This is a genomic window from Phenylobacterium sp. (assembly GCF_046290725.1).
GTDB lineage: Bacteria > Pseudomonadota > Alphaproteobacteria > Caulobacterales > Caulobacteraceae > Phenylobacterium.
Genome location: NZ_JBKBUH010000004.1, coordinates 55,097 through 109,151 on the forward strand (window position 1 = coordinate 55,097; position 54,055 = coordinate 109,151).

Consider the following 54,055-nt stretch of genomic DNA (forward strand, 5'->3'; position numbering starts at 1 on the left):
CATCCAGATTGCCGTCCAGCCGCGCGATTTCCCCGTCCAGCATGGCCAGAGCCACCTGCGTCATCGCCTTGGCCGGCACGCCGAAGGCGTCGAAGGGGGAATAGTCGGCCTCCGTCAGGGCGGCCAGCGCCGTCCGATCGGCCAGCGCGGTCGCCCGATCGCCGGTATTGGCCGCCGCGAAGCCGTGGACGTACCGCCACATCGCCGTGTCCAGCTTCAGGGTTTCCGGCGGCGGGGCTTCGGCCAGGATCTCGCGCCACTGGCCGAACCGCAGCAGGTTGACCGCTGGGGTGAAGACAAAGAGCTCGGCCAGCGGCAGGTCCGCCGCCGTGGCTTCGGCGTCCACCGCCTTCACCAGGCGCCGCGCTGCGGCGTGCGAGGTCTCCCGGCGCCCTTCCATCTCGGCGGAGGTCCAGAGGAAGTGGATGTTGTGGCCGTAATAGCCCGCCGGGTAGAAGCCCTGCGCCTTGCAGGCCAGGATGTATTCCTCGTCCATCAGGGCCGCCATTTCGTTGGCCTTGGCGGCGTCGGCGTAGCGCCCCACCCGATAATAGATGTGCGAGGGCATGTGCACGATGTGCCCGGCCTTCGGCATGAGCGGCAGCAGCCGGTCGGCGGCCGCCTCGGCCCGCTCCGGCGTGGTCGAGGCCTCCACCGCATGGATGTAGAGGTGCAGCGCGCCGGGGTGATCGGGCGCCTTGGCCAGGACGTCTTCCAGCACCGCCAGGATCTCGGCTCCGCGGCCCTTCGGGGTGGCGGCGTCGGCTTCCCAGTAATCCCAGGGCTGGGTGTCCATCATCGCTTCGGCGTAGAAGGTCCCCGCATCCACGTCCGTCGGGTCGCTGCGCCAGATCGCCCCCATGGCGTCGGCGAAGGCCGCATCCATCGCCGCCCGGTCGGCCTTCGGATCGGGCGAATAGCGCGCCGCCAAGGCCTCGATCCATCGCCGCTCCCGCGGGCTCGCCTTGGCCTTCAGGGCCTGGGCGCGGCTGATCGCCTCCCAGGCCGGCGCCACAGCGTCCTCCGGCATCGGCAGGTTGATGTTCGGTCCCAGCGCGAAAGCCACGCCCCACCAGCACATGGCGCAGTCCGGATCCTGCCGCGCGGCTTCCCGGAACGAGCGGATCGCCTCGGCGTGGTTGAAGCCGAACAGCAGCTTCACGCCCTGGTCGAACAGCTTCTGGGTGGTCGGGTTGGCGGTGGAAATCGGGTGGTGGTGGTCGCCCAGCCCGTCGAACACCGGCGCGCCGGGCTTGTCGGCCTGGCCCATATAGATAGCGGGCATCGGCGCCCCCGGCGCCCGCATGGCGCCGTGGTTCATTGCCGGACCTTCGGTCGCGGCGTGAGCGGAATGGTCGGCCGGCTGCCGTGCAAGGACGGTCGCCGGCAGGGCGATCAGCCCCGCGGCCAGGGCGGTCGAGAACAGCAAGGCACGCATCGGGAACCCCTTTCGGTCAGGAGCGGGGAGGGCTACGCCGAACGCCGTTCGGAGACTACCGTACTTATGGTGCAGTTATAAGGCTTCAGCGTCCGTAGATGCGCCGCCGGGCCTGGGGCGACAGGTCTTCGGGATTGGGGATGGGCCGCATGGTGGTCACCTCCCGACCATCGCTGCGGCGGACGGTGAAGGCGCCGGCAGGCTCAGGGTCGGGCGCGCCGAACTCGGCGGCGTCGGCGCCGTAGTCGAAGTCGCAGGCCGGATCGTGGCTTGTGAACGCCGTGTGATGCGGCGGCCGGATGCGCCCCGCATAGCCCCAGGCGCGCAGATCCCTCGCCAGGCACGGCTTGGCGGTGGCCACATAGTCGGCGACGGCCAGCGTCTCGGCCCGCAGGTCGCAACGGCGCATGGAGGCGTCCCGGCGCGCTGGCGTGCGCACGCGGACTGCGCCCTCCCAGCCGCTCTCGCGCAGGGCGGCGGCCATGCAGCGGTCCTCGACGTCCAGGCCAGGGGCGTCCGCCGGCAGGGCGCGCGCCTCTGCGGCTCCGGCGGCGGCAAAGCCGAGCGCAAGGGTGCAGATGAGGGTGCGGGTCTTCATGGGCCGCGACTATCCTGCCGGCTGGAAAGCCCGTAAAGCCAAGGCGCGCGAGAGGCGATTTTCCGCACCTGCAATTGACTTTGGGCCCGGCCCCAGCCATACACCGCGCCTTCGCGCCGCGAGCCCGCTCGCCGGTGTCGAAGACCTATACGGGTGACGCGAACGCCGCCGTTGAGATCGCGCTCTCAGTTCCGAGAGCGCCGGCCCGCGTCGAGTATGAAAGAGACGATACATGTCGAAGCGTCATTCGGCGAAGTACAAGATCGACCGGCGTATGGGCGAGAACATCTGGGGTCGCCCGAAGTCCCCGATCAACTCCCGCGCCTACGGCCCCGGCCAGCACGGCCAGCGTCGCAAGTCCAAGGTTTCCGACTTCGGCCTGCAGCTCCGCGCCAAGCAGAAGCTGAAGGGCTACTACGGCAATCTGACTGAGAAGCAGTTCTCGCGCACCTATGCCGAGGCCGCCCGTCGCAAGGGCAACACCTCGGAGAACCTGATCGCGCTGCTCGAAAGCCGCCTGGACGCCATCGTCTATCGCGCCAAGTTCGTGCCGACCCCGTTCGCCGCCCGCCAGTTCGTCAATCACGGCCACGTGCTGGTGAACGGCAAGCGCGTGAACATCCCGTCCTACCGCTGCAAGCCCGGCGACGTGATCTCGGTGCGGGAGCGTTCGCGCAACATGGCCCTGGTGCTCGAGGCCCTCTCTTCGTCCGAGCGTGAGACGCCGGACTATATCGAGATGGATGTGAAGGGCATGGCCGCCAAGTACATCCGCATGCCGGAACTGGCCGAAGTGCCCTATCCGGTGAAGATGGAGCCGAACCTGGTGGTCGAATTCTACGCGTCCTGATCGGGCGCCGGATTCACCGACGGAATGCGAAGGCCCCGGAGCGATCCGGGGCCTTTTGCTTTGCGCGCATGTGTGGCCGACTTGCGGGGTGAATCGCCGCCTCGTCCTCGTCTCCGGGATCGTCCTGCTCGCCGGCTGCGCGAGCCCGCCACGGCTGCTGACTTCGCCGGAGGCCGCCTATCCGGAACTGGAGCCGTTGCTCTCGGCCCGCGCCGGGCGCGAGGCGCTGCACATCGAGGTGATTTCCAACGGCTGCACGCGGAAGGAGGATTTCGTCTTCCACCTGGCGCCGCGCGGCGGCGGGCAAGGCCTGGCTATCGCCCGCAAGCGGCTCGACGCCTGCCGCGCGGCTCCGCGGTCCATGGCCCGCTCGTTTTCCTGGCGGGACCTGGGGGTCGAACCGGGCGCCGAGGTCGTGCTGCTCAACCCGGTTGGAGGCGCGCGCTAGAGGAAGCGGGCGACGATCTCCGGCGTCACCCGCCGCGGCCGGCCGGTGGCGGCGTCCGCCAGGCACCAGACGGTGCGGGCCTGGGCGCACATGGCGCCGTCCGGCCCATCGATGCGCACGAAACGCTCGAACCGTGGCCCCTCCGGAGCCTCGGCCACCCAGGTTCGGGCGGTGGCGGTCTCTCCCGGCATCAGGGCGCGGCGATAGTCGATCTCGTGGCGCAGCACGATCCAGGCCCACTGGGCCTGCTCGTCGACCGGCTGCAGGGCGTTCCAGTGGGCGATGGCCATGTCCTGAATCCACCGCACATAGACGACGTTGTTCACATGGCCGTTGGCGTCGATGTCCGACGGCTGCGCCGTGAACTGGGCGGCGAAGACGTTGCGGCCGGCCGGCGGCTCGATGGGGCGGCTCACGCCGCCAGCACGCCCTGCTCGGCCAGGTAGCTCTTGAGCTCGCCCGACTGGTACATCTCGCGCACGATGTCGGCGCCGCCCAGGAATTCGCCCTTCACATAGAGCTGCGGGATGGTCGGCCAGTCGGTGTAGGCCTTGATCCCCTGACGCAGGTCGTCGCTCTGCAGCACGTCGACACCGACGAAATCGACGCCCAGGTGGTCGAGCACCTGCACGACGAGCGAAGAGAACCCGCAGCGGGGCTGTTCGGGCACGCCCTTCATGAACAGCACCACGGGATTGTCGGCCACGGTCTTGGCGATGAAGTCGTGGGCGGGATTGGCGGTGGCGGTCTCGGTCATGGCGTGGGCCTTTGCGGCGAAGAGGTCGCCAGAGAGCTAGGGAGCGGCGGGCGCGGGGTCAAGCCGCCGGATGTCGCGGGCGAGCGCCCTCAGGCCCGCCGGCGCTCTTCGGTCTCCGCCGCGGCGAAGCGAGCCATCTCGATCTGGGCCGACACCCCGGCCGGCAGGTCTCGGTCGCAGACGGCGGCGACCCGCTCCACCGCCTCGGTCCGGAACGCCTCCACCTGCATGGTGGCGAAGGCGGGTTCGGTCAGGGCGTAGGCCAGGCACAGCTCCTCGGCCGACCAGCCGGGAGTCTCCTGCAGGAAGGCGTAGGTGCCGACGCCGGCCATAGGGTCGGGGCGGGTGAACAGGCCGCGCCGCGCCGAGGGCTGGCTGACCGGCGCGTGCGCCAGGGCGGCGGGGCAGGAATCGTAGCCGATCATGGTCATGTTGCGCGCCGAGGCCTCGCGGATCCGCCGCCGCGCCTGCCAGTCGGAGATCAGGCTGAAAGGCGTGGCCAGCACGTCGAAGGAGCCTGAGCTGATCGAAGCGTCGGCTGCGGCCCCATCGCCCGCCACGCCGAGTTGCAGGCAGACCCCGGAGCCCCGAAGCTCCATCAGATAGTCCAGCGCGCCGGGGGCCAGGGTCTCGTAGGCCGTCTCGTCCATCATCAGCACGTCGAAATAGCCCGCGCCGGTCTTGCGCAGGCCGTCGCGGATGCTGAGGCCGATGGCCTGGGCGCTTAAGGTGCCCTTCGGATCGCCACGTAGCCGCCAGCCCAGGAAGATCAGCCGCCGCTCCACTGCGCGCAGGGCCTCGCCGACCCCGAGCGCCGCCACGTCCGCGCCGGCGGCGATCTCGAAGGCGTTGACTCCGTTCTCCATGGCGGTGAAGGCGAGGGCTCGCCACGCGCTCGGCGTGGTCATGTTCGGCGCCTCGCGCAACACCAGGCTGACGGCCGAGACCGCCTTGCCGGATGCGCCGAAGGGCCGGTAGCGCATAGTCTGCTCGCCTCTAGGCCGGGGCTGAGGTCTCGAGGGCGAGCGCGTGCAGCTCGCCGCCCATCTTGCCCTTGAGCGCGCCGTAGACCAGCTGGTGCTGGCGCACCCGCGGCAGGCCCTTGAAGGCGGGCGAGACGATCCGCGCCCGGTAGTGGTCGCCGTCGCCCGCCAGATCCTCGATCTGAATCTCGGCGTCCGGGAACGCCTCGCGAAGATGGGCTTCCAAGTCGGCGATCGGCATGGGCATGGGACGGACTCCGCTCGTTAGCTTTCTGCGACAGAAAGCTTAACAACCGTTGGATCACCAGCCGGTTCAGAGCCGCGGCGCAATCTCATCGTAGCCGCGGTTGAGGAACTGGATCAGGCAGAAGCCGTGGCCGAAGGGATCGGCCAGGACGACGATCTTGCCCCAGACGTCGGTACGGGTCGGAACGTCGACGGTCGCACCGGCGGCGAGCGCGCGGGCCAGCGCCGCCTCCAGGTCGTCGACCACCACGTCCAGGTGCACCGGCGTCCAGTGGCGGGCGTAGGTGCGCGGGGACTCCCCCGCGCCCATCGTCCCCTCGGCCTTCTCCAGCAGGTAGAGCCGGACGGGCAGGCCCGACAACTCCGCGCCGCCGGCTCCGAACCGCCGCGTGACGGTCAGGCCCAGGGCCTCGGTGTAGAAGGCTTCGGCGCGGGGCAGATTTGGCACGTCGATATTGACCAGCAGGTCCATGAGCTCTCCCTACGCGACGGCCTGTCCCGCGCACCAGCCGGAGGACCAGGCCCACTGGAAATTATAGCCGCCCAGCCAGCCGGTGACATCGACGGCTTCGCCGACGAAGTGCAGACCCGGGACCTCCCGCGCCTGAAAGCTGCGGGAATCGAGGGCGCGGGTGTCGACGCCGCCCAGCGTGACCTCGGCGGTGCGATAACCTTCGGAGCCCACCGGCTTCACTCGCCAGGCGTTGGCGGCGGCGTCTAGGCGGGCGATCGCCTTGTCGGAAAGATCGGCGACGTTGCCGCTGGCGCCCCCCGCGTCGGCCAGATGCTGGGCGAGGCGGCGGGGCAGATGGTCCGCCATCACCGTCGCCGGCGCCTGGCGCGGGCGGGTTCGCCGGGCGTCCTTCAGCAGCGCCGAGACGTCGACGCCTGGCGCCATCGAAATGCAGATCTCTTCGCCCTCGCGCCAGTAGGAGGAGATTTGCAGCACCGCCGGCCCGGAGATCCCGCGGTGGGTGAAGAGGATCGCCTCAGCGAAGCGGGTCTTGCCGCAGGCGACGACTGCGCTCTCCACCGCCACGCCGGCCAGGGGCTTCAGGCGCTCCAGCAGACCTGTCTCGAAGGTCAGAGGCACGAGCGCGGCTCGGGTCTCGACCACCGGCACCCCGAAGCGCCGCGCCACGTCATAGGCGAAGCCCGTCGCGCCCATCTTCGGGATGGACTTGCCGCCGGTGGCGACCACCAGGGAGGTGCAGGTCAGCGCCGCACCGTCGGAAAGCCGCAGGCGAAAGCCGGTTTCGGCCTTGTCCAGCTCCGAGACGGAGAGCCCCAGCCGAAGCTCCACCCCGGCGGCCGCCATCTCCGTGAGAAGCATGTCGACGATCTGGCGGGCCGAGCCGTCGCAGAAGAGCTGACCCAGGGTCTTTTCGTGCCAGGCGATCCGATGTCGATCCACCAGGGCGATAAAGTCGTGCTGGGTGTAGCGGGCGAGCGCCGACTTGGCGAAGTGCGGATTAGCCGAGAGGAAGGCGTTCGGCGCGCAATGCAGGTTGGTGAAGTTGCAGCGGCCGCCGCCGGAGATGCGGATCTTCTCGCCCGGCGCCTTGGCGTGGTCGAGAACGAGGACCGAGCGGCCGCGCTTGCCCGCCTCGATGGCGCACATCATGCCGGCCGCGCCCGCGCCGATCACCACCACGTCGAAGGCTTGCACGGCGGGCTTCAGGCCTCGGCCGGCGCGGCGCCGAGCCAGGCGCGCAAGGTGGGCAGAACGACCTCGGCCGGCTGGTAGCCGCGTGTGACCACGCCGTAGGTCCCATCAGGGCCGGGCCCGCCGACCAGGGTGGGAAAGCCGGTGACGCCGGCCCTCTGGGAAACCCCGTAGTCGCCCCAAGTCTCGTGCTTCAGCGCTTCGCTGTCGAGCGCCGCGAGGAAGGCCGCGCCGTCTTCGCCCGCATCGGCGATCAGGCCGGCCAGCACCTGCGGATCGGTGACGTCCTGGGCCTGCGCGTAAAACGCCTGGTGCAGGCGCGCCAGCAGGGCGAGGGCCTTCTCGGAGTCCTGCTGGCGCATCCAGACCACGGCCCGGGCGGCCGGATCGGTGTCGTAGACGAAGCCCTCGGGCTCCAGAACGGCCGGATCGAAGGGCAGGCCGGTGGCCTCGGTCACATGGGTCCAGTGCCCGGCGATCTCGGCCTTGGCCTTGGGGGTCATCGGCTCTTCCGTGCCGGGCCGCAGGCCGCCCATGACCAGGCGGATCGGCAGGCTGCGGCCGAACTCGCGCCGGATCGCAGCGATCACCGGCGAGAAGCCGTAGCACCATGAGCACATCGGGTCGGCGAAATAGATCAGGTGAGGGGCTTGCACGTCGGCGCTCCGGGGCGTGGCCCTTAGATGTGCGCCTTTCGGGCTTCGGGCGCCAGCCTTGCATCCACGGGCCAGGGCGCTACCGTGGCTGCAGCAAGACGCGGGCGAGGCTCGTGCAACCGGAGCGGACGATCCTTGAGAGGCTGAGACGGGACATCCCGCGAAAGCTCGAACACCGGCGGAGGCGATCTCCGCCGAAGGATTTATCCGTTGTCCGGAAGACTTACATGACCTGCTTCGACGGCCTGGCCCTGCGGCCGGCCCACATTTCCGAAATCGAACTCGTGCGCGAGATCGAGCGCGCCTCGGCCCAGCGGTTCGTCGGGACCGACCGTGTGGCGCTGGCCGATGACGAACCGACCGACGCCGAAACCCTGGCGCGCCGGGTCGGCGAAGGCGGCCTGCTTGTCGCCAGCGAAACCGGAGCGCCGGTGGCCTTCGTCATGTTCCGCGAGGTCGAGGCCTGCGGCTATATCGAGCAGATCGATGTCCTGCCCGCCCATGCCGGGCGACGGATCGGGGCGGCCCTGATCGACGCCGTGGCGGACGAGGGGCGTCAGCGCGGCTGGACGACCTTGACGCTCTCGACCTTCAAGGATGTGCCCTGGAACGCGCCCTACTACCGGCGCCTGGGGTTCGTGGACATCGCCGAGGCGGCCTTGACGCCTGGCTTGTTGGCCATTCGTGAGGCGCATCTGGCGCGGGGGCTGGATGAGAGTTCGCGCGTGTTCCTGCGGCGGGCGCTCTAGGCGAGCCGCCCCTCCGGCGGGGTGTGTGCGGATCGCCGGAGGGGCTTCGCCCTCACGCCGCGAGCGGCAGGGCGAGCTGGGAGAGTTCCGCGCGGGCGCCGGCGATGGCGGCTTCGCGCGCGTCGGGCCCGAAGCCGATCTTCTCGGCGCGGACGAAAGTGACGTCGGTGAGGCCGATGAAGCCCAGGAGCTGGCGCAGATAGGGTTCCTGGAAGTCGATGGCCTGGGCCGGCCCCTCGCTGTAGAGGCCGCCTCTGGCCTCGATCACGATCACCTTCTTGCCCTTCAGCAGGCCTTCGGGGCCAGCCTCGGAGTAGCGGAAGGTGACGCCGGCCCGCAGGACGTGGTCGAACCAGGCCTTCAGGGTGGAAGGCAGCCCGAAATTATACATGGGCGCGCCGATGACGATGGTGTCGGCGTCGCGCAGCTCGGCGATCAGCGCGTCGGAAAGGTCGCGGGCGGCGATCTCGGCAGGGGTCGTGGCGTTGGGCGTGCGCACGCCGGCCATGCCTTCGGGCGACAGGTGCGGCGGCGGATCGGCGGCCAAGTCACGCTCGACGATGCGGGCGGCCGGGTCCCGGCGACGAATTTCCGTGATCGCATCGGCGGTCAGAAGGCGGGTGACGGAGGTCGCGCCGCCAGCGCTGGAATGAAGGACGAGGACGTTGGACATGGGCCCCTCCAGGGCGTGGAATTGTTCGACGCCCTGGAAGTTGGTGGCTCCCAATCCGCAACAGTAGCCCCTATATCTGCACCAGATTGTTGCGCGGACAGGAACGTATATGTTCGAGCTTGACGACTTGAGAGCCTTCGTTGCGGTGGTGGAGGACGGAGGGTTCGGCGCCGCCGGGCGGCGGCTGGGGCTGTCGAAGTCCATGGTCAGCCGCCGGGTGGCGCGGCTGGAGGCCGAACTTGGCGCCCGGCTCCTCTCGCGCACCACCCGCGGGGTGACCGCGACCGAGGCGGGGCTGGCCTTCCAGGTCCATGCCCAGCGGGTTCTCGCCGAGCTGGAGGCGGCGCGCGAGGCGGTGGGGCAGGACGGCGAGGCGTTGACCGGCTCGCTCCGGGTGGCTGCGCCGCTGTCCTTCGGCCTCCTGCACCTGGCGCCGCTGCTGGCGGAATTCGCGGCGGCGCATCCAAAACTCACCGTCGAGACCAGCTATTCCGACCGCAAAGTCGACCTGGTGGGCGAGCGCTACGACCTGGCGGTGAGGCTGTCCGTCCTGGAGGATTCCAGCCTGATCGCCCGAAAGATCGCTCCGATCTATGGCGGCCTGTTCGCCAGCCCCGGCTATCTCGAAAAGCATGGGGCGCCGTCGGATCTGGCCGATCTCGCCCGGCGCGATGCGGTCGCCCAAAGCGGCGATGCCTGGCGCCTGCAGAAGGACGGCAAGATCGTCACCGTGCGGCCGAACGCACGCTTCCGGGCCGACAATGGCCAGGCGCTGGTGGAGGCCGCCGTGGCCGGGCTGGGGATCGCCTATCTGCCCACCTTCCTCGCCGGCCCGGAGATCGAGCAGGGCCGCCTGGTCGGGGTGCTCGGCGAATACAATCTGTCGGAAGCGGGGCTCTATGTCGTGCGGCCGCCGCCGCGGGAGCCGGCTCCGCGCAAGGTCCGCGCCCTGACCGATCTCCTGGTGGAGCGGTTCGGGGGCGAGCCCTACTGGGACGCCTGCCAGATGCATCGCCGCGCCGCCGCATGACCAAAAAAGAAGGGCGGCTTCCGGAGAAGCCGCCCGAAGTCCGCTAGAGGGGGAGGACCTCTAGAATCTCTTGGTCACGCCCAGCTTGTAGTAGCGGCCAAGCGGATTGGCGGTGAACGGGTCGTAGCTGAGGTCCAGCCGCGCGAACGGCGGATCGGTGTCCAGCACGTTGATCACCGAGGCCGTCACCGTGGTGTCCCAGGGCAGGAACACGCGATAGGCCAGGTCGTGGGTGATGAAGGCGTCGATCTTGCGGCCGCGCTGGTTGGTTGCAAAGGTCGAGGTCCCGCCGCGGGTGTCGATCATGTTGTCGACATAGCGGACGGTCCACCGCAGGTTATGGATGTCCCGGGCGTATTCGGCGAAGGCCGTGGCCTTCCACTGCGGCTGGGAGCCGTAGCCCAGATAGTCCATCGTGCCGGTGTAGTCGGTCTCGGGCGCCACCACGATGCCCTCGATCCGCGTCTCGTCGACCACGAACTCGAGGACGTAGGTCAGGTCCAAGCCGAAGTTCATCGACCCGCCGGCCACGTCGCGGGCGCGGTAGCTGGCCGAGAAGTCCAGGCCGCTGGTCTGGATGTCCGGGCCGTTCACATAGTTGATGCGCACCCGGTTGATCGTCGAGGCCGAGCAGGCGCCGGTGAAGGTCACCCGCGCCAGCAGGGCGGCGTAAGCCGAGTTGGCGCAGTTGTTGGCCCCCGCCGCCCCGTTCGGGAACAGGGCGTTCAGGATGTCCGACCCGGCCTCGTTGTCGATCGGGCCCTTGAAGTTGAAGCGCCAGTAGTCGAGCGAGGCCCGGAAGTCGCCGAAGTCGAACAGCGCGCCGAGGTTGAAGGTGTCGGCCTTCTCCGGCTTCAGGTTCGGGTTGCCCCACAGGTCGTAGGCCCGATAACCGGCCGCCAGCGTGGTGTAGGCCAGGTTGGTGGTGGCGCTGGGCGCGATCTGGGTCTGGGGCGGGGCGCGGAAGGTTGAGCCCGCCGAGGCGCGGAAGGCGAGCCAGTCGGTGACCGTCCACTTCAGGGCCACCTTCGGGTTGGTGGTCGCCCCGATATTGCCGCCGTAGTCCTCATGCCGCACGGCGAGCGTGGCGGTGAGGTTCTCGGTCAGCGGGGCCTGCAGTTCGCCGAACAGAGCCACGACGGAGTAGTCGAGGTCATAGTCGGGCAAGGCGCCGAAGAAGGTGAAGGGTCCGTTCCGCGCCACGCAGGTCGCCGCCGGGTTGACCGAGGAGTCCGGGCAGGGGCTGACGGCGATGTTGGTGAAGTCGTTGTTCTGCCGCTCGATGCCGCTCCAGCGGTACTGGGTCCCCGCCGCCCAGGCGAACTCGCCCGCGCCGAAGTCGATCGGCAGCCGGCCGTTGAAGACCAGGTCGGCCGAGAACATCTGCGAGCGAATCTCGTAGGCGTACTCGTCGAAGATGTAGTCCAACACCTCGAGCGAATTGGCCGTGGAGGCGACGTAGTTCGGGTTGGTGCGGCCGTCGACGGCGTTGGCGGCCACGCCCGTCGAGAACGGGTTGAACCACAGACAGCCGTTCTGGCCGGCGACCGTGCCGGTGCAGTTGAAGCCGCCAAAGCCCGTGAGGGCGCGCTGCAGGCGGCCGACCAGCACGTCGGGCGTGGCGATGTCGCTGGTGTTGTCCATGTAGGTGACGGCCGCGTCCCAGCCGATGCCGCCACCGAAGTCGAATTCGCCCTTCAGCCCCGCCGACACGCGATAGGCGTCGAACCGGCGCTTGTCCTTCTTGCCCTTGCCGCCGAACAGCGGGTTGCCGCCGGCGCCGAGCGGACGCCAGGCGACGGAAGTGAAGACGCCGCTGCCTGCGGCGGCCGCCTGGGCCGGTGTCATCAGGCCGGAGGCGAGGAGGGCCTGAAGGCCGGGGTTCTGCGCCGGGATGAAGAAGCCGTTGCCCTGGATCTTTCCGGTGAGGGCGGAGGACGGGAAGTTGTTCGGCGGATAGGCCGGCGAGGAGGCTTCGTCGTTCACCTCATGGCCGGCGAACAGCACCTCGGCGTGGAACTTGGTCTTCTCCGTCAGGTCGAAATTGACCTGGCCGAAGATCTGCCAGTGATCCTCGTTCTCGATCAGGTTGTTGAAGCCGATGTACTGGAACTGGCAGCCGGTGGCGCTGAGCGGGCCGGAAATGGCGCCGCAGCCTGGATCGACAAACGGCGAGGTGAAGGTCACGCCGCCGTTGCCGCTGAGCAGATAGGTGCCTGGATTGCCGAAGGTGGACCAGCCGCCCTGCGGGTTGTCGGCGAACTCGCGCACGGCGAAGTCGCGCTCGACCGTCGGCAGGTTGGAGCGGTGGCGCCAGCCGGCGGTCAGCAGCAAGTCGCCGCGGTCGCCGACGAAGCCGTAGGCCAGGTTCAGGCTGTATTCGCCGTCGGAGCCCGGGATGTGCGAATAGTTGGCCGAGGCTTCCAGCCCGCGCAGGTTCGTGCGGGTGATAAAGTTCACCACCCCGCCGATGGCGTCGGACCCGTAGGTGGCGGCCGCCCCGTCCTTCAGGACTTCGATGCGGCCGATGGCGGCCGTGGGGATCAGGTTGGTGTCCACATAAATGGTGCCCGGCGCGATCGCCATGCGGCGGCCGTTCATCAGCACCAGGGTCCGCTCGGCGCCCAGGCCGCGCAGGTTGATATTGCCCGCGCCGGTGGTCTGGCCGGCGCCGTACTGATTGGTTTCGCCGACCGCGCCGGACACCGCCGGGATCGACTTGATGAGGTCGACGGTCGAGGGCGTGCCCTGCTTCTGCATCTCGTCGGCGCCGATGACGTTGACCGGCAGGGCGGCGTCTTCGGGCGTGCCGGCGATGAAAGAGCCGGTGACGATGACTTCCGCGACTTCCGCCACATCTTCTTGAGCGTATGCCGGAGCGCCGAGGCCGACGGCGGCGAGGAGCGCCAGGGAGGAGGCGCCGGCCAGATATCCGGTATGCTTCATGCGTTTCCCCTTAATGAATATAACGACGTTACCGATCAAATTGGATCGGCCGCGCCGCCAAGAGGGGAGGATTGAGACAAGAAAACAAGAACAAACCGATTGATGTTTATCACTCGGCTGTCAAAAGTTGATCGCAAGGGGCTTTATAGCGCCCGCCGTGGCCGCGATTATTTTTGAACATGTCGCCAAAATGTAAGGTAAATAACATAGATATACCGGAATAATCCTTTGCGAACAGTCGTTTGAATTTTGACCCGTTCGTCAATATCGCGGCGCGTGTTCGGCTGTCGCGCGAACGCCACAGCGCGCCGAAAAATCCATCTTTTATAGGGTTTGGTATGGAGAGAGGCCGTCGCCGGCCGTCGGCTCAGCTCTCCGGCGTCGCCGAGTCGGGGCTTTCGGCGAGCGGGTCGAATGCGACGCCCAGCAGCTTGGCGCGGGTCTCCAGCGACTCCGCCGTCGGCGCGCAGCGCGCCGGCAGGGTCCAGCTCATCCATTCCTGGGCCAGCCGCGCCTTCGGGAGGTTCGGAGCCGCCGACCAGGTGTTGCGGCCCTTGCGCAGGGCCTCGGCGCCGATCGGAGCGATGGGACGGGGCGAGGCCTTCTCCGCCGCTTCGATGGCGCGGGCGAAGAGCTTCAGGTTGGCGCGGCCTTCCTTCTCGATGTCGTCATAGATCTTCAGATCCTGAGCCAGCGTCCGGCCGGGGGCGCGGAAGGCGGCCTCGATGCGGCGGACCTCCGGCATCACCTGCGGCTTCAGGTCGAGATAGCCCGCGAGCGCGCCGTAGCACCAGGACACCAGGCCGTAGTCGTCCCGCGGCGCGCCGGTGGGGAAGGGCGTCTCGTCGACGGCGGCCGGGGCGTCCTGCACGGCTTCGGCGGCGGGCGCGTCCTGGGCGAGGAGGGCGAGAGCGATCAGCAGGGCGGACATGGAACCTCTTGGTCGACTGGGGTCGCGATAGGCAGATCAGGACGCCGCCGGGCCGAACCCCCCGCCCCCCGGGGTCTCGATCTCGATGGCGTCGCCGGGCTGCGCCTCGATCGAGAAGCAGCCGGGCAAATCCTTAGACTCGCCGTCGCGTGCGAGCAAACGCTGACGGCCGGGCAGGCCGGGCGAGCCGCCCGCCAACCCCTGGGGCGCATGCTCGCGACGGGTGGACAGCAGAGCGGCCTGCAAGGGCGCGAGGAAGCGGATTCGCCGCACTGCGCCGTCGCCGCCGGCCTGTGCGCCCGCGCCGCCGGAGCCGCGGCGGATGGCGAAGCGCTCCACGCGCACCGGAAAACGCCGCTCCAGGATTTCCGGGTCGGTCAGGCGGGAATTGGTCATGTGGGTGTGGACCGCGGAGGTCCCCGACTGCTTCGCCGTCGCGCCCGCGCCGCCGCAGAGGGTTTCGTAGTACTGGCGGGCCTCGTCGCCGAAGGTGAAGTTGTTCATCGTGCCCTGGGCGTTGGCCAACACGCCCAGCGCCGCATAGAGCGCGTCGACCACGTGCTGGCTGGTCTCCACATTGCCCGCCACCACCGCGGCGGGCGGCCTCGGCGCAAGCATCGACCCCGGCCGGGTGAGGATCTTGAGCGGCTCCAGGCAGCCGGCGTTCAGCGGAATGTCATCGTCCACCAGGGTCCTGAAAACGTAAAGCGCCGCGGCGTCGACGATGGCCGAAGGCGCGTTGAAGTTCGACGGCAGCTGTCCGGAGGAGGCGGTGAAGTCGAGCGTCGCCTCACCCGCGGCGGCGTCGACCGTCGTGCGCACCACGATCTCCCCGCCGCCATCCATCGGAACGCGGGCCTCCCCGTCGGAAAGCCGGCCGATGGCGCGGCGCACGGCCGCGGCGGCGTTCTGCTGGACGAAGGCCATGTAGGCGGCGACGGCCTGGGCGCCATGGGTCTCGATCATGGTCCGCACCGCCTCGGCTCCAGCCTGGCACGCCGCGATCTGGGCCTTCAGGTCGGCAAGGTTGCGCTCCGGCGCCCGGGCGGGCCAGGGGCCGGAGGCCAGGGCCCCGCGCACCTCCGCTTCCAGGAACATGCCTCGACGCATGATCGGCAAGGCGTCGAACAGCACGCCTTCCTCGTCCAGCGTGCGCGAGAACGGCGGCATGGAGCCGGGCTGGATCCCGCCGACATCGGCATGGTGCCCGCGCGCGGCGACATAAAAGGCCGCGGTGGCGTCATCGTGGCCCATGAACACCGGCATGACCACGGTGATGTCCGGCAGGTGCGTGCCGCCGGCATATGGGTTGTTCAGCGCGAAGGCGTCGCCGGGCGCGAGGTTCGCGTGCCGGTCGCGCACGGCCCGCACACTGGCGCCCATGGAGCCCAGGTGCACGGGCATGTGCGGGGCGTTGGCCACGAGGCCGCCGTCGGCGTCGAAGAGGGCGCAGGAGAAGTCCAGCCGCTCCTTGATGTTCACCGAGTGCGCCGTGCGCTCCAGGGCCGCGCCCATCGCCTCGGCCACGCCCATGAAGCGCTTGTTGAAGAGTTCCAGGGTCACGGGATCGGGCTTGGAGAGGTCGAGCGCCTGGGCCTTCGCCGCGCCGTCGCGGGCGAGCACGATCAGCCCGTCCTCCGCGGCCCGGGCCGTCCAGCCCGGCGAGAGGGCGATCTGGGTGTCGGGGCGGACGATAAGCGCCGGGCCGGCGATCTCCCTCAGGTCCTCGGCGGCTATGACTGGGGTCTCGTGAAACCCGCCGCGGAAGAAGATGCGAACCCGCTCATCCCGGCGAAGGCCAGGATCCAGATCGTAGGGCTGTGCGCCTGCGGTCTTCGCGTCCACTTCGGCGGCGACGTCTGGGCCCCGACCTTCGCCGGGGTGGGCGGTGGTGCTCACGGCCTCCGCCTCCACCGAACCGATGACGATCGGAACGGCCGGCTCCACGAACCCGAACAGGCGGCGGTGGGCGGCTTCGAAGGCCGCCTTCACTTCGGCGAGCGGACCGGGCGGGACGGGCAGTTCGGCGTCGGCGCCCTCATAGCGCAGGCGCAGGGTCCGGCGGACGGCGGCGGCCTCGGCCCCCTGTTCGGCCAGCCCTTCCTGAGCAGCGGCTTCGACGGCTTCGAGCAACGCCTCGGCGCTGGCGAGACCGGTTTCGTCCAATCGCGCCTCCAGCCCCGCCTGGCGAAGGGCCGAAATCTCGGCCTGGCCGATGCCGTAGGCCGAGAGCACGCTGGCGTAGCGGGGACAGAGCACGCGGGAGACCCCCAGCGCCTCGGCCACCTCGCAGGCCACCTGGCCCGCAGCGCCCCCGAAGGCGGTCAGGGCGTGGTCGCGGGGGTCGAAACCGCGCTCGGTGGAGATGCGCTCGGTGGCCCGGGCCATCTGCTCCACCGCGATGGCGACGAAGCCCTCGGCGGCCGTTTCCGGGCTTTGCGCACCCATCGCCTCGGCCAGGTCGGCAAGCGCCCGCCGGGCGGCGGCGACATCGAGCGGCGCGTCGCCCCGCGGCCCGAACACCTTCGGGAAGAACCGCGGATCGAGCCGGCCAAGCACCAGATTGGCGTCGGTCACCGTCGCGGGTCCCCCGCGGCCATAGGCGGCGGGGCCGGGATCGGCGCCGGCGCTATGCGGCCCCACCCGGGCCCGCAGGCCGTCGAAGAAGAGGATCGAGCCGCCGCCGGCGGCCACCGTCTCCACGTCCAGCATCGGGCTGCGCAGCTTCACCCCGGCCACGCGCGCGGAATCCCGCCGCTCCAGCACGCCCGCATAGCGGCAGACGTCGGTGGAGGTGCCGCCCATGTCGAAGCCCAGCGCCTGGGGCTCGCCCGCGGCCTGGGCGGTGCGCGCCACGCCGACCACGCCCCCGGCCGGCCCCGACACCACGGCGTCGCGGCCGCGGAACGCCTGGGCCTTCACCAGCCCGCCGGCCGAGGTCATGAAGTAGAGCGGCGCCCCGGCCACGGCGGCCTCCACCCGGGCGACATAGGCCTGCAGGACCGGCGTCAGATAGGCGTCCGCCACGGTGGTTTCGGCGCGGGGGATGAAGCGGGGCAGGGGCGAGACCTGGTGGCTCAGGGCCACGAATTCAAAGCCTGCGGCGCGGGCCAGCTCCCCGGCGGCCAGTTCGTGGACGGGATTGAGGTCGGCGTGCAGGAAGGCGATGGCGACCGAGGTGCAGCCGGCCGCCCGCGCCTTGGAAAGCGCGGCGGATAACGCCACCGCGTCCAGCGGAGCGACCACCGCGCCGTCGGCGGCCAGGCGCTCGCGCGCTTCCACCACCTGCGTATAGAGAGGCTCCGGCCGGGCGATCTCCAGGGCGAAGAGGTCGGGGCGAGCCTGATCGCCGATGACGAGCGCGTCGGCGAAGCCCTCGGTGGTGACCAGAAGGGTCGGCGCGCCGCGCCGCTCCAGAAGGGCATTGGTGGCCACCGTGGTGCCCATCTTGATCGCCTGCACGCGGCTGGCGGGGAAGGGGGCGCCCAGCTCCGCACCCAGGATGCGCCGCATGGCTTCTACGGCTGCGTCCTCATAGGCCGGAGAGGCGGAGGGGAGCTTCAGCGAGATCCGTTCGCCGTCCGTCGATAGGCCGATCACGTCGGTGAAGGTCCCGCCGCGGTCGATCCAGAAGCTCCAGTTCCTGTCCAAACCTTAACCTTCCGATGGCCAGATGCGGATTGTCAGGACCCGGCTGGACCCTTAAGGCTTTCGCTTACTCCCATGAGCTTCTGGCGCAAAATTGCAGGTCTGGCGGTTCGGCGGCCCGACGCATGCGAATGCGACTGCCCCGACGTGCGTCCGGGGGAGGATCCGGCCTTCTCCACGGCGGTGACGGCGCTGGGCGCCAAGCTCGCCAAGGCGGACGGCCGCGCTAGCGTGGGCGAGTTCGACACCTTCGCCCAGGTCTTCCAGCCCGATGCCGCCTCGGAGCGGAACATCCACCGGCTCTACGACCTCGCCCGTCAGACCACGCGGGGCTACGAAAGCTATGCGCGCCAGCTCGCCAAGCGCTACGCTCACTGCCCCACCTTGCTGGAGGACGTGCTGGACGGCCTCTTCCATATCGCCGCCTCGGACGGCGCGGTCTCGGCCGACGAACTGGCCTATCTGGAGCGGGTCGCCGAGCTTTTCGGATTCTCGCCGCTCGTCTTCCGGCGGCTGAAGGCCACCCATCTGGGCGTGGCGCAGGACGATCCCTATGCGGTGCTCGGCGTCGCCCACGACGCCTCCGACGAGGCTGTGCGCGCCGCCTGGAAGGCCGCGCTCTCCGAAGCTCATCCGGACCGCGCCCGGGCGCGCGGCCTGCCGTCGGAGTTCATCGAGGTGGCCGAGGCCAAGGCCGCGGCCATCAACGCGGCCTTCGATGCGGTGATGCGCGAGCGACGGGCGATGGCGCTCGCGGGGGCGGCATAAGTGCGCCACATTGTCGTGATGGCCTCGCTTTGAGTTGACGCGCGGGATCGCCCGCACGACATTTTCGTTCCAGAAGCCGTCAGAAGACGGCGCTTTCGAGGAAACCCATGGTCCGGGAATTCGCCCAGAAGCACGGTTCGGCCCTGCGCAGCCTGTCGATGGTGGGCGGCGCGCTCGCGACGGCGGCCGCGGTGGCGATCGGCGCGGTGCTGGCGGTGTTCTTCGCGGCGACCGTGGTGGTGATCGCGGTCATGGCCTCGGTGCTGCTGGGCCTGGCGGGCCTCGCCCTGCGCGCCAAGCGCGCACGCGCGCGCGCCTCCTCGGTGCGCGAAGATGGCGTCATCGAAGCCCGCCACCTGGGCGGCCACCACTGGGTCGCCTACGGCTGGAACGAGCGGCGGTAGGCGGCGCGGCCTCGTCCTCAGTCAAGCCCCCTGGAGGCTCGAGCCTAAGTTGAACCTGAAGCGGCTAAGCTTCGGAAGAACTTTCCAGAGATGTCGCCCGCGGTGACCATGAAAGGTGAGCGTCTGCTCACCGGCGTGGACCAAACACCGTTCTCGTCTATTGCGGGAAATACGTCCGGCGAGAAAGCAGCCCTTGGGCAGGCGCACGACGCAGGGCTTTAGGCCAGCGCCAAACGCCTATGGCGAAGCGCCCCTCCGACGGCCATGAAGCCCACGATCAGGAGGCCCCAGGTGGCGGGCTCGGGTACGGCCGTCATCCAGGTCCGGAAGTTCAAATCGATGTGGCCGAAGTCGTAGATCACGCCATCGTCCTCCCAGAAGGCGCTTCCGCCAGCGTAGCCGTTTGTGTTTCCTCCACCGGACAAGCTGAAGTTGTTCAGGTTTGTCCAGCTCTGGACGCAATAGTACGTCGGGCAAGCTTCGACCGACATGCGCCACGTCAGCAGCGTTCCGGCGGTAGCGAAGATGTTCTGTGCTGAGAAGTCGAACGCCGTCACGCCCAGCTGCGTGATGTCGTTAGCGCTCTTTGTGATCGAGCCCAGCACCTGGTCCCCCGGGCCGTAAGCCGTTCCGCCGCCCAGGATCGTAAGCGTAACATCGAAGGAGAACGGCGGGCCGCCCGTGTACCAAACACCATCGTCGGAGTACCCGGAGCCCCCCAGGGTAAACAGATCCACCTGCGCTAGTCTTCCGCTCTGCCCCACGGTCCAGGTCTGGTACGCGTAGCTCGCACCGACCGCCTCTGGCGCGACATGGACCGACTGCGCCCCTAACCCGGTCCCACCACCACTGAGCGTTCCGACCAGCAGATTGTCGACGTCGATTGAGGCCGCCGAAGCTGACGTCGCAGCAAGGCCAAGCGCCGCTAGCGCAATGCAACACTTCTTCATGAAAGTCCCCTAGAACAGCTTAACCATAGGCTGTTGCCCAGCCGGCTCGCAACCGTTTCCCCCTGCGCGCGAGTATTGCTCTCCCGCGAACCGAGCGGCCCGAACCGGTTATCCAGGGCGTTCGACGCACCGTCGCCGCGGCGGAAGACAATGCGCCGTCCAATTCCTTGTGTTGGTCTATCCCGCGAACCGCGCACCGCCCAGTGAACGGCCGCGACGGACGATTTCGAGCACGGGCGGAGACCGCCTGCCGGCAGGAACCCAAAGATGGAGTTCGACCCTTCAGGAGACACTGAGCCAACGTGACTAGCGCGCGCCACGAACCGAACCGGAAACTTGACAGTTTCGCATAAAACGCTCGATCCGTCAGGTTCTGAGAGCTTCAACTGAAACTTCGTCGTCAAATTACGAGCAGCCTCGCCAAAGCCGCTTCCAAGATTGTAGACGAGGACTTTAGGTCATAGCCAAGCTGAATGACCCTCGACTTCGTTTTGCGTCTGCGCGGCTCCGTCGTTCTTGGCGCGGGTAGCACCAAGCCACACGACGAAGAGTCCTGGACGCTACCTGAAGCTGATCCCTTTCGTGATAAGTGGAAACGCGTTGGTGCTTCGCACTGACGATCATGAAAGCTTCAATCGAGCACGGTGTGCCTGTGGACCCGGTTGGGTTGAGCCGGGGGATGTAGAAGGCGTCCTCTAGGTTTGCTGCCCACCCCAGCGCCAATATTTTTCCGCCTTGGCTTCACCAATGTACTCGTCGCCCGCCGACGAGGCGCGCCTCAATCCCGGTCCGGCGCGCCCAGCGGGAAGTAGTGGCGGAAGCGCCGGGCCTCATCCACGGCGCGGGCGAAGGACGGCCGCTGCAGCAGCCGCGTGCGGTAGGCTAGGAGATGGCCGTACTGCTCGGGGATCTTGTGCGTCCAGTCGGCGTAGAACAGCGAGGGGGCGGCGGCGCAGTCGGCGAGCGTGAAGGTCTCGCCCGCCGCCCAGGTGCGGCCCTGCAGGCGCTGGTCGAGCCAAGCGTAGCTGGTGTCCAGCATCCTGCGCGCCTCCTCGACGCCATAGGGATCGCGGTTGTCGGGCTCGCGCAGGGCGTCGAACACGAACTTGCCCTGGGGCGTCATGACATAGTTGTCGAAGACACGGTCCATCATCCGCGCCTCGAGGGCGAGGTCTGGGTCGTCGGGGATCAGCTTCACCGGCCCGGGATGACGGATCTGGAGGTATTCGATGATCGTGGTGGCCTCCAGCACCACACGCCCGTCCTCACGCAGGATCGGGAAGCGCTTCATGGGCCAGAGGGCGGCGAGCTCCTCGCCGACGCCGGGCTCCTCCAGCATGCGGTAGGTGAAGGCGACGTCGTTCTCGTAGAAGGCGATCAGCGCCTTCTGGCAGTAGGACGAGAAGGGGTGGGCGAAGAGTTCGAGGCTCATGCGAAAGCCTCGGCTTCGCGGCCTTCGAGCAGGGCGGCAAGGTTGTCGATGTGCCAGGCCGTGCCGTGCTCGCGGCCCTTCACGGCCTCGACGCCGCCGGTGAGGTAGGAGCCCTGCTCGGTGTGGATCAGACGGGTCTTCTCGCCTTCCGCGCGCAGCTCCAGGGTCAGCAGGGAGACCGACAGCTTCTCGCCGTTGTGGAACATGTCGTAGACGAGGATGATCCGCTCGTTCTCTGCGATGTCGTGATAGACGGCCTGGAAGTCGGTGACCTTGCCGTCGGGCCAACGGGCGTGGAACCGCTCCTTGCCGCCCACGCGGAAGTCGAAATCGCGGTTCAGGGTCTCGACCTCGGACGGCGCCTTGAACCAGGCGCCCTTGGCCTCCAGGCTCGCATAGGCTGCAAAGACCCGCGCAGGCGAGGCGTTCAGCACCCGCTCGATGGTGAACATGGCGTTGGTGATAGTCATCGGTCGTTCTCCTTGGGCGGGTTAGGCGCGGTCTCGTTCGGGGCGGTCTCGTTCGGGGCGGTTTGGGCCAGATAGGCCTCGAGCTGGTCGTACTGCTGCTCCCAGAACCGCTTGCGTTCGGCGATCCAGCGCTCGACTCGGGTCATAGCCCCGACATCCAGGGTGCAGGTGCGCACGCGGCCCACCTTCTGGCTCTTCACCAGCCCCGCCTCCTCCAGGACCTTCAGGTGCTGGACCACCGCCGAAAGCGTCATGGGCAGAGGCTTGGCCAGTTCGCTGACCGAGGCGGGGCCGAAGCTCAGGCGCTCCACCATGGCCCGGCGTCCGGGATCGGACAGGGCCTGGAAGGCGAGGTCGAGTGGGGCGGGCTGATACTGTATCATTTACTTAAGTGTTTATCGGAAGTGCACCGATGTCAACCAGGCTCGTGAATCGGGGGAGGCTGCTTACCGCCGAGCGGGGCTCGGACGTCCGATTAACGCCTCAGAACAGCCCGAGCGCCTTGAAGCTGGCCACGCCGTCGCGGCCCACCACCAGATGGTCGTGCACGGTGAGGCGCAGGGCGCGGGCCGCCTCGACGATCTCCCGCGTCATGGCCACATCGGCGGAGGAGGGCGTCGGATCGCCGGAGGGGTGATTGTGCACCAAGATCAATGCGCTGGCGGAGAGCTCCAGGGCGCGGCGGGCGACCTCCCGGGGATAGACCGGAGCATGATCCACGGTGCCGTGGCCCATCACCTCGTCGGCGATCAGCTGGTTCTTCTTGTCGAGGAAGAGCACCCGAAACTGCTCCCGCGGCTCGTGCGCGAGGGCGAGCTTCACATAGTCGAGCAACTGGCTCCACGAGGTGATCACCGTGCGCCGCTCCACGCCGGCGCGCGACAGGCGCAGCGCCGTCTCCTGCAGGAGCTTCAGGTCGAGCGCTACGGCCTCGCCCACGCCCGGCACGCTCTTCAGCTCCGGGATCGAGGCCGCCAGCACGGCGGGTAGGGATCCGAAGCGGGCGATCAGCGCCTTGGCCAGGGGCTTCACATCGCCGCGGGGGATCGAACGGAAAAGCTGTAGTTCCAGGAGCTCATAGTCGGGAAGGGCCGGCAGGCTCTGGGCGGCCCGCTCGCGCAGCCGTTCGCGATGGCCCGTATAGTGCGGCGCTTTCTCGGCCTTGGGCTTGGCGGCGCGGCGGCTCCGAGCCGGTGCGGCCTGCCAGAGCTCGGGCTGAAAGGCTTCCTGGAGATCCTGCGGCATGGCCGCAGTGTTCCCCATATGTTCGTAGTTGGCAAGGCGGCCGCGAAGGCCGCCCGCCCGATCGCCTCAGTTGCGGGTGGGGATCACCACCGGCAGATACTCGTACCCCTTCACGAAGGAGGAATAGACCCGCCGCGGCTCGCCCGTGACCTGCAGGTTCGGGAACCGGGCCAGGATCTCCTCCCAGATGATCTTCAGCTGCAGCTCGGCGAGCCGGTTGCCGACGCAGCGGTGGATGCCGAAGCCGAAGGAGAGGTGCTGGCGCACCCGCGGCCGTTCGATCCAGTAGTCGTTGGGCCGCTCGATGACCTCTTCGTCGCGGTTGCCCGAGACGTACCACATGGCCACCTTGTCGCCGGCCTTGATGGTCTTGCCGCCCATCTCCACGTCGCGCGTGGCCGTGCGCCGCATATAGGCCAGCGGCGTCTGCCAGCGGATGGTCTCCGAGACCATGGAAGGGATCAGGGAATGATCCGCCTTCAGCTTGGCGTACTGGTCAGGGTTCTGGTTCAGCGCCAGGACCGAGCCGGAGATGGTGTTGCGGGTGGTGTCGTTGCCGCCGACGATCAGCAGGATCAGGTTCCCCAGGTACTCCATGCGGTCCATGTTCCGCGTGGATTCCCCGTGGGCCAGCATGGAGATCAGGTCGGGCTTGGGCTCTGCGTTCACCCGCTCGTTCCAGAGACGCGTGAAATAGTCGACGCACTCGAAGAGCTCCATCCTCCGCTCCTGCTCGGCGACCTCGGGATCGGTGGAGCTGAAGAGGCCGGATTCAGGCCCGGCCGTGGCCACGTCCGACCAGCGGGTCAGCTTGCGGCGGTCCTCCCAGGGGAAGTCGAACAGGGTCGCCAGCGTCATGGTCGTGAGTTCGATGGAGACCTTGTCGACCCAGTCGAACTCCTCGCCGATCGGCAGGTCGTCGAGGATCTTGCCCGCCCGCTCGCGGATGATCGGCTCCAGCCGCGCGAGGTTCGGCCCTGCGACGATCGGGCTGACCGTCTTGCGCTGCACGTCGTGCTTGGGCGGATCCATGGCGATGAACATCGGAAGGGTGAAATCCTCTTCCGGGTCGGGCAGCACGATGGTGGGTTCGGAGGAGAAAGACTCGTGGTCGGTGTCCACGGCCATAATGTCGTTGAACTTGGTGACCGACCAATAGCCGCCCACCTGCTCTTCGCCAGACTCGGCCCAGTGGACAGGAGCTTCCTTTCGCAGGCGCTCGAAGTACGGCCACAGGGTGTCGGTGCGGAAGAGCTCCGGATCGGCCGGATTGATCTCCTCGATCGGCATGGAATAGGCCTTGGCCCGGGCTTCGGACTTCAGGTCGATGGCGCCGTCGCTCATGGCGCGTCCTCCTCTGGTCGGCGTCTTGAAAGGTGACGCACTGTTCAACTTCAGTGTGGCGCCGCCGGGCCGTTTGGAAAAGCCCATGCCGGATAAAGAAATTCTGCGCTGCTCGGCGGTCAGGCCTGTGCCATGTTGCCTGCGAACAGCTGTTTGAATTTGGAGTCCCTATGACCGCCAACCCGCTCTTCCAACCGTTTGAGTTCAAGGGTTTAAGGCTGAAGAACCGCATCGTCATGGCGCCCATGACCCGGTCCTTCTCGCCGGGCGGCGTGGCGACGGAGGAGGTGGCGGCCTATTACCGGCGTAGAGCCGAGGCCGATGTGGGCCTGATCGTCTCCGAAGGCACCGGCGTGGATCGCCCCGCTTCGCTCAATGACAAGAACGTGCCGCGCTTCCATGGCGAGAAGGAGCTGGCGGCCTGGAAGCGGGTGATCGACGATGTCCACGCCGCTGGCGGCGTCATGGCGCCCCAGCTCTGGCACGTGGGCGCTGTGCGCACTCGCGACCCGGAATGGACTCCGCCGGGCCCCTATGACAGCCCGTCGGGCCTCTCGCGCCCGGACAAGAAGTTCGGCGAGGGCATGACCGAGGAGGAGGTGGCCGACGCCATCCGCGCCTTCGCCGAGGCCGCCGCGGCCGCCAAGGCGCTGGGGTTCGACGCCATCGAGCTGCACGGCGCCCACGGCTATCTGATCGACCAGTTCTTCTGGGACGGCACCAATGTCCGGGAGGACGCCTATGGCGGGAAGGACCTCCCCGGCCGCGCCCGGTTCGCCGCCGACATCCTGCGCGCGGTGCGCAACGCCGTGGGGCCCGACTATCCGGTGATCATCCGCATCAGCCAGTGGAAGCAGCAGGACTATGCGGTGAAGCTGGCCGCCAACCCCAAGGAGCTCGAGGCCTGGCTCGGGACCCTCGTGGACGCCGGCGCCGATATCCTGCACTGCTCCCAGCGCCGGTTCTGGGAGCCGGAGTTCGAAGGCTCGGATCTCAACTTCGCCGGCTGGGCCAAGAAGCTGACCGGTGTTCCGACCATCACCGTGGGCTCGGTGGGCCTCTCGGGCGAGTTCATCGCCGCATTCGCGGGCGAGGGCTCGCAGCCGGCCTCCCTGGACGGCCTGCTGGAGCGCCTCGAGCGCGGCGAGTTCGACCTCGTCGGCGTCGGCCGCGCCCTGCTGCAGGACCCCGAATGGGTGCTCAAGGTCCGCGACGGCCGCACCAGCGAGCTGAAGAGCTTCGAACGCTCGGCCATGGCGACGCTCTACTAGGCGTCAGATGCTCCCCCGTTTGGGAGAGCTCCCGACGCAGCGGGGTAAGGGGGCTTTGACGCCACCTCACCCGTTGTAGTTCAGCTTCAGCCCCGGCCGGGGCCATCTGGCCTTGAAGAGCTTGCCGGTGGCCGAGCAGGTCACCCAGGCCTCGCGCATGTCGGCGCCGCCGAAGCAGATGTTGGTGACGATCAGGTCGGGGAAGGGGTGGTGCTCGGTCGCGCCTTCGGGGTCGAAGACCGTGATCCCCCCGTTGATGATGGTGGCCACGCAGACCTTGCCGGAGGCCTCCACCGCCAGGCTGTCCAGCAGCTGATAGCCGGGCAGGTTGGCCACCACCCGGCCCGGCGCGAAGCTCTCCGGCGGCTTCAGCACGCCAGGCTCCGCCACGTCGAAGGCCCACAGCCGGCCGAGTTGGGTGTCGGCCACATAGACCACGTCCTCGTCCGGCGACAGGCCGACGCCGTTGGGCGAGATCAGGTGGTCGCGCTGGCGGGCGATATGGCTGCCGTCGGCCTTGGCGTAATAGAGCGCGCCGAACTTTCGCCCCTCCGGCGTTGAGCAGCCGTGGTCGGTGAACCAGAAGCCGCCGTGACGGTCGAACACCAGGTCGTTGGGCCCGACCAGCCGCTTGCCCTCGCAGGAGTCGTAGAGCGTGGAGAGCACGCCGGTCTTCGGGTCGTACTTCTGGATCATCCCGCCCTTGTGGCTGGGCGGCGTCGGGCCCGGGATGGTCATGCCGGCGTTGTCCAGCCACTGGAACGAGCCGCCGTTGTTGGTGATGTAGATGGCCCCGTCCGGGCCGAGGGCCGCGCCGTTCGGCCCCCCGCCGGTCTCCACCACCGTCTCGCGCCGGCCGCCGGGATGGATGCGGGTCAGCCTCTGGCCCTTGATTTCGGTCAGGATCACCGAGCCGTCGGCGAGCGCGATGGGGCCTTCGGGAAACTCGAAGCCTTCGGCGATCAGTTCCATGTCCATGCGGTTCTCCCTTGTCGGAAGGGACTATGGACGAAGCTTCCCCAGCGTCGGCAAGCGCAAAGGCGCGCTCAAGCCCGCTCCAGCACCCGGATCGTGAAGGGATACTCGTCGCCCTCGCCCGACGCATAGGCCTGACGGCGCACCTCTTTCCAGCGGCTCTCGTCGAAGGGGGCGAGGAGGACGTCGCCCTCCACCTCGGCCTCCACCTCGGTGAGGTAGATCCGCTGCGCCCGCTGCAGGGCCAGTTCGAAGAGCGAGGCGCCGCCGATCACGCAGACCTCGTCGCGCCCGTCGTCGGCCGCCTGTTCGCGGCCGATCTGCACCGCCTCGGCGAAATCCTCGCACACGACGGCGCCCTTCGGCTGGAAGGTCCCATCGCGCGACAGCACGATGTTGGTGCGGCCCACCAGGGGCTTCTTGGGCAGGCTCTCCCACGTCTTGCGGCCCATGATCACCGGCTTTCCCATGGTGACGGCGCGGAAGTTGGCGAGGTCGGTCTTCAGCCGCCAGGGCAGGGTCCCGCCCTTGCCGATGACGCCGTTGCGGGCGCGGGCGATGGGACCGGCGGAGAGGATGACCTGGGGCACTAGGCTGCCCAGCGCGAGATGTTTAGCATGTCAAAGACCGCTGCTTTGTTCCTGAAGCGCTGCCCCCTCTGCACACAAAAGTCTTTCAGATTTTCACAGACGTGGGCCTGTACCGTCATTGCCTTGACAGTTGGGATATATCCACTTTCGGCCATCAAATCTACATAGTCAACAATCGCGTCGTCTATCAAATTATATAGTTTTCCAGAAATGAAATCTTCGCATAGCAAAGCGCAGGCAAATTCGAATTGAGCGAGAACGTGCTCCACGCATGTTCTGAATCGACTGTAATCGACAGGATCTTGCTTGGTTACTGACGAACATTCGCTCCAAAGCTCCCTCGTCTCCGAAAGAAAGCTTTGAGTGATAGCCATGGCCGTTGAGCGGCTCGCATGCTTGCTTTGAGTCGCGGCAAAATAGGCACTGAACCCAGACACCACCAAGCCAACGACGCTAATCGCAAGCGCGACTTGCGCTGAAGGCCCTTGGACCAAGAGTTCTTTCACTTTTTTGGAGCTGGGGGACTCGGCGGTGGAGCAGGTGCGCTCGGCACCGAGGTTGGTGGTCCGGCACCGGGATTTGGTGCTCTTGGCACCAACGAGGAGACTGGTACCCCTTTCTGTACTTCGCGCTCAGCCATATTGGCCTCCATTAATATCTCAAGCTCACACCGCGATCGGCGCCTCGATCTTCTCGTGGGCCTTGTAGCCGCGCAGCTTGAAGTCCTCGTACTCGAAGGCGAAGAGGTCGCGCTTGTCGGCGATTTCCATGATGGGGAAGGGGTAGGGCTCCCGGGACAGCTGCTCGCGCGCCTGGTCGAGGTGGTTCAGATAGAGGTGCGCATCGCCCAGGGTGTGCACGAACTCGCCGGGTTCCAGGCCCGTGACCTTGGCCATCATCAGGGTCAGCAGGGCGTAGGAAGCGATATTGAACGGCACGCCCAGGAATACGTCCGCCGAGCGCTGGTAGAGCTGGCAGGAGAGCCTTCCGTCGGCCACGAAGAACTGGAACAGGCAATGGCAAGGCGGCAGGGCCATGTCGTCCACGTCGGCCGGGTTCCAGGCCGAGACGATATGCCGGCGCGAGTGCGGCATGGTCTTCAGGCTCTCGACCACGCCTGCGATCTGGTCGATCACCCGGCCGTCCGGCGCGGTCCAGGAGCGCCACTGCTTGCCGTAGACGGGGCCAAGCTCGCCCGCAGCGTCGGCCCACTCGTCCCAGATGCTCACGCCCCGCTCCTGGAGCCACCGGACATTGGTGTCGCCGCGCAGGAACCACAGCAGCTCCAGGATGATCGACTTCCTGTGCAGCTTCTTGGTGGTGAGCAGGGGAAAGCCCTGAGAGAGGTCGAAGCGCATCTGCCGGCCGAAGACGCCCAGCGTTCCGACCCCCGTGCGATCGCCGCGCTGGACGCCGTTGTTCAGGATGTCGGCCAGCAGGCCGAGATACTGCTGCTCGGGATGATCGGCCTGGACGGCGATGGGGACGTGCACGGTCATCGGCGGCGGCTCCTTCCAGCGGTCTGATTCGGCGCCGATTCGCCGCCGAAGGCGATTGCGCGAATCGGCTCATCCACAGTTGCGAAAGAGCCAGGAATTGCGCAGGCTGCGGCTCTGCTTGGAGAGGTCCCAATGAGCCTGTTGCTCGCGGCCCTGGCCGCTCTCGCTACCGGAACCGCTGAGGCCGCGCCGCCGGCGGACGAAGCTCTGAAGCCCGGCCAGAGGAAGGCGAAGATGATCTGCAACGTGGAGACGCCCACCGGCTCGCGCGTGGGAAAGCGGGTCTGCCTGACGGAAGAGGACTTCAAGCGCAGGCAGGAGGAGTCCCGCGAGGGCTTCGCCGAGATGCAGCGCAACCATAACGTCAACCGCAGCTCCGGCAACTGAAGGCGGCGTCAGCCGGCGAAGCCGCCTTCGTCCAGGAAGGCCTGCTCGTTCGGCGTGGTCACGCGCCCGAGGCAGGGATTTCGGTGCGGGAAGCGGCCGAACCGCACGATGATGTCGCGGTGCAGCTCGGCCCATTTCAGGCTCTCGGCGTCGCCGGCCTCCTCGCGCAGGGCGGTGAACAGGGCGATCGCTTCGTCCTGGTCGGCCAGGTCCTCGGAGTGTTCGAAGGGCAGGTAGAAGAACGGCCGCAGCTCCGGCTCCAGTTTGCGGTCGTGGCCCGCCGCCACCGCCGCCCGGGCGATGGCGCGCGCCTTGGGGTCGGTGGCGAAGGCGTGGGCCGAGCCGCGGAACAGGTTGCGGGGAATCTGATCGAGCAGCAGCAGAAGGGCGAGCGCCCCTTCGGGGGTCTGCGCCCAGTCGTCATGGTCGCCGCGCGCGGCGGCGTGGTGCACCGGCTCGAACCGCAGGCGCAAGGCCTCGTCGAAGGCGGGGTCCTTGGCGAACCACTTCTGGGGCCCGGCGGCGCGCCAGTAGTTCAGGACGTCGTTCGGGATGACGGTCATCGGCCTCTCCAAAGATGGGCCAATGTCGTGATGCTTGGGCTTTCGTTCAAGCACGGTTCAGCCAGGCGGGCGGACCCTGCCGGCCGAGGGTGCGTCAGGCCGCCTCGCGCGGCGTCGAGAAAACACATGCGAAAGATCTTCTCAGGGGTTCTGGCCCTGGCTCTCCTGGCCTCCACCGGCGTGGCGGCCGCCCAGGAGGCGCGGGACTACAATCCCCAGGTTCGCCGGAGCTGGCGCAACGATCCGGACGCCGCCCGGCCGGCCCGCGAGGCGCCCCGCGCCCCGGAGGCTCCCCGGGCCCAGTCCGCGCCGGCGGCTCCCCAGGCCAACGATTGGGATGGCCGCGACGGCCGCCGCTGGCAGGGCGAGGGCGGCCGCCGCGGGGACCGGGACGGCGGGGATCGGAACCGCGGCGGCGAGCGCGACAGCCGCCAGGACCGCGATGGTCGTCAAGATCGGGACGGCCGCCGCGATTGGGACGGTCGCCGCGACCGCGACGGCCGTGACGGCCGCGACTGGCGGGGCGAGGATCGCCGCGAATGGCGCGACGGTCGCCGCTGGGACGATCCGCGCCGGCATCAGCCCCGGCCCAGCTACGATCGCCGCCGCTACGATCCGGTGTGGCGTGGGCATCAGCGCTATTGGGGCTGGGCCTATGTGCCGCCGCCGGGCTTTTACATGCGTCACTGGAGCTATGGCGACACCCTGCCTCGCAGCTGGTGGACGCCGCAGTACCGAATCCTCGATTGGTGGGCCTATGGCCTGCCGATCCCCCCGGCGGGCTATGAATGGATCCGGGTCGGCGACGACGCCCTTCTGGTCGACATGTTCAGCGGCCGGGTGGTGCAGGTCGCCTATCGCCTCTTCTGGTAGGAGAGGGGACCTCGCCGGCGCGGCGATTTCGTCGCGCAGGGCGGGGCTTCCCTTGACCTTTGCGCAAAATTCCGCTGCATAGCCCCGCCTTTGCTGCGGCGCCGTTGCGCGGAACCGCGGCGACCTTCGACTTCAGGAGAAAGATCATGCGCGTCTACTATGACCGCGACGCCGACATCGCCCGCATCCTGGACAAGAAGATCGCCATCGTAGGCTATGGCTCGCAAGGCCGCGCCCACGCTCTCAACCTTCGCGACTCCGGCGTGAAGAACGTCGCCGTCGCCCTGCGCCCCGGCTCGGCCACCGCCAAGAAGGTCGAGGCCGACGGCCTGAAGGTGATGAGCGTGGCCGAGGCGGCCGCCTGGGCCGACGCGATCATGGTGCTGGCTCCCGACGAGCTGCAGCGCGGCATCTACGCCAACGAGATCGCGCCGAACATCAAGGACGGCGCGGCCCTGCTGTTCGCCCACGGCCTGAACGTCCATTTCAACCTGATCGAGCCCAAGGAGACCATCGACGTGCTGATGGTCGCGCCCAAGGGACCGGGCCACACCGTGCGCGGCGAGTACGAGAAGGGCGGCGGCGTGCCCTGCCTGATCGCCATCCATCAGAATCCCACCGGCAATGCGCTGGACTTCGGCCTGGCCTACGCCTCGGCCATCGGCGGCGGCCGCTCGGGGATCATCGAGACCACCTTCCGCGAGGAATGCGAAACCGACCTGTTCGGCGAGCAGGCCGTGCTCTGCGGCGGTCTGGTGGAGCTGATCCGCGCCGGGTTCGAGACCCTGGTCGAGGCCGGCTATGCGCCGGAGATGGCCTATTTCGAGTGCCTGCACGAGGTGAAGCTGATCGTCGACCTCATCTACGAGGGCGGCATCGCCAACATGAACTACTCGATCTCCAACACCGCCGAGTACGGCGAGTACGTGACCGGGCCGCGCGTCATCACCCCCGACACCAAGGCGGAGATGAAGAAGGTGCTGGAGGACATCCAGTCCGGCCGCTTCGTGCGCGACTTCATGGCCGAGAACGCCGTGGGCCAGCCGAGCTTCAAGGCCACCCGCCGCCGCAACGCCGAGCATCAGATCGAGGAGGTGGGCCAGCGCCTGCGCGCCATGATGCCCTGGATCACCAAGAACAAGCTGGTGGACACCGCCCGCAACTGACCCTTCGCCCGTGGCGAACGGCGAGGCCCCGGACCGCAAGGTCCGGGGCCTTTTCGTTTTGCGGTCACACCTGCGTGAGATGGCTGAGCCGCAGCCACGCCTGTGCTAGGAACAGCGCCGGCTAGCGGCCAGTAACGCTTTTTCGTCCGCCAGGACAGCTTGGAACAGCTCGACGAAAAGGCGTGTGGATACTTTGAGAGATGTTCCGCGTTTGGCCGCATTAGAACGGTGATTCTGAAGTTTTTCTCGGTCCGAATTCTCGGATTCGCCGGGCGGTTCAGGAATTACCCAGATCGAGATGCGGAGTATGGGTTTGGGAAGGCTGATTGTGGTGTCGAACCGGGTCCAGCCGCCGGCGGACGCGGGCGGCGGCTCGGTGGGGGGGCTGGCCATGGCGCTGGCCGCGGCCCTGCGCGAGGCGAACGGCGTCTGGTTCGGCTGGAGCGGGCGCACGACCGAGGTCTATACCGGCCAGGTGGCGCTGGAGCGGACCGGCGGGGTGACGGTCGCCACCGTCGATCTCGAGGAGCAGGACGTCCAGGAGTACTACAACGGCTACGCCAACAAGACGCTGTGGCCTTTGTTCCACTATCGGGTCGACCTCTCGGCCTATGAGCGCGCCTTCAGCGAGGGCTATGGCCGCGTGAACGCCCGGTTTGCCGAGGCCCTGCTGCCGATGATCCGCTCGGACGATGTGATCTGGGTCCACGACTACCACCTGATCCCGATGGCGCAGGAGCTGCGCCGCCGCGGGGTGGCGAACCGTATCGGCTTCTTCCTGCACATCCCCTGGCCGGCGCGGCGGCTGCTGACGACCCTGCCCGACCACCCGAAACTGGTGGAGGCGCTGTTCGACTACGATCTCGTCGGGTTTCAGACGCGGGATTCGCTCAGCGCCTTCGAGGACTACGTCACCCAGGTCATCGGAGGGGAGGTGGTGGGGAGCGAGGCGACGGCCTTCGGCCGAACGGTGGACATGGGCGCCTTCCCCATCGGCCTGGACGTGGACGCCTTCACCGCCACGGCCACGGGCGAAACCGCCCAGGCCGAGTTCGAGAAGATGCAGGTCAGCCTGGCCGGCCGGCAGATGGTCGTGGGTGTCGACCGGCTGGACTATTCGAAAGGGTTGGAGGAGCGCTTCCTCGCCTACGAGCAGTTCCTGCAGGACAACGAGGAACTGCGCGAGCGGGTGTTCCTGCTGCAGATCGCCACCCCCAGCCGGGAGGAGGTCGACGCCTATCAGGACATACGCGCCCGGCTGGATGCGGTGACGGGGCGGATCAACGGGGCCTACGCCACGGTCGATTGGGTGCCGATCCGCTATGTGAACCGGGCCTACCGCCGTGACGAACTGGCCGGCATCTATCGCGCGGCGAAGATCGGCCTGGTCACGCCCTTGCGCGACGGCATGAACCTGGTGGCCAAGGAATACGTCGCCGCCCAGGACCCGGATGATCCCGGCGTGCTGATCCTCTCCGAATTTGCAGGCGCCAGCGAGCAGATGACCGAGGCGCTGATCGTCAATCCCTTCGACCGCGAGCAGGTCGCCGGCGCCATCGCCCGCGGCCTCACCATGCCGCGCAAGGAGCGGATCGAGCGCTGGCAGGCCCTAATGGCCGGCCTGAAGGCTTTTGATCTCTCGGCCTGGCAAGGGGCTTTCGTCCAGGCGCTTCGGGGCGAACGGTCGGCCGCCGCTTAGAAGGGTGGGGCAATCGCCGATGGCGCGAGCCGCGCCGTTCCACCCTCTCCCGCAAGCGGGAGAGGAGGACTTCATATGCGACCGCCCTGCCTAGAACGGGAAGAACCGCGGGATGGCGATCAGCCCGGCGACGGCGGTCACCAGGTTTAGAGGCAGCCCCACTCGGACGAAGTCGAAATAGCTGTAGTTCCCGATGTGGTGGACGATGGCGTTGGTCTGATAGCCGAACGGCGTGGCGAAGGCGGCGCTGGCCGACATCATGACCGCCACCACGAACGGTCGCGGGTCGACGCCAAGGTTCTGGGCCAGGCCGATGGCCAGCGGCGTCATCAGCACGGCGACGGCCGCGTTCGACATCAGCTCGGTCAGTATCAGGGTCGCCACATAGACGGCCGCCAGGGCGGCGATCGGCCCGATTGGCTGGGTGAAGGTGGCCACCGCGTCGGTGGCGGTGCGGGCCAGCCCCGTCTTGTCGAGCGCCGAGCCCACGACCAGCATGCCGGCGATCATCAGCAGCACCTGGGGCCGCAAGCCGGCATAGGCTTCTTCGGGCTTGATGATGCGGGCCAGCAGCAGGACGACGGCGCCGGTGAAGGAGACGATGGCGATCGGCAGCCCGCCCGCTGCGGCGCCGAGCACGAAGGCGAAGACCGCCGTGGCGAAGAGGCCCGGCAGCACGCGCAGGGGACGCTTCTCCGACGCCTTCGGCAGCTCCGCCACCCCGTCCTCCGCCGGCAGCAGCCGCGGAGCCACGAACAGCAGGTAGAGCCCGCCGGCGGCGGCCACCCACACCCCCACCGGCGTGATCTCGAACAGGGTGAAATGCGGCAGGCCGGACCGGCGGGCCATGTCGTCCACCAAGAGGTTGGTGGAGGTGCCGATCAGCGTGCAGGCGCCGCCGAGGATCGAGGCGTAGGAGAGGGGGATCAGCAGCTTCTTCGGCGACCAGCCCAGCTTATGGGCGGCGTCCTGGACGATCGGGGCGGCCAGGATCACCAGCGGGGTGTTGTTCAGGAAGCCCGACAGCGCGCCGCAGAAGGCGATGATGATCGGCGCCGACGCCGCGCCCAGGCGCGAGACCAGTTTCGAGGCCGTCCGCACCATCAGCCCCATGACCCCTGTGCGGTCCAGCGCCTCGGCGAGGACGAACAGCGAGGCCAGGGCCACCAGGGCCGGGCTTGCGAAGCTGCGCTGCAGGTCTTCCACGCTGGCGACGCCCAGGGCTGCCAGGGCGCCGGCGCCGGCGAGCGCCGCCACGTCCGCCCGCACCCGGCTCGAGGCGAGGGCGACGACCACGAGGCCGAGAACCGTCAGGGTCGCGATCTGAGGGAAGGTCAAGGGGCGCGGCTCTCCGGCGACGCCCCGAAGCGGTTCGCGGGGCGGGGCGAATGTCGGCCAGCCGCGCGCCGACCACAAGCCCGCCGCCGGTCACGCCTGGGCGAGCTTCGCTTTCCGCCGCCGCCGCGGCTTGATGAGGAAGGACCAGAGGCCGAAGCCGCCGAGGGCCGCCAGCGCCAGGCCCGAGGCGAAGATCGCCGCATCATAGAGCCGCCCGCCCACCGCCGCCGCATGCAGCGGATAGAAGGCGTTGTAGGCCCGCAGCCCCGGGGCGAGCTCGCCGCTGTCGAGCGTCTGGACCACCTGGCTGGTAGCCGGGTCGATAGCGACCATGGTGCGGCCGTTCGGGTGCCACTCGCCAGGCTGGCGCAGGCGCACATTGGCGGGCGCGCCGGGCTTCGCCGGCCAGTTGGCCATCCGCAGGGTCGCTTCGGGGAAGGCGGCCTGGGCGGCGGTCAGCGCCGTGGGCCAGTCCACGTCCCCTTCGCCGACCGCCGGCGCTTCGGCAGGCGGCGCCCCGCCGGGCGCCAGGGCGACCATCAGGGCCTGACTCTGCTTGTGGAAGACGATGGCGCCCCCGGTGAGGCACAGCATGAGTATGGGAATCGCGAAGATCAGACCCGCATCCCGATGGGCCGAGATCAGGTCGCGTCGCCTCAGGGAGTCTGGCCAGACACGCCCGCGGAAGCTGCGCCAGGCCGGCGCCCAAACCACCAGCCCGGTCAACGCCAGCACCGTTCCGGCCAGGCCCGCCACGCCCGCGACCATCAACCCCGTATCGCCGGCCAGCAGGTAGTGGTGCAGGTCGAAGATCCACGCCTCCAGCCGGTGGTTTCCCGTCCAGCGCGCCACCACGGCGCCCGAAGCGTCCGCATAGGCCGAACCCTCGTCCTTCAGATAGACGCGGTGGATCCCCAGGTCCGGGCGGGCGAACACCAGGGTGCGGACTTCACCGGAATGCGCCCGTTCCACAGCTTCGGCGGCCGCGCCCAGGATCTCCGGCCTCGGCTCGACCGTCGCCCGCGCCGCCGGAACCGTGGCGCGCAGCCAGTCGTCCTTCAGCACCAGCAGCGAGCCGGAGAGCCCCAGCACCACCAGGATCAGCGCCAGGACGGCCCCCGCCCAGGCGTGCAGGAGGCGCAGGAAGCCCATCAGAAGTCTTTGGTCACGCCAAGGGCCACGGTGCGCCCGCGCCCGGCGAAGAAGCGGGCGTTGTCGGCTGGGTTCTGGGTGTCGGAGAAGTAGGTGACGTACTGCTCGTCGAAGAGGTTCTGCACCGCCAGGCTGAAGGTGGCGACCGGCGCGCGCCAAGTGACCACGGCGTCGGCGAGCGCATAGCCTTCGAAGCTGTTGGCGGCCGGCTCGCCTTCGAAGTCGCGGCCATAGAACTGCAGGGCCTGCAGCCGACCGGTCCAGTCGCCCCAGGCGGCCTCGGCGAAGACCAGCAGCCGGTCCGGCGAGATGTTGGCGCCGTTCAGGTCGCGGTCCACCGTCCCGTCGCCATTGGAGTCTGTGCGGCCGTCCAGCTGGGCGTAGGCTGCGCCGAGCATCAGCCAGTCGGTGGCGGCGAAGCGGGCGGAGATCTCCACGCCCTCAACCTCGGTGCGCTGGCGCTGGACTTCGAACTGGCCGCCCGGGTTGAGCACCAACAGCGAGCCGCGGTCGGAGGTGGAGCGGAACCAGGCGATCCCCGCCTGCAGCGGCCCGGCCGCATAGTCGAGGCCCACCTCCACATTGTCGGAGACCACCGGCGTTACGTCGAGATAGGTGTCCACGTCGACATTGGGCTGGCGGATCGCGCGCAGCACCCGCCCGACGTCGGGCATGGTGAAGCCCTGCGCATAGGAAGCGTAGGCGGTCAGGCCATCGGTAAGCCGGAAGGTCGCGCCGGCGTTGTAGAGCGTCTCGGTGAAGCTGGGCTCGCCGCCGGCCACCTGCTGCGGGCCATAGGCGTAGAGGGTGGTGTAGTCGCCGACCTCGAGGGTCGCGTTCTCCTGGCGCACGCCGGCCGCAAGGTTGAGGCGCCCGTTCATCAGGCCCTGGCGCAGCTGCAGGAAGGGCGCGAGGCTCTTATAGGTGGTTTCCGGCACCCAGAGGCGGCCGGTCAGCACCAGGGCCTGGAACGTCCTGTCCGACAGGCCGTCCAGCCCCACCAGCATCCGGAAGCCGGGCAGGGCGTCGAAGCCGCGCTCGTAGTCCACCTTGAAGCCCAGCTTCTCGGAGTTGTTGGCCGACTGGTCGAAGAGGTTGGGGCCGATCCGTGGGTCCTGGAAATCGGCGAAGTTCCCGCCGCCGAAAACGCCCTGGTAGTCGTGGGCGTAGGCCTGGGCGGTCAGCACCCCGCCGAAGAAGCCGCGGTCGCGATAGGTGAGGGCGGCCGAGGTCACGTCGTTCTTGGTCGGCTTGCCGGGGAACCGGCCGCGCACGGCGGTGGTCGGCAGGCCTGTGGCGCGGTTGCCGTTGACCGTGATGTAGTCGTTGTCGCCTTCAAGCTCGAAGTGGTTGACCATCACCTCCAGCCGACGCTGGTCGGTAAAGTCGAAACCGGCCTTGGCGAACAGCGACCAACTCCTGGAATCCTGCAGCTCGCCCTGGGCGCCGTCCAGGCCGATCCGCCGGCCGCGGGCGTCGTAATAGGCGCCGCGCGCCTCGTAGGCCGCGCCGGCGGTGAAGTCCCAGCGGCCGAAGTCGCGGCCTACATAGGCCGCCGCCTTCCAGCCCAGGCTGTCGCCGGCGATCTCCGGATCGAGACTGGTCTGGGCCAGCACCCGTCCGGTGAAACCTTCGGTCTCCTTCGGCGTCGGAACCGTCACATAGTTCACCACCCCGCCGGTGGCGCCGATGCCCTGGATCGCGTTCGACCCGAACACCACCTCCACGCGCTCGATGAAGAACGGATCGATGGTGAAGCCGTCGCGGCTGTCGTCGCGTAGGGGCGTCGACTGCGGCACGCCGTCCACCAGGTAAAGCGGCGACCGCCCCCGGAGGGTCTCGCCGAACCCGGAGAGCTTCTGCCGCGTCGGCGAGAAGGAGGGGACGAGATTGGCCACCGTCTCCACCGCCGAGAAGCCGAGAGCGGTCTGGGTCGTGAGCTCCGCCTCGCCGATCACCTGGATGGTGGCCGGAACCGTGGCGCGCGGCGCCTCGGTCCGCGTGGCGGTGATGACCAGCTCGCTGACGTCCACCGCCTCGTCGGCGGCCTGGGCGGAGGTGGCGGAGGCGAGAGCGGCGAGCGCGCAGCCCGCCCCCAGGAGGTTACGACGCGACAAGGCAGACCCCGGCTAAAACAGATGGGGGCCGTCAAACCAGAGCCTCTGTTGCGAGTCAATCTTACTCGCAGTCGCAATCGGCTGCCGGGAAGCTCAACTGGCGAGCTTGCGCTCCCGGGCGAAGGGGCTAAGGCCCAGCCAGGTCTGCATGTCGGCCGCCAATCCACGGTCGCCGGTCAGGATCATCTTCTGGGCCGCTACGGCGCTGCGGACGGTGTCCAGGCCCATCCAGATCGCGGTCATGGTGCGCAGGTCGACCGTGACGTAGAGATCGACGTCGAAGCCCGGATCCACCGAGCACAGGTCGACCTGCCCGTCGGGATCGACCACCAGCCAGAAGCTCCGGTCCGCCGGCGCCTGTTCCGGATAGCGGAACTGCACCACGCAACGGCGCTTGGGCAGGGGCGTGGGGTCGAGGTTGCGGCGCATGTCCCACATCAGCAGCGAGACGTCGAGATGCTGCAGCGAAAGCTCGCTCGACACCCAGCGCTGGCCCCATATGCCGAATGCGTCGACCACGGCCTCAAGCTCGCGCCCGGATTCGGTCAGCCGGTATTCGAACACGCCCGGCTCTCCGGGCAGGGGATGGCGGCGCACCACGCCGGCCGCCTCCAGGTCTTTCAGCCGCTGCGAGAGCAGGGCCGGCGACATGCGCGGCGCGCCGCGCCGCAGGTCGTTGAAGCGGGTCGAGCCGGCGACCAGTTCGCGCAGCAGCACCACCGTCCAGCGTGAGCACAAGATTTCGGCGGCCATGGCCACCGGACAGAACTGCCTGTAGCTTCGCTCCGTCATGGAGATCTCCCCGGATGTCCTTGGAAGACTAATCCTGCCTGGAGCGAGCGCCTAGTTCAGTTCCTGTATCGGGGGCGGTTCAGTTGCTGAACTAGTCGGTCGGATCTGGCCGGACAATCTTCGCGACACCAGCGGACCTGCTCCGCCGATCTCGAAGGAACCAGACATGACCCTTGCATCCGAAATGGACGCGCGCCCCATCCGCATCGACTGGCGCGAGCGCGCCGACCGGCTGGCCGAGGAGATCGCCGCCGAGGCGGCGCTGCACGACTCCGACGACAGTTTCGTGGCCGGCGCCTATGAGCGCCTGAAGGCCGAGGGCTTCTTCAAGGCGCTCGTTCCCGTCGAGTTCGGCGGCGGCGGCGCCGAGGCGGACGAAATCTGCCACGCCATACGCCGACTGGGCGCAGCCTGCGGCTCCACGGCCCTGGCGGCGGCCATGCATAGCCATCTGGTCGCGGTGGCCGCCTGGCGCTGGCGCCATCAGGGCGCCCCGACCGAGGGGCTGCTGAAGCGGGTGGCGGCCGAGGATCTCGTGCTCGTCTCCAGCGGCGGATCGGACTGGCTGCCCGGCGGCGGGACGGCGGTGAAGGCGGACGGCGGCTTCAAGGTGTCCGCGCGCAAGCCGTTCTCCAGCGGCAGCCCGGCCGGCGACCTGCTGTCCACCAGCGCCATCTATCACGACCCGGAAGCCGGGCCGACGGTGCTGCACTTCGCCGTGTCGCTGACGGCGCCCGGCGTCCGGATCCTGAACACCTGGCGGACGCTCGGCATGCGCGGCACAGGTTCGCACGACATCGAGCTGGCCGAGGTCTTCATCCCCGACGCGGCGGTCGCGGGCCGGCGGCCGGCGGGCAAGTGGCACATGCTGTTCCACGTGATCAGCATGATCGCCTTCGCCCTGATCTATTCGGCCTATGTGGGCGTGGCGGAGGGCGCGCGGGTCCGGGCCCTGGCGGCGGCGCGGCGCAAGGCCGACGACGGCCATCTCGCCTATCTGGTGGGGGAGATGGAGAACGCCTTCGCCGCCGCCGAGGTCGCCTGGGCCGAAATGGTCCGCATCGCCGTGTCCGGCGCGCCGGGTCCGGAGACCACCAGCCGGGCCATGACCTTTCGCACCCTGGTCGGGCGCGCGGCCATCGAGACGGTCGAGCAGGCCATGGAGGCGGCGGGCGGCGCGGCCTTCTATCGCGACCTGGGGCTCGAGCGCGCCTTCCGCGACGTGCAGGGCGCGCGCTTCCATCCCCTGCAGGAGAAGCCCCAGCTGCGCTATACCGGCCGCGTGGCGCTCGGCTGGGATATCGACGGCTGAAGCGTCAGTCGCCGGCCTCGACGACCACCTCCCGGGCGGCCAGCACGGCCGCGGCGTCGAAGCGCCGGCCCTTCGGGCCTGACAGCTCCAGGTGGACGTGATCGGTCATCCTGCCCGGATAGCGGCCCTGCAGGCTGATCGCCCGGCCGATGGCGGCGCCCAGGCGCACGGGTTGGCCGACTTCGACGGTGGGATCGACATAGAAGACGCGCGCCTGGTAGCCCAGCGCCGGATTGGTGATCTCCACAAAGGTCAGCTCCGGCGCGCTGGCGTAGGCGAAGCCGATCTTGGTGACGAAGCCGGAGATCGGCGCGACCACCTCCTGGCCGGCCTCCGCTGCGTAGTCCACGCCCTCGTGGGCGCGGGAGCCGCCGTCGCGGCGGGCGCCGAAGTGGCCGTAGCCATAGGCGTCGGCCGTGCGCGGCGCGTTTCCGGTGGGGTTGGCGAAATCCGGCGCGCCGTCGCCGTCCACGTCCCGACCGTCCCAGACGACCTCGATCCGCGGCGGGGGCGGAGCGTCGGCCGGCTTGGGGGCGACGAGCGAGGCGAAGGCGGCGCGGGGCTCGCCCGGCAGGGCGATGCCGGCCGCACGGGCCGCGGCCTGCAGGGGGGCCGCGACCAGGAGGGTGGCGGCGAGGGTGAGGCCGGTCCGCAGGAGCCAGGCGCGCAGCGGTGCGTGAGGCTGGGCGTCTCGCCCCATATCGTTCTTTCCCTTTTTCTCGTGGTGCGGGGCGGGCTTGGCGCCGCTTGTTTGCACACGGTCTGAAGTCTTGCCCCGGACCCATGTTATGGGAATTTATGGCTGCCGATCCGATGCGGCCCGATGACGCGCCAGGTTATGGACAACCACTGCGCCCCTGCGCAGCCTGTGTAAAAGCGCAGGATTCCCCGATGAGCGACACCCTCCTGAAGCCGCATCCGCTGGACGAGGCCACGTATCTTCGAAGCCTTGGCCCCGGACGGCTGGCGGGCCGAACCAGCGCCGCCTACTGGAACATGGCAGGACCGTTCGGCGGGACCACGGCGGCGATCCTGCTTCGCGCGGTGATGGAGCATCCCGATCGCCGCGGCCGGCCTGTCGCCCAGACCGTGAACTTCTGCGCGGCCGTGGCCGAGGGTGAGTTCGAGGTCCTGGTCCGCCTGGTCCGCGACGGCCGCTCCACCCAGCACTGGCTGGTGGAGCTCGTGCAGGGCGATGTGGTCGCCGCCACCGCCAGCACGGTCACGGGCCCCTCGCGCGAGACATGGTCGCATCGGCCGGGCGCTCCGCCGCCCATGCCGCCGTCGCAGGCCCTTGCGCCCCTGCCGACGGAAGGTCGCAACGCATGGCTGGGCCGCTACGAGTTCCGCTTCGAGCGCGGCGAGCCCATTCCCGGGCGCGCCAGCGCCGAGGCGCCGGCGCCGGCGCTGTCCCGCGCCTGGGTTCGCGACGCACCGCCCAGGCCGCTCGACTATGTGGCCCTGGCGGCCCTGGCCGACACCTTCGTGGTGAAGATCCTGCAGGTCCGCGGCGACATCCCGCCGGTCGCCACCGTCTCCATGACCACCTATTTCCTCGCCGACGAGGCGGAGATGGCGCGCCAGGGCGAGGACTATCTGCTCTGCACGGCCGACGCGCGGGCCTTCAAGCACGGCTTCAACGATCAGACCGCCGAGCTCTGGTCGGCCGGGGGCGAGCTGCTGGCGGTGTCGAACCAGGTGGTGTGGTTCAAGGGTTGAGGCGCGCTCCGACGCCGGCTTCCAGTTCGTCCAGGGTGTTCAGGAACGCCGCTTCGAGATCGACGCCATAGAGCCGGGCCAAGACCAGCACGCTCCACAGGCAGTCGGCCAGTTCGTGGGCGAGACTGGCGTCGGCGTCGGGGATGTGGCGAACGCCTTCCTTGGCTTGGATCAGTTTCATCAGGTCGCCGACGTCGCCCAGGAACCCAAGAGCTACCTCCTGGCGGCTCCAGGGGCGGCCGTAACGCTGCGTTTCCAAGCGCGCATAGAGTTCGCGCAACGCCCAGGCGCGGTTCGAGAGAGCGGCCAGATCCATGAAACCTCCTATCCGCGCCGCGGCTTGCGCGCGTAGTGCAGGCTCACCACCCCGAAGGTCATTGGTTCGTACCCCACATCGGTGAAGCCGGCGGCCTCGATCTCCCCGGCGAAGGCGTCTGCGTCCGGAAAGGTGCGGATCCCCTTCAGAAGATAGTCGTAGGCGCCGCGGTCGCCGCCGGCCGCCAGCTGGGCCATCAGCGGCACGCACCAGGTCATGTATTCCAGATAGAGCGCCCGCAAGGCCGGGCTTCGCACCCGTCCGGCCTCCAGGCAGAAGAACAGGCCCCCGGGCCTGAGGACTCGCAGCGCCTCGCGCAGCACCGCCTTGCGGTCGCAGATCTTCATGGCCAGCGAGATGGAGACGATGTCGAAGGAATTGGCGGAGATCCCGGTCAGCCGTTCGGCGTCGGCCGTTCGGCAGCGCACGCCGGGCGCCTGGGCAAGCTTCTCGCGCGCCACCTCGAGCATGGCGGGGCTCAGGTCGGTCACCCACAGGCTCCGCCCCGCAAACTCGGGCCGCCGCAGCAGGCGGCGGGGGATGTCGCCGGTGCCGGAGGCGAGATCAAGCACCGAGGCGCCGCCGGCCTGGGCGATCCGCCGGGCCATGCGGGCCTTCCAGTACCGGTGGGCGCCGAGGCTGAAGAGATCGCAGAGCAGGTCGTAGCGCCGCGCGATCCGCGCGAATACGTCGTCCTCGCCTGGCCGGAACGCCGCGGCGTTCTCCGAAGCCGTCATCGGTCGCCCCAATCCAGCGCCGCCCGGCCGCGCAGAATCGCCTCGGCTGCGGGCGTGTGCTTGTCGCCGTTCCGGGGATGCAGCGCCAGCGGCGGCAAGAGTTGCAGGGGGGCCTTGCCGGTTTTGACCGCGCGGACCAGCACCCGCTTGGCCGGCGCGTCGGCGAAGGCCTGGATCGGGCGGATCTGGAAGGAGCCCGCCTTTGGCGCCAGCAGGGCGAGCAAGTCGGCCAGCCGGTCGGCCCGGTGGATCACCGTGATCGTGCCGCCCTCCCGCACCGCCTTGAGGAGGAAGCCCGTCCAGGCCGCCAGCCCGCCTTCGGCCATCCACGCGCCCTGCTTGGCCTTGGCGGGAGCCCTGAGCGTTCCCGGATCATCGAAGAAGGGCGGATTGGCCAGGGCGGCGTCGAACGGCGGCAGGCCCAGCGCCTTGAAGCCTGCGCCGACCTCGCCCTGCAGGACTAAGACGCGGTCGGTCAGGCCGTTTTCGGCGATATTCGCCGCGGCCAGCCGCACCGCCTCGGCGTCGCGCTCCATCCCGAGGAAGCTCGTCTCCGGACGCCGCACGGCGGCGGCCAGCAGGGCGCCGCCCACGCCGCAGCCGGGCTCGATCACCCGCGCCCGCGGCGGCGCGTCACAGGCCGCAGCCAGCAGCGCCGCATCCATGCCCGCGCGGTAGCCGCCGGCCGGCTGACGCAGGCGGATGCGGCCGTCGAGCAGCCGATCCTGGGTCGCCGAAGCGACTTCGGGTTGCGGGTCGATTTCCATGTCGCCTCGGAGGCTTGCGCGGGTTGACCGTGCCCTATCGCGTGACCATTGTCCCCCGCAAACGCCGACCCTCGAAACGTCCCCTTCGTCGGCCCCTTGGAGTTCCACCCCGTTGGACGCAGCCAGCGCCGCCGTCGCCCCCAAGAAGCCCGCTTCCATCGAGGGCCTGCTGGAGCTTGCGCGTCCCGACATGGCCAAGGTCGACGCCCTGATCCGCGAACGGATGCAGAGCCCGGTGTCGGTGATTCCCGCCTTGGCCGAGCATCTGGTCGGTGGTTCGGCCAAGCGGCTCCGGCCCCTGCTGACCATCGCCGCCGCGCGGGTGGCCGGGGCGCAGGACGACGCCTGCCTCAAGCTGGCGGCGGCGGTGGAGTTCATTCACACCGCCACTCTGCTGCACGATGACGTGGTGGATTCCTCACAGCTGCGCCGGGGCAAGGTGGCGGCTCACCTGATCTGGGGGGCGCCGGCGAGCGTCCTGGTCGGCGACTTCCTGTTCGCCCGCGCCTTCGAGCTGATGGTCGAGGCCGGGTCCATGGCTGCGCTCGAGATCCTGGCCCGCGCCAGCCGGGTGATCGCCGAGGGCGAGGTGTTGCAGCTGACGCGCGCCCACGACCTCAATCTCTCCCAAGAGCTCTATCTGGAGATCATTCGCGCCAAGACCGCGGAGCTGTTCGCCGCCGCCGCCGAGGCCGGCGCGGTCTCGGCCGGCGCTTCGCCCGCGCACTGCAAGGCCTTGCGCAAGTTCGGCCAGGATCTCGGCCTCGCCTTCCAGCTGGTGGACGACGCCCTGGACTACAGCGGCGAGAGCCAGGAACTGGGCAAGAACCCGGGCGACGACTTCCGGGAAGGCAAGGCGACCTTGCCGCTGCTACTGGCGATCTCCCGCACCGGGGCGGCGGAAAAGGCGTTCTGGGACCGCGTCGTCGGTCGCCGCGAGCAGGCCGATGGCGATTTCGAGCGCGCGCGGGAACTGATCAGGATGTCCGGCGCCGATGCGGCCACCCTCGACCTCGCCGCCGAGTACGCCATCCGCGCCAAGGCCCAACTCGCCGATTTCGCCGCCAGCAACAGCTGGCGTCCTGCGCTCGAGGATCTCGCCGACTTCGCCGTCAGCCGCCGGATGTAGATCTGCGTCTGTGACGGCTGTCCGGCCGGTTTGTCGGCGGCTCGACAGAGGAACCCGATCACAACCTGCGCGCTTCCCCGCCCACGCGAGGGAGTAGAACGGTGTTTGCAGGTATGAGACTGGCGCGACTGGGCGAATTCTCGCCGGAGTTTCCGGACGCCGAGGCGCTGCATCTGGGCTTGGCCCATTGGAATCGACGCCGGCTGGCGGTGGCGACGCCGCACGCCGACTGGCGGGCGGAGTTGAACGAAGAATGCCGGATGAAGCGTCTCGAGGGCGCCTTCGTCGAGGCGTTCCGAGCCCATGTGGAGCCCCTGGTCTCGAATGTACCGTCCGACCCGGACGGTTTCGTGGCCTGGTTCGAAGGCCTGAAGGATGGCGGCCCCGGCCAGTGGGACCCCCTCTTCGCCTGGCTGGAGACGGACGCCTCGCTCGAGGACCTCAAGTGGTTCTTGACCCAGGAGGCCGCCGGCGAGGCCGGTTTCGACGACCTCGTGGCCATGACCCAGGTGAAGCTGCCGGTTCGGCCGAAGCTGGAGCTCGCCCGCAATTACTGGGACGAGATGGGCCGGGGGGCTGAGCGCGGCATGCACGGCCCGATGCTGGAGAAGACCACGCAGGTGCTGGGGCTGCAGCCTACCATCGAGACGACGCTCTGGCAGTCGCTGGCGCTCGCCAACACCATGACCGCCTTCGCCACCAACCGCCGCTATGTCTATCAGTCCATCGGCGCCCTGGGCGTGGTGGAGCTGACCGCGCCGACGCGGGTCGCCTGCGTGGCCGAGGGCCTCAAGCGCGCGGGCGTCGGGCCGGAGGGGCGCAAGTATTTCGCCCTCCATGCGCAACTGGACATCGAGCACTCCAAGGCCTGGAACGCCGAGGCGCTGGAGCCGCTGGTGGCGGAGACCCCCGGCTGCGCCCGGTTCCTCGCCGAAGGCGCGCTGATGCGCCTCATCTGCGGGGAGCAGTGCTTCGAGACCTACCGGGCCCATCTCTGGGCCCACACGCATCCGGTCGTCTACGCGGCGGAATAGCTCCGCCTCAACCCGGCGAGATCATCTTCTCCGGCCGTACGACGGCGTCGAACTCGGCGTCGGTGACGTAGCCGCCGCCGACGGCCTCCTCGCGCAGGGTGGTGCCGTTCTTGTGCGCCGTCTTGGCGATCTTGGCGGCGTTGTCGTAGCCGATCTTGGGCGCCAGCGCCGTCACCAGCATCAGCGAGCGTTCCAGAGCCGCCTTGATGTTGTCTTCGCGCGCCTCGATGCCGACCACGCAGTTGTCGGTGAAGGAGATCGCCGCGTCGGCCAACAACCGGCAGGACTGCAGGAAGTTGTAGGCCATCACCGGGTTGAAGACGTTGAGTTCGAAGTGGCCCGAGGCGCCGGCCATGGTCATGGTCGCCTGGTTGCCGAACACCTGGGTGCAGACCATGGTCAGGGCCTCGCACTGGGTGGGGTTCACCTTGCCCGGCATGATCGAGGAGCCGGGCTCGTTCTCCGGCAGGGCCAGTTCGCCCAGGCCTGAGCGGGGGCCGGAACCCAGGAAGCGGATGTCGTTGGCGATCTTGAACAGAGAGCCGGCGACGGTGTTGAGAGCGCCGTGGCTGTAGACCATGGCGTCGTGAGCGGCGAGCGCCTCGAACTTGTTGGGCGCGGTCACGAAGGGCAGGCGGGTGATGTCGGCGATCTTCTGGGCCACCAGCTCGGCGAAGCCGACCGGCGCGTTCAGGCCGGTGCCGACCGCGGTGCCGCCCTGGGCCAGTTCGTAGAGGCCGTAGAGGCTTTCCTTGATCCGCCGCACGCCGTTGGCGACCTGCTGGGAATAGCCGGAGAACTCCTGGCCCAGGGTCAGGGGCGTGGCGTCCTGGGTGTGGGTCCGCCCGATCTTGATGATGTGGGCGAAGGCTTCGGTCTTGGCCTTCAGCGCCGCGTGCAGGTGCTCCAGCGCCGGCATGACGCCGCGCGCCACCTCCTCGGCCGCGGCGATGTGCATCGCCGTCGGATAGGTGTCGTTGGACGACTGGCTCATATTGACGTGGTCGTTCGGATGGACCGGGCTCTTGGAGCCCATCTGGCCGCCCAGCATCTCGATGGCGCGGTTCGAGATCACCTCGTTGGCGTTCATGTTCGACTGGGTGCCCGAGCCTGTCTGCCAGACCACCAGCGGGAAGTGGTCGTCGAGCTTGCCGTCGATCACCTCCTGGGCGGCGGCCACGATGGCCGCGCCGATCTTCGGATCCAGCCGGCCGAGCTCCATGTTCGCCTCGGCCGCGGCGCGCTTGACCACCCCCAGGGCGCGGATGACGGGTTTGGGCTGCTTCTCCCAGCCGATCTTGAAGTTGCCGATGGAGCGCTGGGTCTGGGCGCCCCAATAGCGGTCGGCCGGGACCTCGATGGGTCCGAAGGTGTCGGTTTCGACGCGGGTGCCGGTCATGCGCGGATGTCTCCCATCAGGTCCGGCGTCGGTTTAACGATCAGGCGCGAGACTGCAAGGCGGGTTCGGTCGTAAGGAGGGCCATGGACGGCGACTGGATCCAGCACGGCAAGGTGCGCGCCCGCGAGGCGGCGGGCGAGATCGAGATCACGATCGACGGGCTCACCACCCAGGCGCGCTACTACAAGCCGCTGATCTACGAGTTCTTCCGCAAGGCCTGGCGCGGCTCGCGGCCAGGCTGGGGGGAATTCTCGGTAGAGATCGCCATGGACTATGTCGGCGACCCGCCCTGGCTCGACCTCGACAACCTGGCCAAGGCCATCCTCGATGGGATCAAGGGCTATGTCTTCCAGGACGACGCCCAGGTGGCCCGGCTGCTGGTCGAGCGGCGGGCCGGGGAACGGGAGCGGATCACCGTCGTCGTCCGGAAGATTTCGGAGCACAGCGGGCTTGGGGCCCGCTTCCAGCGCTGATCCAGACGCAAAACGGCCGCGCACCAGGCGCGGCCGCGTGAGTTTCGAAATTCCGAAAGGGGATCAGCGATACTGCTGCAGACGGGTGGTGCGCAGGCCGGCCAGGCCGTGGCGGTCGATGGACTTCTGCCAGGCGAGGAATTCCTCGCTGGTCAGCGAGTAGCGCTCGCACGCCTCTTCCAGCGTCAGCAGGCCGCCGCGCACCGCGGCCACCACCTCGGCCTTGCGCCGGATCACCCACCGGCCGGTGTCGGGCGGCGGCAGGTCCTTGAGCGTCAGGGGCGCGCCCGTGGGACCGATCACATACGGCTCGCCGCGGCTGTTCGTGCGCGTCTGCTGTTGTTGCAACATGGCTTTACGCCTTTCCCACCATCACAGTTCGGCAGGACTGTACGCACCGGGACATAACATCCGGTGAATCCCAATAGTAAAGGAAAGGTTTACCATCGGCCTTCCCGTGTATGATTTTGGAACAGTCCAAGTTGTTGCTACCAGTTAAAGAGGATTAACGCCGCGGCTTATCTCTTGATGTTGATGAGTTCATCCAACATCTGATCGGCCGTGGTGATGATCTTCGAGCAGGCCGAGTAAGCTTTCTGAGTGGTGATCAAGCCGGTGAATTCGGACGACAGGTCGACCGTCGAAGCCTCCAGGGTGGAGGGTGCGATAGCGCCGGCGCCGCCGGTGCCGGGCTGTTTCACCGCGAACTCGCCCGACTTGATGGTGGCCCGATAGGCGTTGCCGCTCACCGGCTGCAGGCCGTCCGGATTGGGGAAGGTGGCCAGGCCGATCATGGCGATCTTGCGGATTTCGGAGTTGTCGAAGACGGCCGAGACCACGCCGTCCTCGCCGACCTGCACGCCGACCACGGTGCCGACCGTGGCGCCGTCGGGGTTCACCGAATTGACGACCGAGGACGAGGCGTATTGGGTCAGCCGCGCCAGGTCGAGCGTGATGTTCGAAGCTTCGATGCCGAGATTGGCGGCCCAGGCGGGCTGGGCGCCGCCGGAGGCGTCGAGGGCGATCAGCGGATTGGCGGGATCGGCGAACAGGGTCGTGTTCAACGGATCGAGATCCATGGTGCCGTCGGGATTGAACGCCACGTTCCCGGACATGATCAGGCCGTCGTTGTCGGCGGAGTCCACGTCGCCGGCGGGGATGGAGTAGATTTCGGCGTGCCAGGTGTTCACCGCCGGAGCGTCGGCCTTCAGAAAGGCCATGGCGATGCGGTGCGTGCCGCCGGCCGAGTCGACCACGTTCATCTCGATGGTGAAGTCCGGCTTCACCCCCGTCAGCGGGTCGTCGGCGTAGGAGGCCATGCGGCTGCCGGCCACCGCCGCGTCATAGGCGGCGATATCGGCGCTGACCGCCTGGTTCTTGTTCAGGTTGGCGTTGATGATGACGTTGCTCGACGCCTTCACCGCCCCGCCCAGGTCGCGGATGTTGATGGACTTCATCTTGGTCAGGTCCGACGGGCTGATGTCGATGCTGCCGTCGTCCTTGTAGTGCCAGCCCTGCAGATAGAGCCCGGCGTCGTTCACCAGATAGCCGTCCTCGTCGACGCTGAACGAGCCGGAGCGGGTGAAGACCCGGGTGTCGGCCGGCGTCAGGTTGGCGCCCTTGGTGGACACCACGAAGAAGCCGTCGCCGGAGATGCCGAGGTCGGTGGCCGACGAGGCGCTCTGGATCAGGCCCTGCTGGCCGATGAACTGACGGGTCACCGCCTGCACGCCGCCGGAGGAGTAGCGCCCCTTCACCGCCTGGGCGGTCACCACATTGGCGAAGTTCACCTGGTTGCGCTTGTAGGCGGTGGTGTTGACGTTGGCGATGTTGTCTGAGATCGCCGCCAGCGACGACGAGTTGGTGATTAGACCGGACACGCCGGCGAGCATGGCGCTGTTGATGCTCATGGGTTCTTGCCTTTTCTCACTCTCTTGTCGGGCGTCCGCATGTGCGGCCGATCCCTAGGCGGATTGTTGGGAGGACGGTTCGTCCTCATCGTCGTTGGCGGGCGGCTCGTTCTCGGCGGCCTTCACATCGGAGATGGAGGTGACCTTCTCCCAGCCGATCTGGACGCCGTTCACGGTGATCAGGGTCTTGCCGTCGGTCTGCTCGACGCCGGTCACCAAGCCCTTGACGAAGGGCGTGGCGCTGACCGCCGCTCCGGTGGAGTCCTTGGCTGTCACCCGCAGGGTGTAGGTTCCGCCGTTCTGGCGCTGGGCGCCCAGCAGGTCCTTGCCGTCCCAGGTGAAGGTGTGGTCCCCCGCGCCGTTCTCGGTCGGTTTCACGGTGCGGACCACGCGGCCGTACTCGTCCAGGACCTCCAGGGTCACGTCGCTGGCGTTGGCGCCCAGCTTGTAGGACCACTCGGCCTTGCCGTTCTGCAGCTTGGCGGTGTCGTGGACCGCGCGGACCTCCCGCCCCAGCAGGCTGACGGCGGTCTGGATGCCGGAACTGGTGTTCTGGATCAGCTTCTCCAGCAGGTCGTTGGTCAGCAGCTGCTGCTCCACGCCCGTCATCTGGACCAGCTGCTGGGTGAACTGGGTGGAGTCCATCGGCTTCAGCGGATCCTGGTTCTGGATCTGCGCCGTCAGCAGCTTCATGAAGGTGTCGTAGCTCTCGATGAGCCGGGTGCGGCCGGTGTCGGAGGCCGACGACGAAACGGGAGTGACGGCCATGGCGCTCTCCTAGACCCGGATGTCCACGCCGTCGGCGGGCCGGCTGCGATAGGCCAGCGCCGCTGTGGCCGCGGCCTCTGCGGCTTCGCCCGCAGTGTCGAGCAGGGCGTGGAACGCCCGCCCGCGCGAGGCGCCGTCGTGGAACTGCTGGTGCATGTCGCCCCGGCCCTGGCCGCGGTCGCCGGCGACGTCGAAGGTCAGGCTCCCGTTGGAGAGGTCGAACCCAGCCTGCTCCAGCGCCCGTTGCAGGTCGCCGCTGCGGCCGCGCAGCTCCGCCGCGGCGTGGGAGTTGTCGAAGGTCAGCGCCGCCACTAGCCGCCCGTGCGCCCCGATCTCGACGGCGACGTTCACCTGGCCCAGACCCGCCGGACGCAGCTGGACGTCGAACCGGGTGGTGCGGGCCTCCAGCTTCTTGACGATCTGGGCCGCCAGGTTGGCCACCGTCTCAGGCGAGCCGCGGACCGGAGCGGGCGGCTCGTGCGCCGGGGCGGCCGCCCGATGGCTCGGTCCTGCGGCGCCGGCTGTGGCGGAGGCCGTCTCGGACTTCTCGGCGACCGGCTCGGACTCGGCCTTGGGGGCGGCGGCGGTGACGGCCTCGGGCTTGGCGGTCGGCTCGGCGGCCTTCGCGGGATCGGCGGCGCGGGGGCTCGGGTTTACGCCGGCCTGTGCGGCCGGGGGCGCGGCCGGGGTCGGCGAAGCGGCCGGGCGCTGCGCTCGCGGCTCCTCGCCCGCCGAACCGGCGACACGCGCACGGAGGTCGGGGCTCGCCGTCTCGGCCTCCGCGTCCGCCTCGAGGGACGGCGTGCTTGTCGCGGGGGCGTCATCCTGGACCGGCGCGTCGGGTTCGGGGGCAGCCTCCGCCGGGGGGGCGGTCGGGGCCGTCGGGGCGGGCGCCGGAGACTGAGCCGCGGCGGCATGGGCCGGCGGGTTCCCGCGCGCCTGGGCGTGTTCGGCCGCCGGCGTCAGCTGCGCTTCGCGCGGCTTTTCAAGTCCGGGCGGCGTCGGCTTGGCCGCCGACGGTTCGGCCTCGACGTCGTCGGTTTCGCCCTTGGGCGGGGCGGTCCGACCGGAGGCCAGGGCGGCGATCTCGGAGCCGGGCGGCTGAGGCCGGGCCTTGGCCTCCGCGTGGCCCTCGGCGGGGACCGCGTCGGTCGGCTCGGCCGTCTCGCCCTCCGGCTCCACGCCGGCCGCACCGGGCGGAGGCGGCGGAACGAAGGCGGCGGCGATGGCGGCCGTATCCACCGCCGGCAAGGTGTCGCCGGTCGGTTCGGCGGAGGAGGCCGGCTCTTCAGTCGAAGGCGCCGCGTCATCCGCCGGCGTCTCGCCGTCCAGCAGGGCGGCCATCAGAGCCTCGAAGCCGCCCGCAGCCTCGCCTTCGGGCGCAGCGCCCAGGGCGTTCGTCCCCGGCGACGCGGGGGCGGCGAACTGCAGGTTGAGAAGCGGAGCGGTCATCGAAAGGGTGCTCGGAGGCGGAAGCGAACGCGGCGCGTCCTGCGCCCGGGCCATTCGGAGGGGGCTCAGCAACCTCCGCGCCAGACGCCGGCATTTCAGATAACCATTTGAAAAACATGTGAAACTCTCGCCGCACTACCTTTTCGGCCAGGGCCAGCCGCGGAGCTTTTTGCCGGGCGCCCGGCGCCGGATGGGGCGTCCCTTGCCGAGCCGGGCGGGTGGCGGGTTCCGCCTTTCGAACGCTGGCGCCGCTCTTGCGCCTCAGATCGGCGACGCCCAGGGAGCCCGAGATGTCGGCTTTGAAAACAAAGGACTTTTCCGACGCTCCTTGCGCGCATGTTCACCATCGTCCCGGCAGATTTCGCCGGGTCGCGTCAGGCTTTGCCGAGCTGAGGGTTAATCCGTGTCCCTGACCGCAACGCTCAAGACCGCCTCGTCCGGACTGACCGCGGCGCAGATCGCCCTGCGCACGACCTCGGACAACATCGCCAACGTCAACACCCCCGGCTACGTCCGCAAGGTGGTCGATCAGGCCCAGCTGATGGTGGGCGGCGTCGGCATGGGCGTCGAGGTCTCGGGCGTCAAGCGGGTGTCCGATCAGTACCTGCAGCTGGCGACGCTCTCCTCCACCTCGGACGCCCGCCGCTGGAGCGCGGTCTCGCAATATCTGGACAACGCCCAGGGCCTGTTCGGAAACCCCTCAACCGACAACTTCTTCTTCAAGCGGCTGGACGACATCTTCGCGGCCTTCGCAGCGGCGGCGGATGATCCGTCCTCCTCGCTGCTGCGCGGCCAGGCGCTCTCCAATATCGAGGACTTCCTCTCCGAGGCCTCGCGCATAGACACCCAGCTCGCCAGCCTCGGCGGAACGGTCGACGCCCAGATCTCCGCCGGCGTCGAACGAGTCAACCAGCTCCTCGACCAGATCAACCGGCTGAACGTCGACATCAGCCGCGCCAAGGTGAGCAACGCCGACGCCTCGGGCGCCGAGAACATCCAGAGCCAGCTCATCGATGAGCTGGCGACCCTCATCAATATCAACGTCACCGGCAAATCCACCGGCGGGGTGACGATCCGCTCGACCGAGGGCGTCCTGCTGGCCGGCGACGGCCAGGCCGCCAAGCTCAGCTACAACCGCACCGCCACCACCAAGGGCTACATCGCGGTGGAGCCGATCAACGGGATCGGCTTCTCCCAGCCGATCCAGATCTCCGGCGGCGAAGTCCGCGGACTGCTGGACCTTCGCGACGACGTGCTTCCGGGCCTGGCCGATCAGCTTGCGGAGTTCATGACCCGTGCGGCCGAGCGGATCAACGCCGCCCACAACGCCTCCACCGCCGCCCCGGCCCCCAACACCCTGACCGGCCGCAATACCGGCCTGGACCTGGAGACCGCGCTTTCCGGCTTCACGGGCCGGACCACCGTGGCGGTGGTCGATTCCGCCGGCGTCGTCCAGACCCAGGTCGAGATCGATTTCGACGCCATGACCATGACGCCGCCCGGCGCTCCCTTCGCCGGCGCGAGCTTCCTCGCCGACCTGAACGGCGCGCTCGGCGGGGCGGCCACCGCCAGCTTCAACAACGGCGTGCTGAGCCTCCAGGCGACCGGCGCCGGGAACGGCGTCGCGATCTCCGAAGGCACCTCGATGAAGGCCGGCCGCGCCTTCTCCCACTTCTTCGGGCTGAACGACCTGATCCGCTCCGACGGGATGATCAGCTACGAGACGGGGCTGGCGGCCGCCGATCCGCACGGCTTCACCGCGGGCCAGACCATCACCTTCCGCCTCGCCCAGGCCGACGGCAAGCCGATCCGGGACGTCACCGTCACCGTTCCGGCGGGCGGCACCATGGCCGACCTGCTGGCCGAGCTGAACTCCACCTCGCCGGGCGTCGGCACCTATGGCCAGTTCACCCTGGACTCCAGAGGGGCGCTGTCCTTCTCCGGCAATCCGCCGGTGAACGCCACGCTCTCGGTCACCAGCGACCTGACCCAGCGCGGCGCGGGCGGACCCTCGATCAGCCAGCTCTTCGGCCTGGGCGTGACCGAACGTTCCTCGCGCGTCGGCCTTTTGAAGGTCGATCCGACCATCAATTCCGACCCCATGCGCCTAGGCCTGGCGACGCTCGACCTTTCCGTCGCCGCGGGGCAGCCGGCGGTCACCGCCGGCGACGGGCGCGGAGCGCGACTGCTGGCCGCGGCCGGCGACGTCGCCACCAGCTTCCGCGCCGCCGGGGCCCTGGGCGCGGTGAACATGACGCTCAGCCGCTATGCGTCGGAGTTCGGCGGCTCCATCGGCCGCCAGGCCCAGGCGGCCGACACCCGCAAGCAGAGCGCCGAATCCGTCGCTAGCGAAGCTGTCGCCCGCCGCCAGTCCTTCGAGGGCGT

54 protein-coding genes (2 of these 54 cut by a window edge) are annotated in these 54,055 nt (G+C 68.7%); 17 read left to right on the forward strand and 37 right to left on the reverse strand.

What is annotated here, in order from left to right:
• A protein-coding gene (locus ACK41C_RS18795; protein WP_409657608.1) for a tetratricopeptide repeat protein crosses the window boundary here: on the reverse strand, positions 1-1,438 show its 5' portion. 308 nt of this gene lie to the left of the window's left edge; only the first 1,438 of its 1,746 coding nucleotides appear in the window; the start codon lies at positions 1,436-1,438; its stop codon lies off the left edge, out of view.
• A gap of 85 nt (positions 1,439-1,523) precedes the next feature.
• Positions 1,524-2,036 (reverse strand): hypothetical protein, encoded by a 513-nt coding sequence (locus ACK41C_RS18800; protein WP_409657611.1) that lies wholly within the window; start codon positions 2,034-2,036, stop codon positions 1,524-1,526.
• A gap of 232 nt (positions 2,037-2,268) precedes the next feature.
• Here ACK41C_RS18800 and rpsD point away from each other — a divergent pair, with 232 nt between their 5' ends.
• Positions 2,269-2,886 carry a 30S ribosomal protein S4 gene (rpsD, locus tag ACK41C_RS18805; RefSeq protein WP_409657615.1) on the forward strand — a complete coding sequence of 206 codons (618 nt, stop codon included), beginning with the start codon at positions 2,269-2,271 and terminating at the stop codon, positions 2,884-2,886.
• 88 nt (positions 2,887-2,974) lie between these two features.
• A complete protein-coding gene (locus ACK41C_RS18810) occupies positions 2,975-3,334 on the forward strand; it encodes a hypothetical protein (RefSeq protein WP_409657618.1) in 360 nt (119 codons plus the stop codon).
• On the opposite strand, the gene ACK41C_RS18815 is transcribed toward ACK41C_RS18810, so the two are convergent.
• From ACK41C_RS18815 to ACK41C_RS18845, 7 genes are all read right to left on the reverse strand, one after another.
• Positions 3,331-3,750: an acyl-CoA thioesterase gene (locus tag ACK41C_RS18815; protein WP_409657621.1), complete on the reverse strand. Its 420-nt coding sequence runs from the start codon at positions 3,748-3,750 to the stop codon at positions 3,331-3,333. The genes ACK41C_RS18810 and ACK41C_RS18815 overlap by 4 nt on opposite strands.
• A complete protein-coding gene (grxD, locus tag ACK41C_RS18820; RefSeq protein WP_409657624.1) occupies positions 3,747-4,091 on the reverse strand; it encodes a Grx4 family monothiol glutaredoxin in 345 nt (114 codons plus the stop codon). Before grxD ends, ACK41C_RS18815 begins: the two co-directional genes overlap by 4 nt.
• An 89-nt stretch (positions 4,092-4,180) precedes the next feature.
• Entirely contained in the window at positions 4,181-5,074 is an 894-nt protein-coding gene (locus ACK41C_RS18825; RefSeq protein WP_409657627.1) for an aldo/keto reductase, read from the reverse strand.
• Positions 5,075-5,087: 13 nt separating this feature from the next.
• Positions 5,088-5,321, reverse strand: a complete 234-nt coding sequence (locus ACK41C_RS18830) for a BolA family protein (protein WP_409657630.1) — start codon at positions 5,319-5,321, stop codon at positions 5,088-5,090.
• A 66-nt stretch (positions 5,322-5,387) separates the two neighbouring features.
• Entirely contained in the window at positions 5,388-5,792 is a 405-nt protein-coding gene (locus ACK41C_RS18835; RefSeq protein WP_409657633.1) for a VOC family protein, read from the reverse strand.
• 9 nt (positions 5,793-5,801) lie between these two features.
• Positions 5,802-6,989 carry an NAD(P)/FAD-dependent oxidoreductase gene (locus ACK41C_RS18840; protein ID WP_409657636.1) on the reverse strand — a complete coding sequence of 396 codons (1,188 nt, stop codon included), beginning with the start codon at positions 6,987-6,989 and terminating at the stop codon, positions 5,802-5,804.
• 8 nt (positions 6,990-6,997) lie between these two features.
• A complete protein-coding gene (locus ACK41C_RS18845) occupies positions 6,998-7,642 on the reverse strand; it encodes a DsbA family protein (RefSeq protein ID WP_409657638.1) in 645 nt (214 codons plus the stop codon).
• 227 nt (positions 7,643-7,869) lie between these two features.
• Here ACK41C_RS18845 and ACK41C_RS18850 point away from each other — a divergent pair, with 227 nt between their 5' ends.
• Positions 7,870-8,391 carry a GNAT family N-acetyltransferase gene (locus tag ACK41C_RS18850; RefSeq protein WP_409657641.1) on the forward strand — a complete coding sequence of 174 codons (522 nt, stop codon included), beginning with the start codon at positions 7,870-7,872 and terminating at the stop codon, positions 8,389-8,391.
• Positions 8,392-8,443: 52 nt separating this feature from the next.
• Here ACK41C_RS18850 and ACK41C_RS18855 read toward each other — a convergent pair whose 3' ends face one another.
• On the reverse strand, positions 8,444-9,064 hold the full coding sequence (locus tag ACK41C_RS18855; protein WP_409657644.1) for an FMN-dependent NADH-azoreductase: 621 nt from the start codon (positions 9,062-9,064) through the stop codon (positions 8,444-8,446).
• Between the two features lie 109 nt (positions 9,065-9,173).
• Here ACK41C_RS18855 and ACK41C_RS18860 point away from each other — a divergent pair, with 109 nt between their 5' ends.
• Complete coding sequence (locus ACK41C_RS18860; protein WP_409657647.1) at positions 9,174-10,094, forward strand: LysR substrate-binding domain-containing protein; 921 nt, start codon at positions 9,174-9,176, stop codon at positions 10,092-10,094.
• 60 nt (positions 10,095-10,154) lie between these two features.
• Here the strand turns inward: ACK41C_RS18860 and ACK41C_RS18865 are convergent, their stop codons facing one another.
• From ACK41C_RS18865 to ACK41C_RS18875, 3 genes are all read right to left on the reverse strand, one after another.
• Positions 10,155-13,040 carry a TonB-dependent receptor gene (locus tag ACK41C_RS18865; protein WP_409657650.1) on the reverse strand — a complete coding sequence of 962 codons (2,886 nt, stop codon included), beginning with the start codon at positions 13,038-13,040 and terminating at the stop codon, positions 10,155-10,157.
• Positions 13,041-13,407: 367 nt separating this feature from the next.
• On the reverse strand, positions 13,408-13,971 hold the full coding sequence (locus ACK41C_RS18870) for a hypothetical protein (protein ID WP_409657653.1): 564 nt from the start codon (positions 13,969-13,971) through the stop codon (positions 13,408-13,410).
• 36 nt (positions 13,972-14,007) lie between these two features.
• Positions 14,008-17,622 (reverse strand): hydantoinase B/oxoprolinase family protein, encoded by a 3,615-nt coding sequence (locus ACK41C_RS18875; protein ID WP_409657656.1) that lies wholly within the window; start codon positions 17,620-17,622, stop codon positions 14,008-14,010.
• A 72-nt stretch (positions 17,623-17,694) separates the two neighbouring features.
• Here ACK41C_RS18875 and ACK41C_RS18880 point away from each other — a divergent pair, with 72 nt between their 5' ends.
• Complete coding sequence (locus tag ACK41C_RS18880) at positions 17,695-18,387, forward strand: TerB family tellurite resistance protein (RefSeq protein ID WP_409657659.1); 693 nt, start codon at positions 17,695-17,697, stop codon at positions 18,385-18,387.
• Between the two features lie 107 nt (positions 18,388-18,494).
• Positions 18,495-18,791, forward strand: coding sequence for a hypothetical protein (locus ACK41C_RS18885; RefSeq protein ID WP_409657661.1), 297 nt, complete (start codon positions 18,495-18,497; stop codon positions 18,789-18,791).
• A gap of 218 nt (positions 18,792-19,009) precedes the next feature.
• Here ACK41C_RS18885 and ACK41C_RS18890 read toward each other — a convergent pair whose 3' ends face one another.
• The 6 genes from ACK41C_RS18890 to ACK41C_RS18915 form a co-directional block, all read right to left on the reverse strand.
• The gene (locus tag ACK41C_RS18890) at positions 19,010-19,528 is read right to left on the reverse strand and encodes a PEPxxWA-CTERM sorting domain-containing protein (protein ID WP_409657664.1); all 519 of its coding nucleotides are present in this window, start codon (positions 19,526-19,528) and stop codon (positions 19,010-19,012) included.
• Positions 19,529-20,519: 991 nt separating this feature from the next.
• On the reverse strand, positions 20,520-21,173 hold the full coding sequence (locus ACK41C_RS18895) for a glutathione S-transferase family protein (protein ID WP_409657667.1): 654 nt from the start codon (positions 21,171-21,173) through the stop codon (positions 20,520-20,522).
• Positions 21,170-21,643, reverse strand: coding sequence for an SRPBCC domain-containing protein (locus tag ACK41C_RS18900; protein WP_409657670.1), 474 nt, complete (start codon positions 21,641-21,643; stop codon positions 21,170-21,172). Before ACK41C_RS18900 ends, ACK41C_RS18895 begins: the two co-directional genes overlap by 4 nt.
• Positions 21,640-22,026 carry an ArsR/SmtB family transcription factor gene (locus ACK41C_RS18905; protein WP_409657673.1) on the reverse strand — a complete coding sequence of 129 codons (387 nt, stop codon included), beginning with the start codon at positions 22,024-22,026 and terminating at the stop codon, positions 21,640-21,642. The genes ACK41C_RS18900 and ACK41C_RS18905 overlap by 4 nt, the downstream gene beginning before the upstream one ends.
• Positions 22,027-22,126: 100 nt before the next feature.
• A complete protein-coding gene (gene radC / locus ACK41C_RS18910; RefSeq protein ID WP_409657676.1) occupies positions 22,127-22,888 on the reverse strand; it encodes a RadC family protein in 762 nt (253 codons plus the stop codon).
• A gap of 66 nt (positions 22,889-22,954) precedes the next feature.
• Complete coding sequence (locus ACK41C_RS18915) at positions 22,955-24,232, reverse strand: cytochrome P450 (RefSeq protein WP_409657679.1); 1,278 nt, start codon at positions 24,230-24,232, stop codon at positions 22,955-22,957.
• A gap of 170 nt (positions 24,233-24,402) precedes the next feature.
• On the opposite strand from ACK41C_RS18915, the gene ACK41C_RS18920 reads away from it, so the two are divergent.
• On the forward strand, positions 24,403-25,503 hold the full coding sequence (locus ACK41C_RS18920) for an NADH:flavin oxidoreductase (RefSeq protein WP_409657682.1): 1,101 nt from the start codon (positions 24,403-24,405) through the stop codon (positions 25,501-25,503).
• Between the two features lie 66 nt (positions 25,504-25,569).
• On the opposite strand, the gene ACK41C_RS18925 is transcribed toward ACK41C_RS18920, so the two are convergent.
• The 4 genes from ACK41C_RS18925 to ACK41C_RS18940 all read right to left on the reverse strand — a co-directional run bounded on the left by ACK41C_RS18925 (position 25,570) and on the right by ACK41C_RS18940 (position 28,567).
• Positions 25,570-26,481: an SMP-30/gluconolactonase/LRE family protein gene (locus ACK41C_RS18925; protein WP_409657685.1), complete on the reverse strand. Its 912-nt coding sequence runs from the start codon at positions 26,479-26,481 to the stop codon at positions 25,570-25,572.
• Positions 26,482-26,549: 68 nt separating this feature from the next.
• Positions 26,550-27,068, reverse strand: coding sequence for a dihydrofolate reductase (locus ACK41C_RS18930; protein WP_409657688.1), 519 nt, complete (start codon positions 27,066-27,068; stop codon positions 26,550-26,552).
• Positions 27,068-27,574: a hypothetical protein gene (locus ACK41C_RS18935; protein WP_409657691.1), complete on the reverse strand. Its 507-nt coding sequence runs from the start codon at positions 27,572-27,574 to the stop codon at positions 27,068-27,070. Before ACK41C_RS18935 ends, ACK41C_RS18930 begins: the two co-directional genes overlap by 1 nt.
• A gap of 159 nt (positions 27,575-27,733) precedes the next feature.
• Positions 27,734-28,567: a thymidylate synthase gene (locus tag ACK41C_RS18940; RefSeq protein WP_409657694.1), complete on the reverse strand. Its 834-nt coding sequence runs from the start codon at positions 28,565-28,567 to the stop codon at positions 27,734-27,736.
• A gap of 132 nt (positions 28,568-28,699) precedes the next feature.
• Between ACK41C_RS18940 and ACK41C_RS18945 the strand changes: the two genes are divergently transcribed.
• Positions 28,700-28,954 (forward strand): hypothetical protein, encoded by a 255-nt coding sequence (locus ACK41C_RS18945; protein WP_409657696.1) that lies wholly within the window; start codon positions 28,700-28,702, stop codon positions 28,952-28,954.
• A gap of 8 nt (positions 28,955-28,962) precedes the next feature.
• On the opposite strand, the gene ACK41C_RS18950 is transcribed toward ACK41C_RS18945, so the two are convergent.
• A complete protein-coding gene (locus ACK41C_RS18950; RefSeq protein WP_409657699.1) occupies positions 28,963-29,517 on the reverse strand; it encodes a DUF924 family protein in 555 nt (184 codons plus the stop codon).
• 126 nt (positions 29,518-29,643) lie between these two features.
• Here ACK41C_RS18950 and ACK41C_RS18955 point away from each other — a divergent pair, with 126 nt between their 5' ends.
• From ACK41C_RS18955 to otsA, 3 genes are all read left to right on the forward strand, one after another.
• Positions 29,644-30,390, forward strand: coding sequence for an RcnB family protein (locus tag ACK41C_RS18955; RefSeq protein WP_409657702.1), 747 nt, complete (start codon positions 29,644-29,646; stop codon positions 30,388-30,390).
• 146 nt (positions 30,391-30,536) lie between these two features.
• Positions 30,537-31,556: a ketol-acid reductoisomerase gene (ilvC, locus tag ACK41C_RS18960; RefSeq protein ID WP_409657705.1), complete on the forward strand. Its 1,020-nt coding sequence runs from the start codon at positions 30,537-30,539 to the stop codon at positions 31,554-31,556.
• A gap of 313 nt (positions 31,557-31,869) precedes the next feature.
• Positions 31,870-33,255: an alpha,alpha-trehalose-phosphate synthase (UDP-forming) gene (otsA, locus tag ACK41C_RS18965; protein ID WP_409657708.1), complete on the forward strand. Its 1,386-nt coding sequence runs from the start codon at positions 31,870-31,872 to the stop codon at positions 33,253-33,255.
• 90 nt (positions 33,256-33,345) lie between these two features.
• On the opposite strand, the gene ACK41C_RS18970 is transcribed toward otsA, so the two are convergent.
• The 4 genes from ACK41C_RS18970 to ACK41C_RS18985 form a co-directional block, all read right to left on the reverse strand.
• On the reverse strand, positions 33,346-34,593 hold the full coding sequence (locus tag ACK41C_RS18970) for an SLC13 family permease (protein WP_409657711.1): 1,248 nt from the start codon (positions 34,591-34,593) through the stop codon (positions 33,346-33,348).
• 90 nt (positions 34,594-34,683) lie between these two features.
• Positions 34,684-35,745 (reverse strand): PepSY-associated TM helix domain-containing protein, encoded by a 1,062-nt coding sequence (locus ACK41C_RS18975; protein WP_409657714.1) that lies wholly within the window; start codon positions 35,743-35,745, stop codon positions 34,684-34,686.
• Positions 35,745-37,862 (reverse strand): TonB-dependent receptor, encoded by a 2,118-nt coding sequence (locus tag ACK41C_RS18980; RefSeq protein ID WP_409657717.1) that lies wholly within the window; start codon positions 37,860-37,862, stop codon positions 35,745-35,747. The genes ACK41C_RS18975 and ACK41C_RS18980 overlap by 1 nt, the downstream gene beginning before the upstream one ends.
• A gap of 93 nt (positions 37,863-37,955) precedes the next feature.
• Positions 37,956-38,654, reverse strand: a complete 699-nt coding sequence (locus ACK41C_RS18985; protein ID WP_409657720.1) for a winged helix-turn-helix transcriptional regulator — start codon at positions 38,652-38,654, stop codon at positions 37,956-37,958.
• 166 nt (positions 38,655-38,820) lie between these two features.
• On the opposite strand from ACK41C_RS18985, the gene ACK41C_RS18990 reads away from it, so the two are divergent.
• The gene (locus ACK41C_RS18990; protein WP_409657723.1) at positions 38,821-39,966 is read left to right on the forward strand and encodes an acyl-CoA dehydrogenase family protein; all 1,146 of its coding nucleotides are present in this window, start codon (positions 38,821-38,823) and stop codon (positions 39,964-39,966) included.
• A gap of 4 nt (positions 39,967-39,970) precedes the next feature.
• Here the strand turns inward: ACK41C_RS18990 and ACK41C_RS18995 are convergent, their stop codons facing one another.
• The gene (locus ACK41C_RS18995) at positions 39,971-40,666 is read right to left on the reverse strand and encodes a M23 family metallopeptidase (RefSeq protein WP_409657726.1); all 696 of its coding nucleotides are present in this window, start codon (positions 40,664-40,666) and stop codon (positions 39,971-39,973) included.
• Positions 40,667-40,857: 191 nt separating this feature from the next.
• Between ACK41C_RS18995 and ACK41C_RS19000 the strand changes: the two genes are divergently transcribed.
• Positions 40,858-41,685: an acyl-CoA thioesterase gene (locus ACK41C_RS19000; RefSeq protein WP_409657729.1), complete on the forward strand. Its 828-nt coding sequence runs from the start codon at positions 40,858-40,860 to the stop codon at positions 41,683-41,685.
• Here the strand turns inward: ACK41C_RS19000 and ACK41C_RS19005 are convergent.
• The 3 genes from ACK41C_RS19005 to ACK41C_RS19015 are packed head-to-tail and all read right to left on the reverse strand — an operon-like array spanning position 41,675 to position 43,505.
• Entirely contained in the window at positions 41,675-42,001 is a 327-nt protein-coding gene (locus ACK41C_RS19005) for a MazG nucleotide pyrophosphohydrolase domain-containing protein (RefSeq protein WP_409657731.1), read from the reverse strand. The two genes, ACK41C_RS19000 and ACK41C_RS19005, sit on opposite strands and share 11 nt — an antisense overlap.
• 8 nt (positions 42,002-42,009) lie before the next feature.
• A complete protein-coding gene (locus ACK41C_RS19010; protein ID WP_409657734.1) occupies positions 42,010-42,738 on the reverse strand; it encodes a ubiquinone/menaquinone biosynthesis methyltransferase in 729 nt (242 codons plus the stop codon).
• Entirely contained in the window at positions 42,735-43,505 is a 771-nt protein-coding gene (locus tag ACK41C_RS19015; protein WP_409657737.1) for a methyltransferase, read from the reverse strand. The genes ACK41C_RS19010 and ACK41C_RS19015 overlap by 4 nt, the downstream gene beginning before the upstream one ends.
• Positions 43,506-43,617: 112 nt before the next feature.
• Here ACK41C_RS19015 and ACK41C_RS19020 point away from each other — a divergent pair, with 112 nt between their 5' ends.
• Together ACK41C_RS19020 and ACK41C_RS19025 are read left to right on the forward strand one after the other, a co-directional pair.
• The gene (locus ACK41C_RS19020; protein ID WP_409657740.1) at positions 43,618-44,634 is read left to right on the forward strand and encodes a polyprenyl synthetase family protein; all 1,017 of its coding nucleotides are present in this window, start codon (positions 43,618-43,620) and stop codon (positions 44,632-44,634) included.
• 113 nt (positions 44,635-44,747) lie between these two features.
• Entirely contained in the window at positions 44,748-45,668 is a 921-nt protein-coding gene (locus ACK41C_RS19025; RefSeq protein ID WP_409657743.1) for an iron-containing redox enzyme family protein, read from the forward strand.
• A 7-nt stretch (positions 45,669-45,675) separates the two neighbouring features.
• On the opposite strand, the gene fumC is transcribed toward ACK41C_RS19025, so the two are convergent.
• Positions 45,676-47,067: a class II fumarate hydratase gene (gene fumC / locus ACK41C_RS19030; RefSeq protein WP_409657746.1), complete on the reverse strand. Its 1,392-nt coding sequence runs from the start codon at positions 47,065-47,067 to the stop codon at positions 45,676-45,678.
• An 83-nt stretch (positions 47,068-47,150) separates the two neighbouring features.
• Here fumC and ACK41C_RS19035 point away from each other — a divergent pair, with 83 nt between their 5' ends.
• On the forward strand, positions 47,151-47,540 hold the full coding sequence (locus ACK41C_RS19035; protein ID WP_409657749.1) for a RusA family crossover junction endodeoxyribonuclease: 390 nt from the start codon (positions 47,151-47,153) through the stop codon (positions 47,538-47,540).
• A gap of 63 nt (positions 47,541-47,603) precedes the next feature.
• Here ACK41C_RS19035 and ACK41C_RS19040 read toward each other — a convergent pair whose 3' ends face one another.
• From ACK41C_RS19040 to ACK41C_RS19055, 4 genes are all read right to left on the reverse strand, one after another.
• Positions 47,604-47,891, reverse strand: coding sequence for a DUF1153 domain-containing protein (locus tag ACK41C_RS19040; protein WP_409657751.1), 288 nt, complete (start codon positions 47,889-47,891; stop codon positions 47,604-47,606).
• A gap of 167 nt (positions 47,892-48,058) precedes the next feature.
• Entirely contained in the window at positions 48,059-49,450 is a 1,392-nt protein-coding gene (locus ACK41C_RS19045) for a flagellar hook protein FlgE (protein ID WP_409657754.1), read from the reverse strand.
• Positions 49,451-49,504: 54 nt separating this feature from the next.
• Positions 49,505-50,218 carry a flagellar hook assembly protein FlgD gene (locus tag ACK41C_RS19050; protein ID WP_409657757.1) on the reverse strand — a complete coding sequence of 238 codons (714 nt, stop codon included), beginning with the start codon at positions 50,216-50,218 and terminating at the stop codon, positions 49,505-49,507.
• Positions 50,219-50,227: 9 nt separating this feature from the next.
• A complete protein-coding gene (locus ACK41C_RS19055) occupies positions 50,228-51,670 on the reverse strand; it encodes a flagellar hook-length control protein FliK (protein ID WP_409657760.1) in 1,443 nt (480 codons plus the stop codon).
• 403 nt (positions 51,671-52,073) lie between these two features.
• Here ACK41C_RS19055 and flgK point away from each other — a divergent pair, with 403 nt between their 5' ends.
• Positions 52,074-54,055, forward strand: the 5' portion of a protein-coding gene (gene flgK / locus ACK41C_RS19060; RefSeq protein ID WP_409657763.1) for a flagellar hook-associated protein FlgK. It continues 115 nt past the right edge of the window; only the first 1,982 of its 2,097 coding nucleotides appear in the window; the start codon lies at positions 52,074-52,076; its stop codon lies off the right edge, out of view.

What these genes read in the sequence shown, in the direction of transcription:
- ACK41C_RS18800 (WP_409657611.1), bottom strand. Translation starts at nt 2,036, where the DNA reads ATGAAGACCCGCACCCTCATCTGCACCCTTGCGCTCGGCTTTGCCGCC.
- rpsD (WP_409657615.1), top strand. Translation starts at nt 2,269, where the DNA reads ATGTCGAAGCGTCATTCGGCGAAGTACAAGATCGACCGGCGTATGGGC.
- grxD (WP_409657624.1), bottom strand. Translation starts at nt 4,091, where the DNA reads ATGACCGAGACCGCCACCGCCAATCCCGCCCACGACTTCATCGCCAAG.
- ACK41C_RS18825 (WP_409657627.1), bottom strand. Translation starts at nt 5,074, where the DNA reads ATGCGCTACCGGCCCTTCGGCGCATCCGGCAAGGCGGTCTCGGCCGTC.
- ACK41C_RS18830 (WP_409657630.1), bottom strand. Translation starts at nt 5,321, where the DNA reads ATGCCCATGCCGATCGCCGACTTGGAAGCCCATCTTCGCGAGGCGTTC.
- ACK41C_RS18835 (WP_409657633.1), bottom strand. Translation starts at nt 5,792, where the DNA reads ATGGACCTGCTGGTCAATATCGACGTGCCAAATCTGCCCCGCGCCGAA.
- ACK41C_RS18850 (WP_409657641.1), top strand. Translation starts at nt 7,870, where the DNA reads ATGACCTGCTTCGACGGCCTGGCCCTGCGGCCGGCCCACATTTCCGAA.
- ACK41C_RS18855 (WP_409657644.1), bottom strand. Translation starts at nt 9,064, where the DNA reads ATGTCCAACGTCCTCGTCCTTCATTCCAGCGCTGGCGGCGCGACCTCC.
- ACK41C_RS18860 (WP_409657647.1), top strand. Translation starts at nt 9,174, where the DNA reads ATGTTCGAGCTTGACGACTTGAGAGCCTTCGTTGCGGTGGTGGAGGAC.
- ACK41C_RS18865 (WP_409657650.1), bottom strand. Translation starts at nt 13,040, where the DNA reads ATGAAGCATACCGGATATCTGGCCGGCGCCTCCTCCCTGGCGCTCCTC.
- ACK41C_RS18870 (WP_409657653.1), bottom strand. Translation starts at nt 13,971, where the DNA reads ATGTCCGCCCTGCTGATCGCTCTCGCCCTCCTCGCCCAGGACGCGCCC.
- ACK41C_RS18880 (WP_409657659.1), top strand. Translation starts at nt 17,695, where the DNA reads ATGAGCTTCTGGCGCAAAATTGCAGGTCTGGCGGTTCGGCGGCCCGAC.
- ACK41C_RS18885 (WP_409657661.1), top strand. Translation starts at nt 18,495, where the DNA reads ATGGTCCGGGAATTCGCCCAGAAGCACGGTTCGGCCCTGCGCAGCCTG.
- ACK41C_RS18895 (WP_409657667.1), bottom strand. Translation starts at nt 21,173, where the DNA reads ATGAGCCTCGAACTCTTCGCCCACCCCTTCTCGTCCTACTGCCAGAAG.
- ACK41C_RS18900 (WP_409657670.1), bottom strand. Translation starts at nt 21,643, where the DNA reads ATGACTATCACCAACGCCATGTTCACCATCGAGCGGGTGCTGAACGCC.
- ACK41C_RS18905 (WP_409657673.1), bottom strand. Translation starts at nt 22,026, where the DNA reads ATGATACAGTATCAGCCCGCCCCACTCGACCTCGCCTTCCAGGCCCTG.
- radC (WP_409657676.1), bottom strand. Translation starts at nt 22,888, where the DNA reads ATGCCGCAGGATCTCCAGGAAGCCTTTCAGCCCGAGCTCTGGCAGGCC.
- ACK41C_RS18915 (WP_409657679.1), bottom strand. Translation starts at nt 24,232, where the DNA reads ATGAGCGACGGCGCCATCGACCTGAAGTCCGAAGCCCGGGCCAAGGCC.
- ACK41C_RS18920 (WP_409657682.1), top strand. Translation starts at nt 24,403, where the DNA reads ATGACCGCCAACCCGCTCTTCCAACCGTTTGAGTTCAAGGGTTTAAGG.
- ACK41C_RS18925 (WP_409657685.1), bottom strand. Translation starts at nt 26,481, where the DNA reads ATGGACATGGAACTGATCGCCGAAGGCTTCGAGTTTCCCGAAGGCCCC.
- ACK41C_RS18940 (WP_409657694.1), bottom strand. Translation starts at nt 28,567, where the DNA reads ATGACCGTGCACGTCCCCATCGCCGTCCAGGCCGATCATCCCGAGCAG.
- ACK41C_RS18945 (WP_409657696.1), top strand. Translation starts at nt 28,700, where the DNA reads ATGAGCCTGTTGCTCGCGGCCCTGGCCGCTCTCGCTACCGGAACCGCT.
- ACK41C_RS18950 (WP_409657699.1), bottom strand. Translation starts at nt 29,517, where the DNA reads ATGACCGTCATCCCGAACGACGTCCTGAACTACTGGCGCGCCGCCGGG.
- ACK41C_RS18955 (WP_409657702.1), top strand. Translation starts at nt 29,644, where the DNA reads ATGCGAAAGATCTTCTCAGGGGTTCTGGCCCTGGCTCTCCTGGCCTCC.
- ilvC (WP_409657705.1), top strand. Translation starts at nt 30,537, where the DNA reads ATGCGCGTCTACTATGACCGCGACGCCGACATCGCCCGCATCCTGGAC.
- ACK41C_RS18975 (WP_409657714.1), bottom strand. Translation starts at nt 35,745, where the DNA reads ATGGGCTTCCTGCGCCTCCTGCACGCCTGGGCGGGGGCCGTCCTGGCG.
- ACK41C_RS18985 (WP_409657720.1), bottom strand. Translation starts at nt 38,654, where the DNA reads ATGACGGAGCGAAGCTACAGGCAGTTCTGTCCGGTGGCCATGGCCGCC.
- ACK41C_RS18990 (WP_409657723.1), top strand. Translation starts at nt 38,821, where the DNA reads ATGACCCTTGCATCCGAAATGGACGCGCGCCCCATCCGCATCGACTGG.
- ACK41C_RS18995 (WP_409657726.1), bottom strand. Translation starts at nt 40,666, where the DNA reads ATGGGGCGAGACGCCCAGCCTCACGCACCGCTGCGCGCCTGGCTCCTG.
- ACK41C_RS19000 (WP_409657729.1), top strand. Translation starts at nt 40,858, where the DNA reads ATGAGCGACACCCTCCTGAAGCCGCATCCGCTGGACGAGGCCACGTAT.
- ACK41C_RS19005 (WP_409657731.1), bottom strand. Translation starts at nt 42,001, where the DNA reads ATGGATCTGGCCGCTCTCTCGAACCGCGCCTGGGCGTTGCGCGAACTC.
- ACK41C_RS19010 (WP_409657734.1), bottom strand. Translation starts at nt 42,738, where the DNA reads ATGACGGCTTCGGAGAACGCCGCGGCGTTCCGGCCAGGCGAGGACGAC.
- ACK41C_RS19015 (WP_409657737.1), bottom strand. Translation starts at nt 43,505, where the DNA reads ATGGAAATCGACCCGCAACCCGAAGTCGCTTCGGCGACCCAGGATCGG.
- ACK41C_RS19025 (WP_409657743.1), top strand. Translation starts at nt 44,748, where the DNA reads ATGAGACTGGCGCGACTGGGCGAATTCTCGCCGGAGTTTCCGGACGCC.
- fumC (WP_409657746.1), bottom strand. Translation starts at nt 47,067, where the DNA reads ATGACCGGCACCCGCGTCGAAACCGACACCTTCGGACCCATCGAGGTC.
- ACK41C_RS19035 (WP_409657749.1), top strand. Translation starts at nt 47,151, where the DNA reads ATGGACGGCGACTGGATCCAGCACGGCAAGGTGCGCGCCCGCGAGGCG.
- ACK41C_RS19040 (WP_409657751.1), bottom strand. Translation starts at nt 47,891, where the DNA reads ATGTTGCAACAACAGCAGACGCGCACGAACAGCCGCGGCGAGCCGTAT.
- ACK41C_RS19045 (WP_409657754.1), bottom strand. Translation starts at nt 49,450, where the DNA reads ATGAGCATCAACAGCGCCATGCTCGCCGGCGTGTCCGGTCTAATCACC.
- ACK41C_RS19050 (WP_409657757.1), bottom strand. Translation starts at nt 50,218, where the DNA reads ATGGCCGTCACTCCCGTTTCGTCGTCGGCCTCCGACACCGGCCGCACC.
- ACK41C_RS19055 (WP_409657760.1), bottom strand. Translation starts at nt 51,670, where the DNA reads ATGACCGCTCCGCTTCTCAACCTGCAGTTCGCCGCCCCCGCGTCGCCG.